Source organism: Pseudoalteromonas sp. 2CM36K (genome assembly GCF_023161865.1).
In the GTDB taxonomy this organism is placed as follows: Bacteria; Pseudomonadota; Gammaproteobacteria; order Enterobacterales; family Alteromonadaceae; genus Pseudoalteromonas; species Pseudoalteromonas tetraodonis.
Genome location: NZ_JALNTK010000025.1, coordinates 1 through 57,671 on the forward strand (window position 1 = coordinate 1; position 57,671 = coordinate 57,671).

General features: G+C 40.5%; 47 protein-coding genes, 2 tRNA genes and 2 pseudogenes (1 of these 51 running past the window's edge). 25 read left to right on the forward strand and 26 right to left on the reverse strand.

Annotation, left to right across the window (positions count from 1 at the left end; all coding sequences use genetic code 11):
* Position 1: 1 nt before the first annotated feature.
* The 11 genes from MTN97_RS14865 (at position 2) to MTN97_RS14915 (ending at position 10,425) form a co-directional block, all read left to right on the forward strand.
* Positions 2–77, forward strand: a tRNA-Lys gene (locus tag MTN97_RS14865).
* A gap of 150 nt (positions 78–227) precedes the next feature.
* Positions 228–1,268 (forward strand): quinolinate synthase NadA, encoded by a 1,041-nt coding sequence (gene nadA, locus MTN97_RS14870; protein ID WP_248474752.1) that lies wholly within the window; start codon positions 228–230, stop codon positions 1,266–1,268.
* A 170-nt stretch (positions 1,269–1,438) separates the two neighbouring features.
* Positions 1,439–1,528: transfer RNA gene (locus tag MTN97_RS14875), tRNA-Ser, on the forward strand.
* Positions 1,529–1,722: 194 nt separating this feature from the next.
* A complete protein-coding gene (locus MTN97_RS14880; RefSeq protein WP_312842965.1) occupies positions 1,723–2,955 on the forward strand; it encodes an integrase domain-containing protein in 1,233 nt (410 codons plus the stop codon).
* Between the two features lie 255 nt (positions 2,956–3,210).
* Positions 3,211–3,639, forward strand: coding sequence for a hypothetical protein (locus MTN97_RS14885; protein ID WP_248474753.1), 429 nt, complete (start codon positions 3,211–3,213; stop codon positions 3,637–3,639).
* A 76-nt stretch (positions 3,640–3,715) separates the two neighbouring features.
* The gene (locus MTN97_RS14890) at positions 3,716–5,836 is read left to right on the forward strand and encodes a RecQ family ATP-dependent DNA helicase (RefSeq protein WP_248474754.1); all 2,121 of its coding nucleotides are present in this window, start codon (positions 3,716–3,718) and stop codon (positions 5,834–5,836) included.
* An 11-nt stretch (positions 5,837–5,847) separates the two neighbouring features.
* Positions 5,848–6,849: a DNA-processing protein DprA gene (locus MTN97_RS14895; protein WP_248474755.1), complete on the forward strand. Its 1,002-nt coding sequence runs from the start codon at positions 5,848–5,850 to the stop codon at positions 6,847–6,849.
* Between the two features lie 5 nt (positions 6,850–6,854).
* Complete coding sequence (locus MTN97_RS14900; RefSeq protein ID WP_248474756.1) at positions 6,855–7,241, forward strand: hypothetical protein; 387 nt, start codon at positions 6,855–6,857, stop codon at positions 7,239–7,241.
* A gap of 55 nt (positions 7,242–7,296) precedes the next feature.
* Positions 7,297–7,470, forward strand: coding sequence for a hypothetical protein (locus tag MTN97_RS14905; protein WP_248474757.1), 174 nt, complete (start codon positions 7,297–7,299; stop codon positions 7,468–7,470).
* A gap of 51 nt (positions 7,471–7,521) precedes the next feature.
* The gene (locus MTN97_RS14910) at positions 7,522–8,163 is read left to right on the forward strand and encodes a hypothetical protein (protein ID WP_248474758.1); all 642 of its coding nucleotides are present in this window, start codon (positions 7,522–7,524) and stop codon (positions 8,161–8,163) included.
* A 381-nt stretch (positions 8,164–8,544) separates the two neighbouring features.
* Complete coding sequence (locus MTN97_RS14915; protein WP_248474759.1) at positions 8,545–10,425, forward strand: hypothetical protein; 1,881 nt, start codon at positions 8,545–8,547, stop codon at positions 10,423–10,425.
* A 34-nt stretch (positions 10,426–10,459) separates the two neighbouring features.
* On the opposite strand, the gene MTN97_RS14920 is transcribed toward MTN97_RS14915, so the two are convergent.
* Complete coding sequence (locus MTN97_RS14920; protein WP_248474760.1) at positions 10,460–10,657, reverse strand: helix-turn-helix transcriptional regulator; 198 nt, start codon at positions 10,655–10,657, stop codon at positions 10,460–10,462.
* A 125-nt stretch (positions 10,658–10,782) separates the two neighbouring features.
* On the opposite strand from MTN97_RS14920, the gene radC reads away from it, so the two are divergent.
* The 3 genes and pseudogenes from radC to MTN97_RS14935 all read left to right on the forward strand — a co-directional run.
* Positions 10,783–11,253, forward strand: a complete 471-nt coding sequence (gene radC, locus MTN97_RS14925) for a RadC family protein (RefSeq protein WP_248474761.1) — start codon at positions 10,783–10,785, stop codon at positions 11,251–11,253.
* Positions 11,254–11,309: 56 nt separating this feature from the next.
* On the forward strand, positions 11,310–11,645 hold the full coding sequence (locus MTN97_RS14930) for a DUF2787 family protein (protein ID WP_248474762.1): 336 nt from the start codon (positions 11,310–11,312) through the stop codon (positions 11,643–11,645).
* Between the two features lie 10 nt (positions 11,646–11,655).
* Positions 11,656–11,772 (forward strand): annotated as a pseudogene (locus tag MTN97_RS14935) (site-specific integrase); the annotation flags it as partial.
* 81 nt (positions 11,773–11,853) lie between these two features.
* Here MTN97_RS14935 and MTN97_RS14940 read toward each other — a convergent pair.
* The 6 genes from MTN97_RS14940 to MTN97_RS14965 form a co-directional block, all read right to left on the reverse strand.
* On the reverse strand, positions 11,854–14,025 hold the full coding sequence (locus MTN97_RS14940) for a M3 family metallopeptidase (RefSeq protein ID WP_248474763.1): 2,172 nt from the start codon (positions 14,023–14,025) through the stop codon (positions 11,854–11,856).
* Positions 14,026–14,269: 244 nt separating this feature from the next.
* A complete protein-coding gene (locus MTN97_RS14945; protein WP_312842966.1) occupies positions 14,270–14,668 on the reverse strand; it encodes a c-type cytochrome in 399 nt (132 codons plus the stop codon).
* Positions 14,599–14,982 (reverse strand): c-type cytochrome, encoded by a 384-nt coding sequence (locus tag MTN97_RS14950; RefSeq protein WP_248474764.1) that lies wholly within the window; start codon positions 14,980–14,982, stop codon positions 14,599–14,601. The genes MTN97_RS14945 and MTN97_RS14950 overlap by 70 nt, the downstream gene beginning before the upstream one ends.
* 111 nt (positions 14,983–15,093) lie before the next feature.
* A complete protein-coding gene (locus MTN97_RS14955) occupies positions 15,094–16,206 on the reverse strand; it encodes a methyl-accepting chemotaxis protein (protein WP_248474765.1) in 1,113 nt (370 codons plus the stop codon).
* Positions 16,207–16,718: 512 nt separating this feature from the next.
* On the reverse strand, positions 16,719–17,108 hold the full coding sequence (locus tag MTN97_RS14960; protein ID WP_036983040.1) for a DUF2750 domain-containing protein: 390 nt from the start codon (positions 17,106–17,108) through the stop codon (positions 16,719–16,721).
* Between the two features lie 64 nt (positions 17,109–17,172).
* Positions 17,173–17,751: a TetR/AcrR family transcriptional regulator gene (locus MTN97_RS14965; protein ID WP_013464648.1), complete on the reverse strand. Its 579-nt coding sequence runs from the start codon at positions 17,749–17,751 to the stop codon at positions 17,173–17,175.
* A gap of 156 nt (positions 17,752–17,907) precedes the next feature.
* Between MTN97_RS14965 and MTN97_RS14970 the strand changes: the two genes are divergently transcribed.
* The 7 genes from MTN97_RS14970 to recD all read left to right on the forward strand — a co-directional run bounded on the left by MTN97_RS14970 (position 17,908) and on the right by recD (position 32,910).
* Positions 17,908–18,951 carry an alkene reductase gene (locus tag MTN97_RS14970; protein WP_248474766.1) on the forward strand — a complete coding sequence of 348 codons (1,044 nt, stop codon included), beginning with the start codon at positions 17,908–17,910 and terminating at the stop codon, positions 18,949–18,951.
* A 195-nt stretch (positions 18,952–19,146) separates the two neighbouring features.
* Complete coding sequence (locus MTN97_RS14975; RefSeq protein ID WP_248474767.1) at positions 19,147–21,420, forward strand: TonB-dependent receptor domain-containing protein; 2,274 nt, start codon at positions 19,147–19,149, stop codon at positions 21,418–21,420.
* Between the two features lie 68 nt (positions 21,421–21,488).
* Positions 21,489–22,619 carry an alkaline phosphatase family protein gene (locus MTN97_RS14980; protein WP_248474768.1) on the forward strand — a complete coding sequence of 377 codons (1,131 nt, stop codon included), beginning with the start codon at positions 21,489–21,491 and terminating at the stop codon, positions 22,617–22,619.
* Positions 22,616–23,677, forward strand: coding sequence for an alkaline phosphatase D family protein (locus MTN97_RS14985; RefSeq protein ID WP_138627626.1), 1,062 nt, complete (start codon positions 22,616–22,618; stop codon positions 23,675–23,677). The genes MTN97_RS14980 and MTN97_RS14985 overlap by 4 nt, the downstream gene beginning before the upstream one ends.
* Before the next feature lie 365 nt (positions 23,678–24,042).
* Positions 24,043–27,342 (forward strand): exodeoxyribonuclease V subunit gamma, encoded by a 3,300-nt coding sequence (gene recC / locus MTN97_RS14990; RefSeq protein WP_248474769.1) that lies wholly within the window; start codon positions 24,043–24,045, stop codon positions 27,340–27,342.
* Positions 27,329–30,895 carry an exodeoxyribonuclease V subunit beta gene (recB, locus tag MTN97_RS14995; RefSeq protein WP_248474770.1) on the forward strand — a complete coding sequence of 1,189 codons (3,567 nt, stop codon included), beginning with the start codon at positions 27,329–27,331 and terminating at the stop codon, positions 30,893–30,895. Before recC ends, recB begins: the two co-directional genes overlap by 14 nt.
* A complete protein-coding gene (recD, locus tag MTN97_RS15000; RefSeq protein ID WP_248474771.1) occupies positions 30,892–32,910 on the forward strand; it encodes an exodeoxyribonuclease V subunit alpha in 2,019 nt (672 codons plus the stop codon). Before recB ends, recD begins: the two co-directional genes overlap by 4 nt.
* 13 nt (positions 32,911–32,923) lie before the next feature.
* Here the strand turns inward: recD and MTN97_RS15005 are convergent, their stop codons facing one another.
* Together MTN97_RS15005 and MTN97_RS15010 are read right to left on the reverse strand one after the other, a co-directional pair.
* The gene (locus MTN97_RS15005) at positions 32,924–33,556 is read right to left on the reverse strand and encodes a trimeric intracellular cation channel family protein (protein WP_138626892.1); all 633 of its coding nucleotides are present in this window, start codon (positions 33,554–33,556) and stop codon (positions 32,924–32,926) included.
* Between the two features lie 128 nt (positions 33,557–33,684).
* Positions 33,685–34,026: pseudogene (locus MTN97_RS15010) on the reverse strand (M20/M25/M40 family metallo-hydrolase); the annotation flags it as partial.
* Positions 34,027–34,140: 114 nt separating this feature from the next.
* Between MTN97_RS15010 and MTN97_RS15015 the strand changes: the two are divergent.
* Positions 34,141–34,896, forward strand: coding sequence for a hypothetical protein (locus tag MTN97_RS15015; protein WP_409418116.1), 756 nt, complete (start codon positions 34,141–34,143; stop codon positions 34,894–34,896).
* 48 nt (positions 34,897–34,944) lie between these two features.
* On the opposite strand, the gene ttcA is transcribed toward MTN97_RS15015, so the two are convergent.
* The 12 genes from ttcA to ccoN all read right to left on the reverse strand — a co-directional run bounded on the left by ttcA (position 34,945) and on the right by ccoN (position 46,364).
* The gene (gene ttcA / locus MTN97_RS15020; RefSeq protein ID WP_138626893.1) at positions 34,945–35,859 is read right to left on the reverse strand and encodes a tRNA 2-thiocytidine(32) synthetase TtcA; all 915 of its coding nucleotides are present in this window, start codon (positions 35,857–35,859) and stop codon (positions 34,945–34,947) included.
* A gap of 92 nt (positions 35,860–35,951) precedes the next feature.
* The gene (gene uspE, locus MTN97_RS15025) at positions 35,952–36,878 is read right to left on the reverse strand and encodes a universal stress protein UspE (protein ID WP_036983022.1); all 927 of its coding nucleotides are present in this window, start codon (positions 36,876–36,878) and stop codon (positions 35,952–35,954) included.
* Positions 36,879–37,039: 161 nt separating this feature from the next.
* Positions 37,040–38,194 carry a right-handed parallel beta-helix repeat-containing protein gene (locus MTN97_RS15030; RefSeq protein WP_248474773.1) on the reverse strand — a complete coding sequence of 385 codons (1,155 nt, stop codon included), beginning with the start codon at positions 38,192–38,194 and terminating at the stop codon, positions 37,040–37,042.
* A gap of 196 nt (positions 38,195–38,390) precedes the next feature.
* Positions 38,391–39,128 (reverse strand): FNR family transcription factor, encoded by a 738-nt coding sequence (locus MTN97_RS15035; RefSeq protein ID WP_036983021.1) that lies wholly within the window; start codon positions 39,126–39,128, stop codon positions 38,391–38,393.
* Between the two features lie 42 nt (positions 39,129–39,170).
* Positions 39,171–39,842: a sulfite exporter TauE/SafE family protein gene (locus MTN97_RS15040; RefSeq protein ID WP_024601376.1), complete on the reverse strand. Its 672-nt coding sequence runs from the start codon at positions 39,840–39,842 to the stop codon at positions 39,171–39,173.
* A complete protein-coding gene (gene ccoS, locus MTN97_RS15045; RefSeq protein WP_008109812.1) occupies positions 39,835–40,002 on the reverse strand; it encodes a cbb3-type cytochrome oxidase assembly protein CcoS in 168 nt (55 codons plus the stop codon). The genes MTN97_RS15040 and ccoS overlap by 8 nt, the downstream gene beginning before the upstream one ends.
* Positions 39,999–42,371: a heavy metal translocating P-type ATPase gene (locus MTN97_RS15050; RefSeq protein ID WP_248474774.1), complete on the reverse strand. Its 2,373-nt coding sequence runs from the start codon at positions 42,369–42,371 to the stop codon at positions 39,999–40,001. Before MTN97_RS15050 ends, ccoS begins: the two co-directional genes overlap by 4 nt.
* Before the next feature lie 8 nt (positions 42,372–42,379).
* The gene (locus MTN97_RS15055; RefSeq protein ID WP_069439306.1) at positions 42,380–42,871 is read right to left on the reverse strand and encodes a FixH family protein; all 492 of its coding nucleotides are present in this window, start codon (positions 42,869–42,871) and stop codon (positions 42,380–42,382) included.
* 149 nt (positions 42,872–43,020) lie between these two features.
* Complete coding sequence (gene ccoP / locus MTN97_RS15060; RefSeq protein WP_036983016.1) at positions 43,021–44,055, reverse strand: cytochrome-c oxidase, cbb3-type subunit III; 1,035 nt, start codon at positions 44,053–44,055, stop codon at positions 43,021–43,023.
* On the reverse strand, positions 44,052–44,237 hold the full coding sequence (locus MTN97_RS15065; RefSeq protein ID WP_010389598.1) for a cbb3-type cytochrome oxidase subunit 3: 186 nt from the start codon (positions 44,235–44,237) through the stop codon (positions 44,052–44,054). The genes ccoP and MTN97_RS15065 overlap by 4 nt, the downstream gene beginning before the upstream one ends.
* Before the next feature lie 6 nt (positions 44,238–44,243).
* Positions 44,244–44,918: a cytochrome-c oxidase, cbb3-type subunit II gene (ccoO, locus tag MTN97_RS15070; protein ID WP_033102690.1), complete on the reverse strand. Its 675-nt coding sequence runs from the start codon at positions 44,916–44,918 to the stop codon at positions 44,244–44,246.
* Positions 44,919–44,930: 12 nt separating this feature from the next.
* On the reverse strand, positions 44,931–46,364 hold the full coding sequence (gene ccoN / locus MTN97_RS15075) for a cytochrome-c oxidase, cbb3-type subunit I (RefSeq protein WP_010389600.1): 1,434 nt from the start codon (positions 46,362–46,364) through the stop codon (positions 44,931–44,933).
* Positions 46,365–46,701: 337 nt separating this feature from the next.
* Here ccoN and MTN97_RS15080 point away from each other — a divergent pair, with 337 nt between their 5' ends.
* From MTN97_RS15080 to MTN97_RS15090, 3 genes are all read left to right on the forward strand, one after another.
* Positions 46,702–47,151 (forward strand): hypothetical protein, encoded by a 450-nt coding sequence (locus tag MTN97_RS15080; RefSeq protein WP_248474775.1) that lies wholly within the window; start codon positions 46,702–46,704, stop codon positions 47,149–47,151.
* 754 nt (positions 47,152–47,905) lie between these two features.
* Positions 47,906–50,482 carry a TonB-dependent receptor plug domain-containing protein gene (locus MTN97_RS15085; RefSeq protein WP_248474776.1) on the forward strand — a complete coding sequence of 859 codons (2,577 nt, stop codon included), beginning with the start codon at positions 47,906–47,908 and terminating at the stop codon, positions 50,480–50,482.
* A gap of 104 nt (positions 50,483–50,586) precedes the next feature.
* Positions 50,587–51,954: a hypothetical protein gene (locus MTN97_RS15090; protein WP_248474777.1), complete on the forward strand. Its 1,368-nt coding sequence runs from the start codon at positions 50,587–50,589 to the stop codon at positions 51,952–51,954.
* Between the two features lie 23 nt (positions 51,955–51,977).
* Here the strand turns inward: MTN97_RS15090 and MTN97_RS15095 are convergent, their stop codons facing one another.
* The 5 genes in view from MTN97_RS15095 to MTN97_RS15115 are tightly spaced (at most 50 nt apart) and all read right to left on the reverse strand, a layout consistent with a single transcriptional unit that may run on beyond the window.
* Positions 51,978–52,232 (reverse strand): outer membrane protein assembly factor BamE, encoded by a 255-nt coding sequence (locus tag MTN97_RS15095; protein WP_138626899.1) that lies wholly within the window; start codon positions 52,230–52,232, stop codon positions 51,978–51,980.
* Positions 52,233–52,259: 27 nt separating this feature from the next.
* Positions 52,260–53,096, reverse strand: coding sequence for a peptidoglycan binding protein CsiV (locus MTN97_RS15100; protein WP_248474778.1), 837 nt, complete (start codon positions 53,094–53,096; stop codon positions 52,260–52,262).
* Positions 53,096–56,569, reverse strand: a complete 3,474-nt coding sequence (mfd, locus tag MTN97_RS15105; protein ID WP_248474779.1) for a transcription-repair coupling factor — start codon at positions 56,567–56,569, stop codon at positions 53,096–53,098. Before mfd ends, MTN97_RS15100 begins: the two co-directional genes overlap by 1 nt.
* Positions 56,570–56,619: 50 nt before the next feature.
* Positions 56,620–57,513 (reverse strand): carbon-nitrogen hydrolase, encoded by an 894-nt coding sequence (locus MTN97_RS15110; RefSeq protein WP_013464677.1) that lies wholly within the window; start codon positions 57,511–57,513, stop codon positions 56,620–56,622.
* On the reverse strand, positions 57,510–57,671 hold the final stretch of the coding sequence (locus MTN97_RS15115; protein ID WP_248474780.1) for an agmatine/peptidylarginine deiminase. The gene runs 894 nt beyond the window's last position; 162 of the gene's 1,056 nt are visible here — the last part of the coding sequence; its start codon lies beyond the right edge, outside the window; its stop codon occupies positions 57,510–57,512. Before MTN97_RS15115 ends, MTN97_RS15110 begins: the two co-directional genes overlap by 4 nt.

Consider the following 57,671-nt stretch of genomic DNA (forward strand, 5'->3'; position numbering starts at 1 on the left):
CGGGTCATTAGCTCAGTTGGTAGAGCAGTGGACTTTTAATCCATTGGTCGATGGTTCAAGTCCATCATGACCCACCACTTCTAAAAAATCTCAACATTTCCCTTATCACATTTAAATTAGTTTGTTATTTTTATTTATAAACAGCATGCCCAGATAGCTGTTATTTACCTGCGTATTCTCGTATAATTTGCCGTAATTAATGCACTGTAGATGAAGTGGTCGAGAACATGAGTCTAGCTCAAACTATTATGCCTGAAGGTTATATCTTTCCTCCTAAGCCAGCGCCGTTAACTAAAGACGAGAAAGGCGAATATAAAGCACGTATTAAGCAACTACTGCAAGAAAAAAACGCAGTACTTGTTGCTCATTATTACACTGATCCTGAAATTCAGGCACTTGCCGAAGAAACAGGGGGTTGTGTAGCCGATTCACTAGAAATGGCACGCTTTGGTGCTCGCCACGATGCCGACATGATCATCGTCGCAGGCGTACGTTTTATGGGTGAAACCGCTAAAATTTTAACGCCAAACAAAACAGTTGTCATGCCAACGCTAGAAGCAACCTGTTCGTTAGATATTGGTTGCCCTGTGGATGAGTTTTCAGCATTTTGTGATCAACACCCAGATCGTAAAGTGGTGGTATACGCTAACACCTCTACCGCGGTTAAAGCGCGTGCTGATTGGATAGTTACCTCATCGTGTGCACTTGAAATAGTAGAGCACTTAGATGAGCAAGGCGAAAAAATTATTTGGGGCCCAGATAAGCATTTAGGTAGCTACATTCAAAAAAATACCGGCGCCGATATGATCATGTGGAACGGCGCATGTATCGTACACGATGAATTTAAAACCAAAGCCTTAAAAGATATGAAAGCCCTACACCCAGACGCAGGTGTATTGGTTCACCCAGAGTCACCTGCTGAAATAGTAGCGCTGGCAGATGCGGTTGGTTCAACAAGCCAGCTAATTAAAGCGGCACAAACTATGCCTAATAAAAAGTTTATTGTAGCCACCGATCGCGGTATTTTTTATAAAATGCAGCAACTATGCCCAGAGAAAGAGTTTTTTGAAGCGCCAACGGCTGGTAGCGGCGCTACATGCAAAACTTGCGCTCACTGCCCTTGGATGGCAATGAACGGCTTACAAGCGATTGAGGAAGCACTGATTGATGCCAGCGGTAAAGAAGTATTTGTAGATATGGACTTACGCGAAGGCGCGCTCAAGTCACTTAATCGCATGTTAGACTTTACAGCCAACATGGCAAAGTAATAAATGGCAATATAACGCATTAGATAAAGGCGATACTCAGGTATCGCCTTTTTTATTTGCTTATGAAGAGTTAGTTTGATTATTGAGCAGTTAAAAGCGTGATGTTAAAAAGGCCTTGCACCAAGCAAGTGTATTTCATACTATAGCGCGCTGTTGCACTGCAACACCGTGGAGGAATGGCTGAGTGGCTGAAGGCGCACGCCTGGAAAGTGTGTTTAGGTTAATCCCTAACGAGGGTTCGAATCCCTCTTCCTCCACCATTATTCTATATTAGGACGCTTTTTAGCGTCCTTTTTTTGTGCCTAGAACAATATTAAATCAATAGCTTAGCGTTTACCCCGTCCCATGCTGTTTCACCCAAGCTCAAAGCTTTAGTATCTAAAATGGTATTCCTTTAATAAACTGCCATAATAAAGAATGCTAAATTGGAGTAGGGTTTATTTTTTATGGCAAGATTAGCGAAGCAGCTTACCGATACAGCGTTAAAAAAGTAAAAGCAGAGGATAAAGATATAATTTTATCTGATGGTAACGGCCTACAAGTAAAAGTTAGAAAGAGTTGCTCTAAGCTCTGGAACTTTAATTACTACCATCCAATCACAAAAAAGCGTGTCAACATGGGATTAGGCAAGTACCCCGATGTATCTATTGTAAATGCCAGAAAGTTAGCGCAACAAGCTAGAGAACTAGTTGCTTTAGGGACTGATCCAAAAGAGCATAGGGATGAAACTTTAGCTTTTAAACGGGCTCAAGAAGAGTTAACACTAAATAAAGTGGCTTTAGAGTGGTTCGAGGTTAAAAAGCCTGATTTTACGCAAGCTCATGGTGAAGATATTTGGCGCTCATTAAATAACTATGTTTTACCGGTTATTGGTAAATATCCAATTGGCAAAATTAACGCACCCCAAGTAATAAAAATATTAAGGCCTATAGAGGCAAAAGGCACCCTAGAAACAGTTAAGCGTCTGAGTCAACGATTAAACCAAGTTATTACTTACGCAGTTAATAGTGGTTATATTCAAGCTAACCCTCTTGCTGGAATTAAAGAAACATTAAAAAAGCCACAAAAGCAAAACATGCCTTCGTTAAAACCTGAAGAGCTGCCTGAATTGATGCAAACGCTTGCAACGGCGTCGATTAAACGAGTAACTCGCTTTTTGATTGAATGGCAGTTACATACTCTTACCCGCCCAGGTGAAGCAGCCGGTACTCGTTGGGATGAAATTGATTTTGAGAATAAACTTTGGACTATCCCCCCTGAACGTATGAAAAAGCGAAGAGAGCATGTCATACCGTTATCACAACAAGCTATAGAGTTATTAGAGGCAATAAAACCAATTTCAGGGCACAGAGATTTTGTTTTTCCATCAGACAGAAACCCGAGAAATCATATCAATAATGAAACAGCTAATATGGCACTAAAACGAATGGGGTTTGAAGGCCGCCTAGTAAGCCATGGCTTGCGCTCGCTTGGTAGCACCACATTAAATGAGCATGAGTTTAATCCAGATATAATAGAAGCTGCACTGGCACATGTTGATAAAAACCAAGTTCGTTCTGCTTATAATAGAGCTGAATACATAGAAAAACGCAGAGAGCTAATGAATTGGTGGAGCGATCATATAGGCAAAGCATCTCAGGGTACATTGTCGGTGTCAGGGCATAAGCATCTTTTAAAAGTTGGTTAGTAGATAAAATAAGGATATAAAATGGCTTTAACACAAATGCAAATCATTCCATCACTGGGTGAGGCAATGAGCTGGCTAGAAAGGGAGTTAAGCTGAGATGTGCCTGCAATAGAGCTAAGACATTTAACCGGTAGAATAGGGGAACTGTACGCCGCACTTATAACTAATGGACGTATGGCAACTTAGGTTAATCAGGCAGGGTACGATGTTGTATCAAGTAGTGGTGAGCGGATATCAGTAAAAACAACAGCTAAAATGGGGTTAAGCGGCCATATAAGCTTTAACACAAATACGTTAGCGTTGGTTGACCGCATTATTATTTTGAAAATAAACACTGAGGAAATGCAGGTTGAAACCTTATTAGATACCACTGTTGAACAAGCAAAACTACTCATGAATATTGGGCCAACAGGTAAGAGCGCTATAGCTATGAGTAAGTTAATAAATACACCGGTTAAGCCACGTAAATTACTAAATGTAAAAGAAGCTATATGGAATAACTACAAATTAGTTGAACTTGAAAACGGTACTATTGAAGTGCTTTTGAATGATGAGCTCGTAACGCCAAGTAAACCCTATTTACGTGATATTGCTAAAGAGTTAGGGGTTTCAATTTTAAATAGTAACGGAAATCCATTTAATACACGGCAATTAGGTTCTTTATTATTGAAAACAATTAGGTAGCTGATATACATTTGGAGTGTACATAGATAAAATCAAACTAAATGATTTACTTAACGTCAAATAAAAGGAATTAACCATGAATCAGCAAAGAGCGCTGGAATTATTAAGGCAAGGTGTTGGAAGCCCAACAGCTAATTTTCATGAGCATCAGTGGGAGTCTGTTGATGCAATTGTAAATCAACGCTGCCGATTGATATGTGTGCAACGTACTGGTTGGGGTAAGAGCTCGGTTTACTTCATCTCAACTAAGATGATGCGTGAGCAAGGTCATGGCCCTACAATTATTATTTCTCCCTTACTGGCCTTAATGCGCAACCAAATTGAATCAGCTGCAAAATATGGTGTTGCACTCGGAACGGTTAACTCTTCTCAAAGCCGTGAACAAAATGATGTTAACAAAGCTCAATTTTTAGTCGGTAATTTAGATGCATTAATCATAGCGCCTGAGCAATTGGCTAACCAGGAGTTTATAGACAACGTTATAATACCATCTAACCCTGGTTTTTTTGTTATAGATGAAGCGCATTGTATCTCAGACTGGGGGCATGATTTTAGACCTGATTATCGACGGATCTCAAGAGTGCTTGGGAACATTGCCGATACTCCAGTACTCGCCACAACGGCTACAGCTACCGAGCGAGTTGTTAGAGATGTTGTAGAACAATTACACGTTGAAGGTCAACAGGTGTATTTGTTGCGTGGGCAACTAACACGAGAATCAATTCACCTTCAAAATATACATCTAGACAAACGTTCAAAGCGTTTAGCTTGGCTTGCCCATACTATTCCACAAATTGAAGGGACAGGTATTGTTTACGCAACAACTATCAATGACGCCTTTCTTGTTGCAGCATGGCTTCGAAGTTGTGGAATTGCCGCAGAAGGTTACGCTGGCAGAATTCCAGGCCTAATTGGTGCTGAAAGTGCAATAAAACGAGAGCAGCTAGAACAACAACTACTAAATAACGAAATTAAAGTATTAGTTAGCACATCAGCTTTAGGTATGGGCTTTGATAAAGGTGATTTAGCTTTCGTCATTCACTATCAAAGTGCAGGATCAGTTGTTAGCTATTACCAACAAGTAGGCCGAGCGGGCCGGAGTATTAATGATGCTTATGGTGTATTACTGTCTGGCGATGAAGACGAAGAAATCCAAAACTACTTTATTAGGGAGGCGTTCCCTAAAGAAGAGTTAGTTCGTGATTTACTCGCTCTACTCGAAGAAGACAGTTGTGACGGCCTTAAAAAAGCTGATTTGGAAGCACAGCTAAATTTTGCACCTATGAAAATAGAAGCTGCGCTAAAGTTTCTATTAGCTGAATACCCAACACCGATAGTTAAGGAAGGCTCTTTATACAAGCGTACGATTAATAATTACTCATTACCGACAGAAATAATCCAACGTTTATCAAATAGAAAAACAGGTGAGTGGCAAGAAATTCAAGCTTACCTTCAAAGTGACCAATGTTTAATGCAAGTATTAGCCTCTGCGCTTGACGATACCCTCGCAGCTCCATGTGGAAAATGTGCTAACTGTGATCCTGATAATGCGTTTGAAACGACATATCCACAAGAATTAGGACAACAAGCTTTCGAATTTTTGAGTAATACCATGATTGAAATTGAACCTAAAAAACAAGTAGGTAATGGACATGCTCAAGCGGCTGAAAGATTTCCGGTGTATGACTTTGGCTATAAATTTGGCGCATTAGAACATGAGCCTGGCGCTGCACTATGTCATTGGGGAGAAGCTGGTTGGGGCGAAATAGCCGCTGCTGGTAAACGCGATCATGTTTTCGACCCTAAATTAGCCGACGCCTGTGTGAAGATGATAAACGAACGCTGGCAGCCAAATCCTATGCCTACTTGGGTAACTTATGTGCCATCGCAAAACTATCCGAATTTAGTAAAAGACTTTGCTGAGTTAGTAGCACAAAAACTTGGTTTAGAATGTGTTGAAGCTGTAGTCAAAGTAAATCAAACATTACCTCAAAAGCGCATGGAAAATAGCGATTTCCGGTGTAAAAACCTTGATGGGGCTTTCGCTGTTCAAAATGTACATGTAGGCGAGCCGGTATTACTTATTGATGATGCGTCAGATTCAGGTTGGACGTTTGCGGTAATTGCAGCATTGTTAAGGCGTGAAGCAAGTGGCCCAGTATTTCCAATGGCTATTATGTCAACGAAATCAAATTAAAGAGTGATAAATTGAATACTCAAAACACCCAATATAACGAAAATACACAAGCAGTTTTGCTGTTATCAACTTTTTTTAGTAAGCCTAAAAAAGATGAGGCTCGCCCACTAACCGCCATAGAGTATGGCCGTTTTGCTCGTTGGCTACATGAATTTAATTTCACACCTAGTTCGTTGTTTCATCAGTTTGATGAGGTGCTGTCTAAATGGAAAGATCCTAAAGGCAAAATTACCGCTGATCGCCTATCTGAGATTTTAGGCCGCAAAGCAGCTATGGGTTTAGCGCTAGAGAAATGGCAACGTGCAGGTGTTTGGGTCATCACCAGACAAGATAGCGAATACCCTCAGCTACTTAAAAAGCAACTTCGTCATATTTCACCACCGGTATTTTTCGGTGTTGGCAATAAGGCACTACTTCAAAAAGGTGGTTTAGCCGTTATTGGCTCGCGAGGTATTGATAATATTGATGAAGAGTTTACTCAAAATATCGCAATACAAGCCGCCCAGGAGAATATTAACATTGTATCGGGGGCAGCAAGAGGTGCTGATGAAACCGCTATGTTGGCTTCGCTTAATGCAGGTGGTACAGCTATTGGCATTATGGCAGATAGTCTTTTAAAGGCGGCTACTGCAAGCAAATGGCGCAAACACCTACAAAATGAACAACTAGTGTTAATCTCAAGTTTTTACCCTGAAGCTGGTTTTAGTGTTGGTAATGCCATGGCCCGTAATAAATACATTTATACCGCCGCAAATGCTGCATTAGTAGTACGTTCTGATGAGGGCAAAGGTGGAACTTGGGCTGGAGCTAAAGAGAATAATGAAAACCAATGGGTGCCTTTGTTTGTTAAACAGCAATCAGACGCCAGTGGCAATATTGTGCTGTTAAATAACGGGGCCATTCCACTTAAGTTGCAATCAGGTGCTGAACCTTGGCTTGCCAATACATTAGCCTCAGCTCAAAAGGTTGATTCAAACAACAGCCAGCCTAATAACTTAAATTTATTTGAGTAATGAATATGTTAGCAACGCAACTGTTAAACGATATTAAACATCAACTCACAGTACCCATGATGCTGAGTGAATTGATGCGAGAACATAATAAGTTAATTAAACAGCTGGAATGGTTGCCAGAGCAACTGGCTTTGTTTCTAGCGGTATTGCCTGAGTTTACCGTTACTCATCTTGAGTCTGGTGAAACCCAAATCAGTATGGGGAAAGTTGAAATTACCTTGGATCTAGCACTTGAATCACTATTAAAAGAAGCCAACAAGCCGTTACCAACAGATAAGTTAATACAGCAGTTAAAAGAATTTAAAACCAGTGGCCCACAGTTGTTGGCCATTGCAAAAAGACACCCGAATATGAATGTGATTGGTGGCCGAGCCATTCTTTACCGAGCCTAATTATAACGCTAGCAGCAATCACGCAATAACATAACAAATTTATAAGTAGACAAACATGACTGAAGAAACAAAAACAAAGAAACTTACTAAAGCAGAGCAAGATAAGTTAGACCAAGGCGAAGCGCTAAAAGCCCAAGTACTGGCTACGCTTGAATTGCAAAGCACCGCTTACGCTGCTAAAGGTTTTGATCAACAAGCTAATTTAAAGGTTAGTAGCGAAGAGCAGTAAGTCAGTTTAGTTTACGGTAAAGACAATAATGGTGAGCCTACTCACCGGGTAATGTTATGGGTATTGCCAGAAGGTCATTGGCAGTTAGTGGGTGTAGATAATGTAGAAATGACTGCCATTGAAGCCGCTGGAGTATTAGATGAACATGAGTTCCCTAAATTTATCCACGTAACCGATGGTAAAAATGAAAAGTTCTTTGAAATGGACTTTCCACCAATGGAAGTGGACCAAATTCCAAGTGTTAACGAAATAAATAACTACAAGCAAATCAAGCGTGACACTACTTATTATTGGTCCCGTGAAATGTACCAGCGTTTGATGGATGGTTTAGATGATTTTCATGAAACCGTTTATACCAAAACCAAAGATAACGTTAGTAATAAAAACGAAATTATTGAAGAAGTGGCGAAGTTTCTATTTTTGGAAACTTTCCGTATTCACCATCCAGACCAACAGTTTAAATATGAAGATAAAGTACTTCAGTTTAAAGATGTTTTTGACTGGAAGTATGACGAAAAAAACAAAGCAGATGCAGTAAAACAAATTAAAGTCGCGTTCGATGAATTAAAAGAGCACCAAGATTATAAGGTCACTAAGGCCGTAGCTTATTTAAAGGTATATCGTAAAGTTAGTGGCGATGATCTGTGGGCTAATACTCAAATGGAAAAATTTAGGGCTTTAGGGGTGATGTGACTCAAACCAATCTAGAGAATCGATTTAACAATAATAGTATTTTAATTTCAAAGAAATAGCGTTAAGCTAAAGACATCATAAAGGGGTTTAAGCCAAGTTTTGACTCTAAGTTACTGTTAGTAAAGTACGCTAAAGAATTGACATCACTTTTATTAGTCATTGATTTCTTAAAAAATTCATTGACTAATAAATACTTTCATAATAGATTGCGTTCCAAGGGTAGGGGCTTACCTGCGGTTTGTAATGTACTTCTTACAAAACAAAGCACTCAAATCGTTTTACATGACACCTACGATATACACTTCATTCTTGGACTTAGTAGCCGGAAGTACGCCGTTAAAAATATACAACGGGGCTTTAACTATTCTTTAAGGTTATAGAATGAAAAACAATACCTCAGTTCCAACTACATACATCCCTCTAGAAAAATTTCATATACTGCCTGTAACTGGTTTAACACCAGAGAATTTAAAATACTCAGCTAAAAAAATTATTAAAGACAGAGAAAAAATATCTTCTACCACAAGGCTTAATATACTAGCTAAAAGCCTCGGTATTAAGGGGGGCTTTGCCAACTACGCAAATGAGTTTGAAGAAAAGCTTAAGCCATTTATGGTAAAGCATAACTTGCATAAACGAGTTAATTTACTTGAGCATAAACACCGTGGAATGCAACTAGGCTACACACAATTTACCCACCAGCAAGTATCTGAAAGGCTGTTTTACTCAAAAGGGCCTATGCCGAGTAAATTATTTACTGGGCACGACTTTGATTTTTCAGGCGTTCTAGCTTGGGATATGATAGAGCTAAATAACGCACTTGAGATTGATAGTGATTGGGAAAGTATAATTACCAACGATATTCATTTAAAGGCTTTTCGTGATAACTATGACATAACCCAATTAAATGAGCGCCAACAGCAGCTTTTATCCCAAGGTTTATCAGCAAAAATAGCCTTTAGAGTAGTGGATAAAACAAGCCTACCAAGTTTCATAGACTTTATCACTAATGGTAAAGCTCAAGACGCTACTCCAACTGTAGTTAAACACAAAGAAATAGTAACTACTGCTGCAGAACTAATATTAGTTAAGAATCATAATACTGTCCCCAGTTGTTATAACTTACTCGGGGACAACCTTTGTGATACCTATTGTTATGGCCCTGATTCAGAAGTAGAAGTTTATTTTGAAGAGGGCACGCTTGAATCTGAGGTTAAATTAATTAAAAAACAAATGGAGTTTTTTTCAAAAGCGTTAAATAAACGGCTTCAGGCTAGTGATTGTGGGTGGGTGAATGTAATTCCTTACAACGAAAACCTTATATTTCTCTCTGACAATAACGGCAACTACGACTTTGTTATTAAAAACCAAAGAGATAAGGTTTTTTCACATCAGATATACGGTGACTACCTAAAACGAGCAGATATACCAAGCTGTATTGAAGATTATCGATTCAAGCGTTGGGAGTACTTTAACTATAAAGGTAATCGTGAGTTAGATAGTCACTTAGCAGAACAGCATTACTATGCTAGTGGCGGTTTAACTAAAAATTACCCTGGGCAACATGTATTATTACAAAATTATTATGAAACCTCTGGTGATTATATTACTGAAAGCCGCACCTCGAATAAGCGCTTACATGGCTTTAAAAAGATTAAGCTAGCCGAGAAAGAGCTAATGGTTTCAGAGCTTATTACCATAGATGAACTAAATGATTTTTTACATAAAAACCATGAATATTTTGCTACCAGAAAGGGTGACTCTTTACTCCCATTAAATAGTGAGTGTGATAAAGGTTTAGCTGCTACATCTACTTTTTATGATGTCCTGGCTTATATTAGCTGGGCAGAAAAAGAAACAAACGTAGCACTTAGATTACTTGCTTACGATGAGTACTTAGCAGTTAGGGATAATGAAGTTGGAAAAAATGCTAACTTTGATAAAGGTAGTGATATGACCTTTTATACACCTGACGGTAGGCAGTACCCTGCGCACCCTCCATATATGAATGAGAGTGACTTTGATGCATTAACACTGCGTTTTCCTGACAATTTAACTTGCTTTGAAAAAAACGGGCTAAAGTTTATAGACTCGAACTTTTTTGCTGAGTGGTTGTTGGAAGGCGTAAGTATACGTTCAGCGAGTTTGACCTCTTTTTATGGTGATACTCATGTAATAAGAGCATCGGGTCCGCGAAATTGTACTGGCAAATACAAAGGTATAAAAACAGGCTTTAGACTTTCTTATGAATTAAGCCAGTAGCTTTTATTAATGCTACCCCGCATGGGGTAGCATTTTAAGCTGCAGCACTTGCAGTGTCCCTTTTTCCTATTTTTTTACTTATCCATTCTTCAACTTCACTTTCTACCCAGGCTACAGAGTTACCACCTAGCTCAACTTTCATGGGGAACCCACCAGCGCTCATAAGGCGATAAACAGTAGAGCGGCTTAAGCCTGTGATATGTAAAACTTCTTTTAATTTGATTAAACGCATGGGATTTCTCCGGTTAGGTTATTAGTACATATCCTTTCCGGGGGTAGTAATTTTTTACTGAGGCGAAACAAAAACGTTAAACATATACATCACTATTTTGCATCAACCATTAAGAGGGCATAGCAATGCAAAATAACAAGTCACTATACGAATTTGATCACCCTGTAAGTGATGAACAAATACTTGAAGCAGCAGCTTACATAATCGCTCAAAAGCAATTTAGGCATGGGGCTTTAACATGTCCAAAAGACAGTGAGGAATATCTAAGGCACAAGCTGGCGTTAATTGAGCATGAGGTGTTTGCTGTGCTGTTTTTGGATAGCCAAAATCGCATACTTGAATACAAAGAGTTATTTAGGGGCACTATCAACGCAGCGAGTGCTTATCCTAGAGAAGTCGTTAAAGAGGTACTGAAGCTTAATGCAGCCTCCGTAATACTGGCGCACAATCATGCTTCAGGCGTCAGTACACCATCTCAAGCTGACAAGCTTATTACTACCAAATTACAGCAAGCACTTAACTTAATTGACGTTTCTATAGTCGATCACATCATCAAGGGTGAAACCAGTTATTCATTCGCTGAGCATGGCGATTAAAATAGAGCAAGTGCTAGGATTAAACGTGCCAGAGTCACTGTTTAATGTGATTGTAAATGCGATTACTAAGCAAGGTGTGTCGATTAACTTTGAATTTCCGTGATAAAGATTACAGCGCAGCAGCTGGGGGCTTTCATCCAGTTGAAATAAAGCTAGAAAAGCCGGCCATCAGCTGGCAGCTTGTTTATATTACTGACTTTTCATACCAGGGCCGGTTAGATTCTGAATTAGTAAAAGAGATTGATGTGTGTTTTGTGATTAAACGTGTATATCACATGCTGGTGAGCTGGTTGAGTGAACGAGAGGGCAAGGAGCTTTTAGCGTTGTTTGTGACTAACTTTGTTGAGTATTACAACACTGGTTGCTACCAGGTTACTATTACAACTGAGTAAGGAGTTGGCGATGGCTGAAGTACAAGCGATTAAGGATCTTGATACAGTTAAGTTAATTAGTTACTTGCTCGAAAAGCGGTGTTCTAAGCAAATGAGCCATATTTGGAATATAGGTTTGAACTTAGCATGAGGGGCGTTTGAAGTTTAATGTAATAGCATAAAGCAGAGCTTAATGGCTATGTAGCCATCAAGCTCTACTAACAGCTTGTTATTCAACCGTGGTTGTTAAACCACGACGTTTAAGTAAGGCTGATGTGTCTGGCTCTTGGCCACGAAATGCTTTAAACGATTCCATCAGGTCACGCGAGTTACCGACTTCTAAAATTTCTTTACGGTATTTGTCACCTAGTTCACGTTTTAAGCCACCTTGCTCTTGTACATAAGCAAAAGCGTCAGCTGCTAAAATTTCACTCCACATGTAGGCATAGTAGCCTGCAGAGTAACCGCCCCCCATTGAATGAGAAAAGAATGCAGACTTATAACGCGGCGGCACAAATGGCACGTTAACGCCGTGTTTTGTTAAAACATCTTGCTCAAATTTTTCAATATCTTGCAGTGGGGCATCTGCCGGTAATGAATGCCATTCCATATCTAATAAAGCGGCAGATACATATTCTAATGTATCAAAACCTTGGTTAAAGCTTCTTGATTTAATTACTTTTTCAAGTAATTCATCCGGAATCGGCTCGCTTGTTTGATAATGTTTAGCATAGTTAGCAATTACTTCAGGGTGCATTGCCCAATCTTCTTCAAACGTAGACGGGAATTCAACAAAGTCTCTTGATACTGACGTACCAGATAAGGTTGGGTATTTTACTTTTGAAAGCATACCGTGCAAGCCATGGCCAAGCTCATGGAACATAGTGGTTGTTTCATCGTAGCTAATAAGTGTCGGCTCACCTTTGGCGCCTTTTTGAATGTTCATAACATTCACGACAACAGGTTTTTGCCCATGCAAACCAGACTGTTTAACAAACGAGCTCATCCATGCGCCGCCACGTTTACCTTCACGCGCAAAATAATCAGCAAAAAAGATAGCTAGGCTTTCACCATTTGCGTCAAATACTTCATATGCTTTTACATCTGGGTGATACACAGGTAGATCGTTACGTGGCTTAAATGTAATGCCATACAAACGATTCATGGTAAAGAATACACCGTCTTCTAATACACGGTTAAACTCAAAATATTCTTTTACTGCTTTTTCATCAAGGTTGTACTTATCTTGACGTACTTGCTCGGCGTAATATAACCAATCCCATGGTTTAAGTTCGAACTGCTCTGCAGATGCATTTATTTTTTCTTGAATATCGGCAGCTTCTAACGCTACATTTTGAGTTAGCCTTGGCACCATGCTAGCAAACATATCAAATACAGCTTGTGGTTTTTTAGCCATTTGCGACTCTAAACTAAATTCAGCCCAGCTGTTGTAGCCAAGTAGCTTTGCTTTTTGTGCTCTTAATTTAACTAGTTGCGCAACAATGTCGCGATTACTAAATTCACCATCTAGCGCGCGTTCTGAAGATGCACGCCACACTTTCTCGCGTAAATCACGGTTTTGTAATGAAGCTAAAACAGGCTGGCGAGTGGTATTGGTGATTTTAATTAAATACTGCCCTTCGTGGCCGGCTTCTGTGGCTGCATTAGCAAATTGTTCAATTTGACCTGCCGATAAGCCAGCTAACTCTTTTTGGTCTTTTACGATGACAACATTACTTTTACTTAGCGCAAGTAAGTTTTGTGAAAACTGTGTCGTTAAGGTTGATAGCGATGAGTTAATATCACGTATTTGCTGCTTTTGTTCATCATTAAGCTGAGCGCCTGAGCGCACAAAACGTTTATAGTAAACGTCTAATAGTCGTGTTTCTTGCGCTGTTAATGCTAAAGAGTCTATTTTATCAAAAAGTGTGGCTACTTTTTTAAATAACGCATCATTTAAAAAGATGTTGTCTCTGTGCGCTGCAAGCTTTGGTGCAAGTTCTTTTTGAAGCTCACGACGCGCTGGGTTTGAGTTAGAGCCCGCAAGGTTGTAAAAAATGCTGCTTGCACGCGTTAATAACTCGCCACTTTGTTCAAGTGCCACGATGGTGTTTTCAAAAGTCGTAGGGGCTGTGTTATTAATAATGTTTTGTACTTGCGCCATTTGCTGCGCCATACCTTGATTAAAGGCAGGTAAAAAATGCTCATCTTTGATGACTGCAAAGTCAGGGGTTTCGTACTGTAGTGTGCTTTTTTCTAATAATGGGTTGGTAGCTTGTTGTGCTTGCGCTGAAACACTTTGCGCAGTAGTTTGCTGTTTGTTGTCAGCGTTTACATTTGGCTCAGAGCAGCCCGAAAGTAATAACGCAGAGCTGATTGCCGTGGCGAGTAAAGTTTTCATATTTACATTCTCTTATTATTGTAACCTGTCGTTACCTTGTCATTAATCATGTAAGAGTACGTTGACTTAAATGTAACTACACTTAGGTTGCGATAAAGTCTTAATTAACTGCGACGAGCTGTTAATTTATATGCCCCATAGTACATTTTTTGACGAGCGAGTAAAATATAAAGCAGTAAATAGGAGGGTCGTTGAGTGACTTAAATACGCCAGCGATGCTTAATTTATTTACCTATCTAGTTATTTATCGACGCACGTCTTTTGGTGCGCCACCTTTTGGCCAGTCATCGGCTTTATTGGCAAAAATAGGGCGTTCTAAATGTGAAAAGTAATAAGCAATATCGACAGCTTGTTGCTCGGTTAACATGCCTTCTTGGCCTAATGGCATATTTCCTTTAATAAATGCCGCTGCGGTGTAAGTGCGTGCCATACCTGCACCATCATTAAACGACTGACTGCCGGCAATGGCTGGGAGCATGTAAGTATTATTAGGGTATAAGCCTTGACCGTCTAGTTGGTGACAGCTTGCACAGTGCTGAACGTAAAGAGTTTTTCCGTTATCGGCGTTTGATACTAGCTCTTTATTAATAGTGACAAAACCTGTGTTGTCTTGCAGATCGTTTTTGTTTTTATATTTTGTGATAAAAAGTTCATGTAGCTGACAATAGCCTGCATATGCACTGAATTAGTAGGCAGTGGCTGACCGTTCATTGAGCGTTGAAAACAGCCATTAATTCTGTCTTCAATGGTGTTTATTTTTGCATTACGTGAACGATACTTTGGATATACCACATTCATGCCCACATAAGGCGCGGCTTTGGCTACACGCCCTTCATTAAGATGGCAAGTGCTACAATTGAGCTTATTATTTACGTTATTGGGAAGTTGTTTATAGGTATCAATAATTAATAAGCGCCCATAACGAATTAAATCCGACTTTTGATTATTGAACAGCATTGCTTAGGTGGAGGTGTCATTAGTTTGTGATTGATTTATATAAGTTTGGTATGCATAGCCAAATGATTATGAATCATAACGCTATGCAAAGTGAGGTGTTTTTTGACTATTTTATTTACAGTTATAATCCATAATTTTGTGTGATAAAGCGCTAAGTATGTCCACTACTTTAAAACTTGCTTGCTCCATAAGAGATACTTTTTCTACAGCAGTATTGATATCGCCTAATTGGAATGCTTCTAAAGCAGCAAAGCCATTCTTATGGACGTCTTCATGTGGTTGCTCTAATGCTTTAAAGTCGTTAATGCTTGAATATTTTAATGCACCTTCACCTTGGTAATACCATTTACCTAAACGACACATGGTATGATCAGAAAAGTCTTCTGCAGTCTTATTTGATTGGCCTAAAATGACTTTATAAATATCGTATTTCCATACAATGTGATCCATTTTTACTGTTTGAATAAATGCATCGGCACTTGAATTAACAATAACGCTATACATATTTTGTGATAGTTCAACCACCTTTTTAGCGGTAGCATCAATTTCTGATGAGCTATTTGCAATGCCATTACTTTCTTCGCTAACGCTAGTAATGTTAGTTACAACGCTTTGCATTTGCTCATTGACCTTAGCTATTAAATTAGAGATCTCGTTAGATGCATCAGAAGAGCGCTGAGCGAGCGTTCTTACTTCATCTGCCACAACAGCAAAGCCTCGTCCTTGTTCTCCGGCTCTAGCGGCCTCGATGGCCGCATTAAGTGCAAGTAAATTTGTTTGATCAGAAATCCCTTTAATTATGTTTACAAAATCATTAATTCCGGTTGTTACTGACTGCAATTCTTTAACGGATTTAGTGGCTGATTTTGTATCTCTTGAGATATTATGTGTTGACGATGAAGTCGTTGCTAACATATCTAAAATTGTATCAAGTAATTCTTGGGATGACTTAAATGACGTAATATCATTAATTAGTTTATGTGAAGTTGAGGCTAAGCTTTCTCTGATGTCACTCATTAAATAAGATGACTGTAATGATAAGGTGTTTAATTCACGCTGTTTTACAAAGGCCGTATTGTTTGCTATTTCATTGTCGTTTAGTTGTGATTTCTCGCTGTTTGCTGCTAACAATTGCGCCTCAAGTTTTTCATTGGTTTTTTTTAATTGCATTAACTCGTTATTTAACTCATTAATTTTGTTTTTATATTTTGTATTGAACAGCATGTAGACCCCAATTTAAACACAGAAAATAAACGTATATTTTTTATTAAATTTACCTGAACATTGATTACTTTATTCGATTTTTTACAGGGGTGGAATTGACGTCCACCCAAGTCGATTTTTATAAAAGTAAGTTACAACACTATAATAAATGCTTTATAACCTTTTGGTAAATAAACTTTTCTTTTAATGCTTAAGGGCCTGTTTATCTTTCGAGGTTGAATTTTCAGCAGTCTGTTTGGTAATTAGGCAAGGCAGAGCCTATGTAGTGTGGTTGTTCCCCATAAATAGGCGATAACGTAGCGTAAATGCCAAACAGGCGCTGCCCGAAGGGTTTCTGCCTAGGGGTCATTTACTCTTTGTTGCCTACATGGATGTAGGTAAGGGGCGTGAGCAGGACGCGGAAGCTTTGCTCGGTTTTTACTTAGCCCACTAGGTTACAAACCTCGCGCCGCGATTAAATGGCCCCTAGATTGAACAAATTTTAATCCTGAAAGGTCAACAGGCCCTAAAATTTAATACTTCCTAATTGATTTACTCAACTGGGCTTGAAACTCATCAGGGAATAAAATTGTGCCGTCGTCTTCTTCGGTAGGGAACACGGCCACCAGTAAGTCGTCTTCTTCAAGACCAGGTGTCCAGCGACTAAACCAATCTGCAGTTGGAATTGCTTTAGGTGTACATCCTTGCCATTCGCCGGTTGCCCAGGCTTGTGCGAATTCTCGTGTTGGCCATACCGGCACGCAATCGTCGTCTTCGTTAGTGAGCATTACGCAGCCGTCGTCATCGTTTAAAATCCACACTTGCTTAAACTGTTGCACAGTTTCGTACATGTATGCGAGTCGTTTTTTTGCGCCAAGGCCTAAAATTACGTCGTCTTGCTTTGATAAATTGTCAGTGGTCATTTTTGGCTCTCTCTCACTGTGGAGTATACAAAGAGCAGCGAGCTGCTGCGCTTTAAAATTTAGTTTAACTGATGGCTGCTAGTAGCTCATTGGCTAGTTGGTTTAGTGCGTCGGGGTCTTGGTTTGTTAATGCGTAGGTGCGTAATCCATATATACCCATAACACAAAATCGTGCCAGCTCTATGGCACTTCGGCCATTGGTAATTTCTTTATTATCAATTGCTTTTTGTAACTGCTGCGCAAAAGCATGCTCATATGCAGTTAAATTAGTACGCAATACGTGGCAAATTTGTGGATCGTTACCCTCTACCTCGCTAATGCTTTTTGTGAGTAGGCACACTTTGGTTGCTTCACCGTCAACGCATTCTTGCACAATGATATTAAGGTATTGTTTCAGCGTATCTAAAATACAACTGCTGTGCTCAAACAGCGCCGTAAACTGTGTATTGCGATCGGTTTGGTATTGCTCAGTAGCGGCTAAAAAAATGCCTTTTTTACTTCCAAATGCCGCGTATAACGAGCCCGGATGTAAATGGGTGGCTTGAGTCAGTTTTTGCATACTGGTTTTTGCATAGCCATGAAGCATAAACATGGCCATAGCTTGGCGCAGTACAAACTCTGTATCAAATTCTGCAGTTCTCATAATGACTCTTTTAGTGGAGAGAGTAGTAATGAATAAATTTATTTTTCTTAGGCTTAGGTGGAGTTTACGCAATCTTAAACAAAGTTTCAAAATTATACTTGAATATTCATTCAAGTGACCTTATCTTGAATGTACATTCAATAAAGGATAAACATTATGTCGATTGACTTACTTTCACCTTTTAAATTAAATAACAGCATAGAACTGCAAAACCGCGTACTTATGGCACCAATGACCCGTTGTATGGCAGATGACAATTTAGTGCCAACACAAGCCATGGTTGATTACTACGCTCGCCGTGCTGATGTAGGCTTAATTATTAGTGAAGGCATTATTATCCGTGCTGATGCTCAAGGTTATCCAAATACACCTGGGCTTTTCACTAGCGAACAAATTCAAGGTTGGAAAAAAGTCACTGATGCAGTACATGCCAATGGCGGAAAAATGTTTGCACAACTATGGCATGTTGGCCGTGTTGCTCACCCTCACTTTTTTGGTGGTGATGTTTTGGCGCCATCTGCAATAGGGGTTGAAGGTTCAGTACCGCGTATGCGCGAGCTAACTTATATTACGCCAAAAGCTGCCACTAAAGATGATATTAAAGGCTTAGTGGCCGATTACGCTAAAGCCGCAGAAAATGCGATGGAAGCGGGTTTTGACGGCGTGGAAATTCATGGTGCTAATGGCTATTTAATTGACCAATTTTTACATTATGCGGCAAATAAACGTGATGACGAGTACGGCCAAACACCAGAAAACATGTCGCGCTTTGCACTGGAAGTAACCGATGCAGTTATTAATGTAGTAGGCAATGAACGCACCGCAATACGTTTAACGCCAGGTGCTTATTTTAATATGAGCGAAGACAATCGCGATAAAGCAGTATTTGACTACTTATTACCAGAGCTTGAAAACCGCAAGTTAGCTTATTTACATGGCGGTATTTTTGACGACAGCATGCGTTTTGATTCACTAGAAGGTAAATCAACCTCTGAATTTTTACGAGCTGGTTATGCAAGTACCTTAGTGGGGGTAGGTAGTTATAGTTTTGAAACTGCCAAAGAAGCGATTAACGACAATAAATTTGATTTAATTGCTATTGGTCGTCCGCTAATTGCTAACCCAGATTACATTAGCAAAATTAAAAACGGCGAAGAAGTCACAGCTTACAGTGATGAAATGCTAGCTGAATTGAAATAGCAGCTAATTTAGTAAAAACCATAGGACACTCATGGATAACTGTGAGTGTCTTTTTTTATACATTTATTTGCCATAATTTACTCATAATTGTTTAATCTTGCTGTCAATAAAATTGCCCCTCGTTGTCATATTTAAAAAATAGACTGTGCCCGCTTTCATCATTACCTTTTATAATTAGAAACAAACGGGACAACAATGTGCGCTTTAAAAAATAAATCGATTTTGAGCATGGCTGTGGCCATGGCGGTATCAACATCTGCTTATGCTAACGATGACGTGATAGAAGAAGTAACCGTTACTGCAAAACCAACTAGTTATGCAAACAACGTTATTGAGCCTGCCATGCTTGAGCAACAAAGCTCGGTATCGAGCGTGTTATCAGTAATAGATAACTTACCTGGCATTAGCATAAACGAAGGCGACGCATTTGGCGGCGACGATTGGTCAACAACTATCACCATGCGTGGTTTTAGTATTGACTCTAACCAACAGCAATTAGGTATGACGATAGACGGCATTCCTAATGGTGGCTCTAATTATGGTGGCGGGGCTAAAGCGAATCGTTATCTCGATAGCGAAAACTTGGTGACAGTGGAAGTTGGCCAAGGTAGCTCAGACATTAAATCGGCCTCATTAGAGGCATTAGGCGGTACTTTTAATTTTGTAAGTAAAGCACCGAGTTTAGATAAAAGCACCACTTTTGCTTATACCTCAGGCAGTCACGACGCTTCGCGTTATTATGTTAAGCACGAAACTGGCACCATTTTCGAAAATACCCAAGCGTACGTGAGTTACTCACAAACCGATACCAGCCGCTGGATTGGCTCAGGCAGCAATGGCGGAAAAGATAACCAACACGCTGAAGCGAAATTTGTTACCACCTTGGATGAGTTAACTATTACAGGGCGTTTATCGTACGACGATGTAAGCGAGACCAACTACAATAGCGTGAGCCTAGAGCAATTTGAACAAACCCCTAATTGGGATCAGTTAACATGGAACTGGACAGGCGTTCCGCACTTTGACCAAATGTTTGCAGAAGGTTGGGGCACCTTGCGTGAAAATACCCTAGGCTATTTAAAATTTGAATACGCGATTTCTCCAACATCATTATTAACCGTTAGCCCGTATTATCATAAAAATTCTGGTCGTGGCGATTGGATCCCACCTTATTTAACGTCCCCTGTAGATGAAAATGGCAACCCAACCACCGAGGGGGGCACAAACGCAGGCTCTTATGGCTTTACAGATAGCAACGGTAATCCACTTGCACCGAACGCAGGTTGTACCGCAAGTTTAAATTGGCCGTGGGAGTCGGGTCCTGAGCTTAATCCTGCGTGTTACGACGCTGATGCAACGCCTGTTATGTCTTATCGTCATACTCATTACAATAAAGATCGTTTAGGGGTAACTGCTAATTATCAGGCTAGCTTTGGCATGCACGATATAGAAGCGGGTTTTTGGTATGAGCAAAGTGACCGTGATGAGTCGCGTGATTGGCATAAAGTAATCGATGCCCGTATTTATCATCATTTTGATAACACCCCATACTGGACGCAATACAAAAACACCTTTGAGACTGATACGCTTAAATGGTATGCACAAGACTCAATGACACTAGGTGACCTTACCTTAAACCTAGGGGTAAAAAAATACTTAGTGGATATAGAAAAGTATGACCACTATAAAAACGCCACAACAGCTAAAGTAAACAGTGATTCAGACCTACTATTTATTGGCGGCATTTTGTATCAGCTAAATAGTAATACTGAGTTATTTACCAGCTATAGCGAAAACTTTGCCGCCATTAAAGACGGTGTGCTTGAACGCGATAGCTCTGACTTATCAGCTATTAAGCCAGAAACGGCTGAAAATATTGACCTGGGTGTACGCTATCAAAATAATGCACTTAAATTAACAGCAACGGCCTATTCAATTGAGTTTGATAACCGCATCACCTTTATAGCACCTGGCAGCGATACCGGCGGTATAGACTACACCATAGGCACAAACGGCTCGTACCTCAATGTGGGCGGTATTGAGTCCAAAGGTCTAGAGCTGTCAGCAAGTTATATGCTTAATAATGAGTGGAATGTGTATAGCTCATACACCAATAATAGCTCTGAATACAAAGGCGATGCGCCAGGCTTTGAGGCAGGAGGCAAAGTAATTGACTCAGTGGATGATTTATTTGTGCTATCAACCGATTACTACAGTGGCGATTTCCGCTTTGGTTTATCGGCTAAATACACCGGTGAGCGTGGCGACGTTGATGGCTATACCGTGCTTGATTTAAACGCAGGTTATTCAGCCGAAGTTAACGCAGGCCCGTTTAAAGCCGTTGATATTGCCTTTGTGGTTTATAACATTACCGATAAAAGTTACTTGGCAGGTGGTACGGGCAATGGGAGTACTTACTTTATTGGCGCCCCACGCACAGCAGCCGTGACGTTAACGGCTACTTTTTAAACCTAAAGTAATCTTATATAAGCCCATCATCGATGGGCTTTTTACTATATAAAGTTGATGAGAACACCATGAAAAGCATGATAAAAATTATCGGGTTAAGTTTAATTTTATTGTTTAATAATGTGGCATTGGCTGCTCAACAAAATGTAGTGTTAGTCACCCTTGACGGCGTGCGCTGGCAGGAAGTATTTAATGGTGCCGATAAAAACCTGCTCAATAATAAAGAGTTTGTTAAGCAACCAGCACAGTTAAGCAATGAATTTTGGGATGAAAGTGTGCAACAGCGCCAACAGTTGTTAATGCCATTTTTAACTCAAACTATCGCAAAACAAGGCGTTATTATTGGCAATAGGGCTAAAGGCTCAACTATGTCGGTGAGTAATCCGTGGTATTTTTCATACCCTGGGTATAACGAAATTCTTACTGGTGAAATGGATGAAAGTATCAACAGTAACGACAAGGTATTCAACCCAAATAAAACTATTTTAGAGCGTTTAAACGCCCAACCTGAATTTAAAAACAGCACCGCATTATTTGGTAGTTGGGATGTGTTTCCTTACATTGTAAATACTAAGCGTAGTCATGTGTATGTAAACGCAGGATTTATGCCTATTGCCGATGATTTATTTGCCGATGCGCCCCTGTTAAACGCATTACAAACAGAAATCCCCAGCCCATGGCACAATGTACGGCTTGATAGTTTTACCTATCGTTTTGCCAAAGCGTATATGCTGGCGAAAAAACCAAGACTACTGGTGATTAGTTTAGGAGAGACTGACGACTTTGCTCACGATGGGCATTACGATGCCTATTTAAAGTCGGCCAAACAAAGCGATGCATTTTTAAATGATTTGTGGCAAACCATTCAAAGTACCCCAGGTTATAAAAATAATACTACGTTAATTGTTACCACCGATCATGGGCGTGGCAGCTACGCAAACGATTGGCAACATCACAGCTCTAAACGGGCATTAGCAAAGTCGGAGCAGGGTAAAAAGGCATTTCCTGAGGGAATTATTGGCTCTGAGCATATTTGGCTGGCAGCTATTGGCCCTGCAATTAAAAATAACGGTTTAATGAAAACTAAAAACGAGCTTAAACAAGCGCAAGTTGCCGCCACCGTTTTAAAAGCACTTGGGCAAAATCCACACATAATTAACCCTAATATGGCACCGGCTATTAACGAGATTTTAAAATGAAACAGTTACTAAAAACCCTTACCTATTCTGCACTGTCACTGACTATTGTGATTAGCAGTGGAGCAATGGCTGCGCCGTCTAAAATATTATTTGGTTCTTGCGGGCATCAAGATAAAGACATTCCTATATTTAATGCGATAAATAAAGAGCAGAGTGATTTATTTATTTTTTTAGGCGATAACATTTATGGCGATACTAACGACATGGCTGTACTTAAAAATAAATACCAACGCCTTGGGGCAAAGCCTGGCTTTAAAGCACTACGCGCAAAAACACCAATAATAGCCATGTGGGATGATCACGATTATGGTCAAAACGATGCGGGTAAAGAGTATCCGCATAAAGAAGCATCGCGGCAAATTATGCTCGACTTTTGGCAAGAACCTGCTAATTCAAAACGCCGTACCCGCCCTGATGGTATTTATACCTCGTACATGTATGGCAAAGGCGAGCAAACCGTGCAGGTGATCATGCCTGACTTACGTTTTAATCGCGATAAGCTTAATTCAGTGAGCGAACTTGAGTATTTTACAAAGCGTAAAGCAAATAACCAAGGCCCGTACAGTCCAACTGAAGTTAAAGGCGCATCAATGCTAGGAGAGGCACAGTGGCAATGGCTTGAAGCCGAGCTTAAAAAGCCAGCGGCAATAAAGCTAATAGCGTCAAGCTTGCAGTTACTGCCTGATTTTACCGGTTGGGAGTCGTGGGCAAATTTTCCTGAGGATCGAAACCGTTTATTTGAGCTAATTAAAAAACACCAAGTAAATGGCGTGGTGATCATCAGCGGCGATACCCATTGGGGCGAGATTTCAAGGTATCAACACAATCTTGATTACCCGCTTATTGAAATGACCAGCTCAGGCCTGACAGAAAAGTGGAAAGACGTTAGCCCTAACCAGCATCGTGTCGGTGATTACACACATAATGTTAACTATGGTGATTTAAGTATAGACTGGCAACAAGTCGACCCTGCTATTTCATTAAAGCTTAAAGGCATTGATGGGCAAGTTATTATGCAAAGTGACTTTAGTCTTTCAAGTATTAGTCCTTATAAATAGCATCACCATTTAAATAACCTGAACTCTGGTTAAGAGATTTACTAACATATTGAATCAAAATGATATTTATGTTTATTTTCTCTAGCTAGAGATTTTTAGTGAAAACAAGGCGAAATTACGCGTCAATAGCTAGCCTATTGTAAGTAAATTCAACGCAGTTAGCGCTGAAAATAGCTGCTTGAGATGGATTTATTATCCACAGTTCAGGTTAAATAATAAACGCACTGCGGTTAAAGCTGTGCGTTTAAAAGTTCATCTATCGGCGGGCTAACTTTCTGATTTATTAACGCCAATGTCTCCTTAGCGCTACCGCTTAAATTGAAAATATCTTACACTGGCTGTATCTCAATTAAGGCTGGTATCGTATGCTCAATATTATTCAATCAAACCGTATGGAAGCCCTGCAAGCGCAGTTTCATCAGCTATTAAAAATAAACCCATTGCAAAGCCCATTTGATAAAGAAGTGGTGTTAGTGCAATCGCCGGGTATGTCGCAGTGGCTAAAAATTGGTTTAAGTGAAAATTTAGGCGTAGCTGCGCAGGTAGACTTTCCGCTGCCGTCGAGCTTTATTTGGCAGTTGTACCAGCAACTATTGCCAAACGTGCCTAAAGAGTCGGCGTTTAATAAACCGAACCTTGCTTGGAAACTGTTTGCAATTTTACCTACTTGTATTGACGAGCCACTGTATTTACCCCTAAAAACCTATTTAGAGGGGGATATTGACGGCCAAAAAACCTTTGCCCTATGTGAAAAAATAGCCGATGTGTACGACCAATATTTAATGTATCGCCCCCATTGGATAGCCAAATGGGATAGCGGTGTTGATACGCTTGACGATGTAGATATCAGCATTGCTCCTTGGCAACCCGATTTGTGGCGCCGCCTTGTCAAATTAAGCAAACAGCTAGGGCAAAGTCAATTTCACCGCGCCAACATGCAAGGAGAATTACTCAGCGCCCTTGAGAGTATGGATAGCAGCTTATTGCCAAAGCGTATTAGCCTATTTGGTATATCTGCTATTGCCAGCTCACAGCTTGACGTGTTTGAAGCCTTGAGTAAAAAAACTGAGGTGTTTTTATTCTTTTTTAACCCCAGCGAGCATTATTGGGGCGATATAATCGATGAAAAAACAGCGGCTAAAATAAACGCTAAATACGCCAAAATGCCGCTGGTGGAAGCGCAGCAAAAAAAGCAAACGAATCCTGATGAAGAATACTATTTTATTGGTAATCCGTTGTTGTCGTCGTGGGGTAAACTCGGCCGCGATTATTTTGAGCAACTGGTGCAGCTTGATGCCCGTTGGATTGATGGTTTTATTGATGCGTTTGACGATACCTTACTTGGGCAAGTGCAAAGCGAAATATACCAACTTGCCTTTAAAGGTGAATCGCTTACCGATAACAAAGAATGGTTTATAAACGATGAGGGTAAACTGCCCATAAGTGCACACGATACCAGCATTACGTTAAGTGACTGCCACACACCATTAAGGGAAGTCGAGCGCCTGCACGACTACTTACTCAATTTGTTTAATCAAAACCCAACGCTTACCCCCAAAGATATCATTGTGATGATGCCTGATGTAGGTACTTATAGCCCTTACATTGAGGCCGTTTTTGGTGGTGCGCAGGGCAGCCGATTTATACCATACGCCCTTGCCGATTTAGCCATAGAGCAAGAAAAACCAGTACTGAGCTCGTTTGCCAGTTTAGCTAATTTACCGTTTTCGCGCTTTGGCGTGTCGGATATTCTTGATTTATTACAGGTTACGCAAATTGCCGAAAAATTTGGCCTAGAGGCCCATGAATACGAGCAAATACATTATTGGCTTGAGCGAGTAGGGGTAAAGTGGGGTATAAACGCTGAGCATAAACAAAGCTTTGATTTACCCGCCATTGATTTAAATACCTGGCAACATGGCTTAAACCGTTTATTACTGGGGATTGCCATGCGCGACGAACAGTGCCCATTTAATGGTATTTACAGCGCCGATGAAGTAGAAGGTATGGCGCTTGATACTCTCAATAAGCTGGTGCATTTTATTGATGTGCTTCAAGACTTTAAAGCGAAACTCACCCCTGATGATACGCTTTCTAATAAAGCCCATATATTAAGTGAGCTACTCAATGCTATTTACGAGAGTGAAAGCGACGACAGCTGGGATTTATTAGTGCTGCAAAAGGTGCTCGAAGACATTGCGAAGCACCACGACAACGGCGACTACAGTAAAGCCGTTTCGCAGCTCATAGTGAGCTATCTAATCAAGCAAGGTATACAAGAAAAAGGTGTAGGTCAGCGCTTTTTAGTAGGACAAGTGAACTTTTGTACGTTAATGCCAATGCGCGCCGTGCCGTTTAAGGTGGTGTGTATGCTAGGCTTGAACGATGCCGATTACCCACGTACCGTGCAGCCTATCGGTTTTGACTTAGTACCTTATTCTAAAAAGCAAAAAGGTGACCGTTCACGTAAACTCGATGACCGTTACCTCTTTTTAGAAGCACTTCTTAGTGCCCGAGATAATTTATATATGAGCTACATTGGCCGCTCGTGTTTTGACAACCAGCCGCGCATGCCATCAACTCTAGTAAGTGAGCTTTTAGAATACATTGGACGCAGTTTTAAACTTAGCGAACCCAGTGATAAACCCTTGCCTGAATGCCTTATTACGCAGCAGCATTTGCAGCCTTTTAATAGCCTGTATTACTCAGCTCCTAGCGATGAACAGGCGGGAGTAAATAATCACAGCTATAACCCAATTTGGCTGCCTAGCGAGGCTATTGAGCCAAAAGCAATCACTGCGCTTGATGTAACGCCCCCAGAGCTACTTGATCTTGATGTGTTTATTCGTAGTGTATGCCATGCCCAAGAGAGCTTTTATCAGCAAAGCTTAGGGTTACGCTTGCCGCAATTTAACGATATAGCGAAAGACGAAGAACCGTTTAGCTTAGATGCGCTGCGCCGTTATTTTTACCTTGACGAAATACTTGAAGCAAACATTAACAATACGCCGCTCAGTACCGAGCAAATACTGCAGCGCGGTGAGTTGCCCCAAGCCAATGTTGGCAGCTTAATTTATGAGGGTATGCAGCACCGAGTTGATGCGCTTGCAGGGCAAGTAAAAGAGCAAATAAAAGCCGGTAAAAGCGAACCGATAGAAGTGTTACTTGCGCTTGAAAATACCACCATTGAAGGCTGGCTTAACCATGTGTATATGCAAAAACAAGTGTTTTACCGCAGTGCCAGTATTAAAGCCAAAGATTTAATAAAAGGCTTTCTTTATCACCTGGCAGCTCAAAGCATGCAACAAGAGGTTGAAACCTTATTACTGGGTTTAGATAAACAAATTAGCTTTGCCCCTATGAGCAAAGCCAATGCTGACTTGCTGCTTGCAGATTGGTTTGAACTATACAAAGCACTGCGAAATGCGCCGGTGGCGTTTTTTCCGGTGAGCGGTTATGAATACGTGAAAAGCGGTGGCGACATGGCAAAAGCTAACAGTAAATTTAGCCCACAGTATATTGGCCGAGGCGAAGGGGAAAATCCGTATATTCGTTTAACGGTGCAATCGCTCAATGATTGCCAAGAGGAGTTTATTAAGTGGAGCGAAAAATTACTCGCCCCGTTATTTGAGCATGCCAAGGAGAGTGACTATGCAAGCGCTTAACCCACTCACTATGCCTTTATCAGGCCAAAGTTTGATAGAAGCCAGTGCGGGTACAGGTAAAACCTACACGATCACGGGTTTGTATTTACGCTATTTATTAGGCATGCAAATACCCGGTGAGCTGAGTACGCCATTGAGTGTTGAGCAAATTTTGGTGGTTACCTTTACCGATGCTGCAACACAAGAAATTAAAGACCGGGTACGCAGCCGTATTATTGCCGCGCGCGATGCCTTATTGGGGCAACAGCCAAACGATGAATTAATAGAAGGTATAATAGCCGCAGTAGATGATAAACATCGTGCGTTTGACTTACTCGATGCAGCAGCTAAATCAATGGATGAGGCGGCTATTTTTACCATTCATGGTTTTTGTCAGCGGATGCTAAAACAACATGCGTTTGAGTCGGGGGTCGCGTTTAACTTAGAGTTTATTTTAGATGAGCGCGAGATACTGCTTGAGACCATAAAAGATTTTTGGCGCGCGTTTGTCTACCCGCTTAATAAGCAAAAAACAGATGCGATTTTAGAGGTGTTTGCCGCACCTGAATCATTATTTAGCCAAGTAAGCAGTATTTTAAATAAAGCTAACGCCGAAATAACGCCGCAAATAAATTTAGAGGATGTGTGGCAAGCGCGAGATGAATATTTAGAGCTTATACCCGCTTTTAAAAAAACGTGCCTAGAGCAAGAGTTTATTGGTGCTGTTAAAGCATCCGATTTAAGTGGCTCAAAAACACCCGGGCGAAAAGGCAGTTTAGCGGCGCTTGAAGCATTTTGCTTAGGCAATGATGACTTTTTTGAATTTGGTACTAACAAATATTCGTTTGAGGTTTGGAGCAGCGAGAATTTAAGTAATACCGCTAATTATAAAAAAAATGGCACATTACTGACACATCCACTTATTAGCCAATTCGATGCCTTAGCCGCACTTAACAATACCATTAAACAAGGGCTAAAAATTGCGATAGTGCAATATGCGGCGAGCTGGGTAAAAGCGGCCATAGTTAAACGCAAACAAGAACAAAGCGTGATCACCCCTGATGACCTACTCACTAATTTACATACAGCCCTTAATAGTGAGCAGGGTGACGTATTGTCGCAAAAAATTGCGCAGTTATTTCCGGTGGCAATGATTGATGAGTTTCAAGACACCGACCCTATTCAGTACGGTATTTTTAGTAAAATTTATGCTCAAAGCAATACCACTTTAGCCATGATAGGCGATCCCAAACAAGCTATTTATGGCTTTAGGGGCGCAGATATATTTACCTACATTGGTGCCAAAGAGGCCGTAGAGCAGTCGCAACAATTTACATTGGGCACTAATTTTCGCTCCAGCAGTGATATCGTCAACAGCGTAAATAGCTTGTTTGGTAAATACGACAACAGCTTTATTTATAACGATGCCATTCCTTTTAATAAAGTGAAAGCCAAGGGTAAAAAAGCCGAAGATACATTTTTAATTGATGGCAAACCGGCCACCGCCTTTGAATTTAATGTGTTTGTGGATGAAGCCGGCGATGAAAAAGGCAAACCGACGAGTAAAGGCTTAGGGCAAGCACATTTAGCCACCCATTTTGCTAATAAAATAGTTACTTTACTTGAGCAGGCAAACCAAGGAATAGCCTGTATTGGCAGTACGCCGGTAAGCGCTGCTGATATTTGTATTTTGGTGCGCGACCGCGTTGAAGCGCAAATAATGAAGCAGGCCTTGAGCAAAGCCAATATTGCCAGCGTGTATTTGTCTCGTGATAGTGTATTTAGCCAAGAGCTAAGTCACCATTTACTCAACTTTTTAACCGCATTGCACGGCCAGTACGACGAGTCGCTTCTACGTGGTGTGCTCGCAGGGCCATTATTCTGTTTAAGTTATAACGATATTTTTGCTTTGGCCGATGATGAAAATGCATGGCAAGAACACTTAAACTTTTTTGCCCAACTTAGCCATATTTGGCATAAGCAAGGGGCAATGGCGATGCTTGAGCGCTTACTGAGTCATAATCAACTCAGTGCCAAATGGCAAGGCTTGGGCTATAACGTAGAGCGTTGGCTTACCGATTTTAGACACCTTGGCGAAATACTGCAGCAAAAACAAATAGAGCTTGAAGGGACACTTCGTTTGTTGCGTTGGTTTGCGCAAAAGGTGAGCCAGCAAGATGGCGAAACAGTGCAAGTACGTTTAGAGAGCGACGCAAACTTGGTTAAAATTGTCACTATGCATGCCTCAAAGGGACTTGAATATCCATTGGTATTTATGCCCTTTGCCAGTGGCTATCGTGAAACTAAAGACGCGCTTTATCACCATAACGGCAAGTTAATTTTTGATTTAAGTAAAGGCGAAGACGCCTTGCAACAAGCAGAGCAAGAGCGCCTAGCCGAAGATTTACGCCTATTGTATGTCGCATTGACCCGTGCAGTGCATTTTTGTGCCTTGGGTGTATATAATATCGGGCAAGGGCAAAGTAGCCGCTTAGCGATTCAAAGTAGTGCGCTTGGGCATGTGTTGTTCTCAGGGTTGGCGTTAACCAGCAGCCAAATGTGGCGCACTCATTTAAGTGAGTTTTGTGATGCCAATGATTCGATGGAATATCTGCAATTTACCTCGGGTGAATTACTCGAGCAGGGCATACTTCGCTTTAATAATGAACACGTTAAAAAGCAGGCGCTGAGTATTAATACTGTAACCACGCAGATTGAACGCGATTGGCGGGCAACCAGTTTTAGTGCCTTAAGCTTTAAAAAGCATACTGACCAACTGGCACCTGGGCGCAGCGATGAAGATCATCAAAGAGATGAGTTTGCGGTGCAACAAGATGAACTTCTCTCACCGTATAGTTTTCCAAAAGGTGCAAAACCAGGAAGTTGCTTACACGAAATATTCGAGCAACTTGATTTTACCAGCCCGCTTGTTCACCCCTCAAATCCAGAGCAAAACTTATCGGCAGTAATTAAACGTGCTTTTGAAAAATACCATATTAGTGAACAATGGCAGCCAATAACCGAACAATGGATACTCGATGCGCTTAATTGCCCGTTAAATAGTGAAAATAATTTAAGCTTGAGTCAATTATCACCGAGAGATTGTCTTGTTGAAATGGAGTTTAACTTACCGCTTGCTAGCCTAAGTGCGCCTAAACTCAACGAAATGCTGATTAAACACTTTGGTTTTAGCCAAAGCAAACTTGAATTTGCCCATGTAAAAGGCTTACTAAAAGGCTTTATAGATTTAATTTTTTGTTACCAAGGCAAGTATTATATTTTAGATTATAAATCGAATTATTTGGGCAGTACCCCCGCAGATTATGAGCCAGAGCAGCTTGAGCAAGCCATGACCAGCCACCAGTACCATTTACAGTATTTAATTTATACCGTAGCGCTGCATCGATTGCTTAAACAGCGTATTCCTGATTATGCCATAGAGACGCATTTAGGCGGCGTGTATTATACCTTTTTACGCGGTATGCCAGCGGGTGAAGGGGTGTACTTTAAACAGTTAAGTGCAGAGCAAGTTATTATTTTAGATGGTTTGTTTAGCCAAGGAGCGATGCTATGAGTGATTTAAACCAACAACCCGGTTTGTTTGATGACTTTGACAACGCGCCTGTTGATGAGTCGGCGTTACTCAATGAACAACTAGCGGACTCTGTAACTCAAACACCTAAAGTTGTGCCGCTGCTTAGCTATTTAACTGAGCAGCACCGCGTACGTGTTGTGGATGTAAAGCTGGCTGAATTAGTCAGTGGTAACAATACTGAACATGATTATGACGAACTATTTTATATTATTTTAATGCTGTGTTTATCGCAGCAAAGCCAGCATAGTTGTTTAACTCTAACAGAGGTTGATTGGGCTAATCCGTTTAATTTACGCCAAAGCGACTTTACTAAGTTAGAAGGTACCGTACCTGACACTCTCACCCCATTTAGTGACGATTTTACGACTGAGGCGGCAATAAATTACTTACACGCGCATAACAGTGTGGGGGATCACAAGCCGCTGCAATTGTTTAATCAGCGGTTGTATTTTTCCCGTTTAGCAGGGTATGAGCAAACCTTAGCGCAACGATTACTGGCAATGAGTGAGCGACAACTCAATATTGATGATGAAGTCCTTACTGAGTTATTAACTCGCTACTTTCCTGATGATCCAACGCTTGATATTGATTGGCAAAAGGTCGCTTGTGCCATTGCTGCAACAAAGGGCTTTAGTGTGATCACCGGTGGCCCTGGCACAGGTAAAACCACCACGGTGACAAAGCTGTTAGCCATTTTACAGTCGTTATATCAGGCTGCACCATTGAGCATAAAATTAGTGGCACCGACCGGTAAAGCAGCGGCACGACTAACAGAGTCAATTTTAGGGGCTAAAAATAAGCTCACAGAAATACCGGCTGATATTAATGCGTTGATCCCGCAAAGTGCGCAAACTATTCATCGTTTGTTAGGAGTTAAGCCATTTACCAATAAATTCAGGCACGATAAAAGCAATCCGTTGCATGTTGATGTATTGATTATTGATGAGGCCAGTATGGTCGATTTATCGCTCATGGCCAAATTAATTGAGGCTCTACCAGCGCATGCCCGATTGATTTTACTTGGCGATAAGGACCAACTCGCCTCGGTTGATACCGGCAGTGTAATGAGTGATTTATGCCAAGGTTTAGTGCTTGGGCAAACACCGCAGTATTCAAAAGCACGCTGTGAGCAATTAAATAAGGTGTGTTTTAATGGCACCGCTAAACTTGACGTGCAAACTCAGAGTGAGTTTAAATTGGCTGATTGCATTGCCTTTTTACAACATAGTTATCGCTTTGATGCCCAAAGTGGTATAGGCCAGTTGGCTTTGGCTGTTAATACCAATGATCGAGGAATATTAAATTATGTTGAACAACACAGTACGCAAGGGCATTTTAGCGATGTTATTTTAGACTACGATTTTGTCTCTACCCCGATTGAAAAGCTTATAAACAGCGCGGCAAGTCACTACGGTGATTATTTAACACTGATTGCCCAAGGAGCGAGTGTTGCCAAAGTGCATGAGGCTTTTGCCCGCTATCAATTACTTGCAGCAGTGCGTGAGGGCGATTACGGCGTTAATAGTTTAAATCAGCGTATTGAGCGTGTATTGCAACAGCAAGGGTTAATTAGCGTTAACCCCAATCAGCGACATTACACGGGTATGCCTATTATGATTAGCCAAAACGATTATCAACTTAAACTTTTTAACGGCGATATAGGTATTTTGATGCCTGATGACAGTGGCCAACTCAAAGCACTGTTTATTGATGAGCAGGGTAATGAACGTGCATTTTCACCTGCACGACTCCCAGCGCACGATAAAGTGTATGTTATGACCATTCATAAATCGCAAGGCTCAGAGTTTAGTTACACTGCTATGGTATTGCCACCACTTAAACAAGCAAGCGTCGGTATTAACCGGCAATTAGTGTATACCGGTATTACCCGTGCAAAGCAGACCTTTGAGCTGGTAGCAGATAAAAAAGTGCTGCAACTGGCGATGGGTAAAAGTGTGTCACGGGCATCAGGACTCTATGAGCGATTAGTGTAACGCAATGCTTATACTAATCGTTTATTTTTGGTGTTCTTTTTCTAAATAGATTGGGCTGCCAGCCAAAATGGAGCGCGCCCAATCTTAAAAAAACACTGACCAACAGCGAACCAAGAATGCACCATAAATAAGGGGCTTCTAATAAAAATAGCGCTGCATAGGTCAAGCCTCCTGCAAAACAGGCGGTGGAGTAGAGCTCTTCTCGCATCACCAACGGCACTTCTCGACAGATCACGTCGCGTATTAAGCCACCAAATATCCCCGTAGTCATGCCCATTGTAAGTGCAACCATCATGGTGGTGCCTTCAATTAATGCTTTTTCGATACCGACCACATTAAAAATAGCCATACCAATTGCATCAACCAACAACATGTAATAGTTAGACACATCGGGTAAGTGGCTAATAAACATAACAGTGACAAAAATAGCCACATAGGTGACATATAAAAAATCGGGGTTGGCTATCCAAAAAACGGGTTGGTTAAGAAGTATGTCTCTGAGCGTGCCACCGCCAAGCGCAGTGACTGAGCCAACAACCACCACTCCAAATCCGCCAATATCTTTATCATGGCCTAATAACGCACCTGAAATTGCAAAGAATGCCACGCCAATAAGGCTTAAAAAATTAAAATATTCTGCTGTCACTAAGGCGTCCTTTCCAATTTGAGAATTTATAATTAAAGGTAAGCGAAAGGGGATTTATATTAGCTGAATAACACTCTCTAATAAAACAAGCACAGGGTTATTAGCCCTGTGTTTGTTATGTTGAGTTGTTATTGTAAGTAGCCAACAACCAGTTGTGATAGTGATTCTACGCTAAGTTGTAAGGCATTTTCGTCAACATAAAACTAAGGTGAATGATTACTTGCTGCTGTTTTAGCGTTTTGATCTTTTGGAGTGACGCCTAAAAAGTAAAACAGCCCGGGGGTTTCAAGCGCATAGTAGCTAAAGTCTTCTGCGCCGGTAATTAAATCGGTGGTAATAATATTGTCAGCACCAGCAATACGGACAAGCGTTGGGGTCATTTTTTGGGTGAGTGCTACATTGTTTACTGTGACAGGGTAGCCGTGATCTATATGCACATCGGCTTTTGCACCAGCGGATTCGGCAACCAGCCCCTCTCAATGATAAAAAGCCGATATCGGCACCTCCTGCTCAGCAGCGCACGCTAAGCCAACCTGTGACAAAGGCAACAACAAAAACCAGCTCAGTAACTCAGTCAGCATTTGATGAAGACTAAGCCAAATCAGTTCTTTCCTGTTAGCAGCCCAGTGGGTGAGCAAGGCGGGGAGTTAACAGTGAGCTTGTCTAAATATCGGTATGTGTATCCACAAGCTATAGAGCTAACCGTAAGTGCCCCAAATTTAGGTAAGGTGGTAGTAACACTCAGTGATACAGACACCAAAAAGTCGCTAAAAACGCAAAGCGGTGTGGCTTGTCAAAACGAGCTGGCAATGATATTTAAAGGTGAAGAAGACTATCCACGTAATTTACAATTATTAGTTGAAGCCGATATCGCGGGTAAAATAGTCCCGGTGGTGGCACAAATACATTATATGCCGCCTAGTGCAACCTTAACTGGTTTTGAAAACGCCTATACACGTAATGAAAACATGATAGTACCGGCCAATTTAACAGTTATAAAAAGTGGCTTCTACCGTTTAAGAGCTAACTTATACAGTGGCACCTCGCCATTAGCACATTTAGTTGCTAAAGCACGTTTAAATGAGGGCAGTCAGCAAATTGACTTTAAAGCGCATTGGTCTGTTTTGCCCAAGCAAACGAATGACTTACGGTTGAGGGACTTTGTTATTGAACGTATGTCGCCAAGCCCAGGTGAGCTTAACAGTTTTGGTGAAAGTGAAATTAGCGAGTTTACTATTGATGATTTTGCTTACGACAGCTTACAACAGTTGCCTTATCAGGCAAACAAACAAGAAATGCAGAGTTTAGAGTTTTTACAAGGATTAGCTGCTGGTCAGTAGCAGCATAGAACAAAGTGAAGGGTTTGCATTACTGCAAACCCTTAAAAATTAGCTTAAATTAATGGTGACCACATCGGCTTGATTTGTTTCATTTTGTTCATGATTAACTGGCGCTTTTGGAATATCTGGTTTATCGAGCGCGATATCGCCCCCATCAATAACGTCACCCGTTTGCAAGTTGGTAAAATCAAATAATTGATTATCAGCTAAGTGTGAAGGCACAACGTTTTGCATGGCGGTGAAAATACTCTCTACACGACCTGGGTGCTCTTTATTCCATTGCTCCAGCATATTTTTAGTGTGTTTACGCTGTAAGTTTTCTTGTGAGCCACATAAATTACACGGAATAATAGGGTAGTCTTGGCTGAACGCATATTTGCTTATATCGGCTTCTTTACAATAAGCCAATGGGCGAATAACCATATGCTCACCGTTATCGCTCATTAGTTTAGCCGGCATACTTTTTAGTTTTCCGCCATAAAACATATTTAAAAACAAGGTTTCTATCATGTCATCGCGGTGATGGCCCAGTGCAATTTTAGTCGCACCTAACTCTTTAGCCGTGCGATATAAAATACCACGGCGCAAGCGAGAGCAAAGCGAGCAGGTTGTTTTACCCTCAGGAATAATATCAGTAACAATACTGTAGGTATCTTCTTCTACAATTTTGTATTCAATATTTAAATTATCAAGATACTCAGGAAGCACATGCTCAGGAAAACCAGGTTGTTTTTGGTCGAGATTTACTGCAAATAAATCAAATTTGATAGGTGCAACACGTTGTAAATGTTGCAACATGTCGAGCATAGTGTAGCTGTCTTTGCCACCCGATAAGCACACCATAATGCGGTCGCCTTCTTCAATCATGTTAAAGTCCATGACAGCTTGACCTGTGAGGCGGCGTAAACGCTTTTGAAGCTTATTTAAGTTGTATTGAGCTTTGGCTTGAGCAGAATGAGACACTACGCCCCCTTATAAATAGTACGGCAAAATTAATTGCTAAAAATAAAGGGGCGTATTATATGCCATATGTAATATGGGAGCTACTGCAAACGCTAACTTTCTGCGAGCGGGCTTACGTACCCATCAGGTTTAAGTGCAAGTACATCACAATCAAGGCTGTCAATAACATGCTCAGCAGTGTTGCCTACTAAGGCAGCGCTTAAGCCAGTCCGTCCGACCGTGCCAATAACCACTAATTCGCTGTTTAAGCGTTTTGCAACATCCGGTATCACATCTTCTGGCAATCCCTCTTCAATAAAGCATTGATCAGAGGTTAGGTTAAACTCATTAGCGAGTTCATTGGTTGATTCAATATGATGTTTTTTAACTGATTCGTTATATAACCCTGGGTTAAACTCAGGGATCTCTATGGCTATATTAACCGGTGTAGCAGGGTATGCATTGACTAAGTTAAGTTTAGCATTAGCCAGTTCACATAAAAATTGTGCATCTTTAATTATGCGTTTATTAAGTGACAGGTGCTGATCATTTTCACTGACTGCATTAACAGCCGCTAAAATATTCCCATGTGCTGGCCACGCCATATCTTTCACAAATAATACAGGGGTTGGGCATTTTCTGACTAAGTGCCAGTCTGTTGGCGTGAAAATAACCGCTTTAAGCGCACCATGCTGATGAGTACCTTTGATCACTAGGTCATATTTATCATTAATAACGGTATTAATAATGGCTTCGTAAGGGCGGTTATGCCAAATGACTTGGGTATTAATATTAATGTTTTGATAAGGAGAGACAAGATCTTTTAACCATAGTTCGCGATCTTTTAACACCGCTTTGCGCATTGCTTCACGTTCATCACCAGAGAGCATAGTAGTCATTTCGTAAGAGAAATCGTATACCGTCATAAAGGCGGTAATGCTAGCCCCTGATTTTTTGGCTAAATCTATTGAGCGCGCGAGGGCATTTTGATCGTCTTTAGTTGGGTCAATAACCGCGATAATACGTTTAATCGTTTCCATTGTGCTACTCCGTTCACTTAACAGTTATACCTTGAGTGTAACGCAAATACACAACAGTTAAAGGGGTAGCACTAATATTCTTGTTCTATATCAAGAAATAAAGTTTCTCTAATTTTAAAACTCTTTATCTTGTATAAAAGCATGTACGGCTTTATAAAAATTTAATTATTCTCAGGTTTTATTAAAGTGTTGTCTTCTACAGTGAATCCACTCGTTTTTTTCACAAAGCCTACTTCAGGTAGTAAGTTATAAACGTTATCTTTAATGGTAGAAAACAGATAACTCTTTCCACCTCTACTGAATAAGTTAATAAGATACCAATATTTCTTTTCAGGATAAACAGTCATATCAACGTCAATAAAGTGATTGTTATTGATATAAATACCTCTTACGTATTTGTCATCTATTAGCTCGCCGGTTACATCTGACTGTATTCTAATGCCTCCCTTAGAGCGTAAAATAGTGTTGTGAGTAAAATAAATACTTCCCCAATTAAAAGGCTCCGTTACACTTTTTGGTTTGTTTGGGTAAGCATTGAGGATAAACTTATCACTGTCTAGAAAGGTATTAGCAATGATTTTTACGTTAGAGTAATAAGTAATTTCTATAGCTGTGCCTTTAGTGTTTTTGAAAGTGTTATATCTTACTAGGGCCTTTGATACAGGTTTAACCGTGGCAAATTTCAATGATCCTTTTAATCCCTCAAAAATATTATTTTCAACTGTAATATCATGCGTACCTCCATAGTTATTATTCCACGGGTGAGTAGTTGTTACTTGTGTAACATTTTCAAAGTAATTATTACGAATATCAATTCTGAAAGAATTTATATTCGTATCGTGGGATGATAAGTGTGAAGATGTTGCTCTTATAGCCGCATCGCCAAAATCATAAAAATGATTATGTTTAATTAAAATATCTTCGGAGCCTGCAAAAAGGATACCTTGCTCACCCCAAACATAATTAATTTTGTCTGTGGTTAACCCTCTAAAAATAAAACCATTAATTTCTATAGAGCGTGAATTATAAAAGGATAAAATATACTCTCCTTCAAATTGGTCACACTTTTTTAGTGTAACGCCAGCATTAGCGGTGATAGTAATGTTACTAAGGTTTCTGACGATAATAGCTGAACATATATCGTAAACTCCAGGCTTGTCTATTTTAAGCTCAGAACTTTCTGCAGTGTTTAAAATCAAGTCTTTTAGTGCTTGTGAGTCATCAATGCCATCATCGGGGATCATTGAGCTCGATGCTTGGCTACTAAATAAAATACTTAAAGAAAGAGTGATAAATAGAAATAAATAATTAGGCATAAGATTGTCCTTCTATGTAAGAATTTAATAGGACGTAGTTGCTTTTATATTAAAAAATGAGCCAGACAATTCATTCATCGACTATTAAAAGTGAATGGTTAATACCTCTACTCAAAGTGTTAGTAGAGATAGAGCATAATTGCAATAATTACGCTCCAATTCAGGGTAGGATTAATTTTAAAATGAGAAGCGATTATTAACGAGGCTTAACAATCGCAGCCGTTTTGGCTAAAGCGTCATTATCTAAAATAGTAATAAATTTACCTTCTACTTTAATTAAGTCGGCTTTTTGAAAACGGCTTAATAAACGGCTGATAGTTTCTACTGTTAAACCTAAGTAGTTACCAATTTCGCCGCGAGTCATAGTAAATCTAAATTCTTTACGTGAAAAACCACGCTCACCAAAACGCTCTGATAAGTTATAAATAAAGCTAGCAAGACGTTCTTCAGCAGACTTTTTATTAAGTAATAGTAGCATTTCTTGATCGTAGGTTATTTCGCTACTCATTAAACGCATTATTTGTTGGCGCAATTTAGGCAGTTTACCGGCTAGTTCGTCAAGAGTTACAAAGGGAATTTCACATACCATTGAGGTTTCTAGTGCTTGAGAAAAACTTTGATGTTGCATTTTATTGATGGCGTCAAAACCAACAAGGTCGCCCGCTAAATGAAAGCCTGTAATTTGTTCATCGCCTTGCTCTGACAAGGTATACGACTTAAACGACCCCGAACGAACTGCATAAATTGCATTTAAAGGTGCGCCCGATTCAAATAAGTAGTCACCCTTGTGTAATGGTTTTTTTCGCTCAATGATCTCATCAAGTTTATCCATTTCTTGGCCATTTAAAGAAAATGGTAAACATAACTGGCTAATACTGCAGTTATTACAGCTAATGGCACAATTACCTTTAGCACGACTTTGAGAAAAATCCATAAGTTCAATCCGTTAAATTTTTATGCACAACGTTTACCAATGTTAATGCACTAGCTTGTCTGTTGCAATGATCAGAAGGTAGATACCATACCAAATGATAACACTGCCTAATATTATTCGCGTCCAAGGGTGATTAAAAAGCGTATTGAGCTTTTGTGCTGCCACACCTAAGGTGATCATGGCAGGGAACGTCCCTAGGGCAAATGCTAGCATAACCAGAGCACCATTTATGGCAGTGCCACTGGTCATCGCCCATGTGAGCGCAGAATATACTAAGCCGCACGGTAACCAGCCCCATAGCGCGCCATAACCAAGCGCTTTTAGTGGGGAATCAATGGGCATTAAATATTTATTTAGTTTAATTAAGTGCTGCCAAATGAGGGTTTTGCCAAGTTTTTCGAGCCATTGTAATGTCGCGGCTAAGCGCATGATATAAACGCCGACCAGTAACATAAACACGCCCGCTAAAAATGATAAAAACAGCGCAAAGGCCGAGTTTTGTGTGGCAAATTGACTACTAATACCGGCAACAAGGGCACCAGCTAGCATATAACTTAGCGCTCTACCGCTATTATAGGCTAGAGAGTATAACCAAGTTTGGCGCTTGTTACTGGCTAACTGTAATGAGCTGGCAATGCCGCCGCACATAGCAATGCAATGGCCACTGCCAATCAACCCCATTAAAAAAGCACTAACAAAAATCGGGTCAATCATTACTTTTATTGTGTTGCTCTTTATCGTCTTCAAACAAAATACTGTGGCCTTGCTTGTTTAAATCAGAGAATTGCTCGCCTTTTACTGCCCAAAAAAACACGCCAATGGCAATTAGTACAAACAAGATAGCGATAGGAACTAAAATATAAATTATGCTCATAACTTTAATAGCCTTAGTGAATTACATATCACAATAATAGAGCTGGCAGACATACCAATTACCGCCATCCAAGGCGCAACTAAACCCATAGCAGCAAGCGGCAATATAGAGCCATTATATAATAAAGAAAGCGCTAGGTTTTGCTTAATTATACGCCGTGTTTGCTTAGCAATCGTCAACAAATGATCAATAGAGGCTAAATCACTGTTAAGCAATACAACATCAGCACTGTTTTTAGATATATCGGCACCGGTTTCCATGGCGATAGATAAATGGGCGCTGGCAAAGACTGGGCTGTCGTTTACGCCATCGCCAACCATAGCAACAACTTCACCTTGAGTTGACCAGCGTTCAACTGCGACTTGTTTATCTTTTGGACTACAATTGGATTGTACTGAATCAAGCTTTAATTTTTTAGCCACCTTGGCACCGGCAGCTGAGGCGTCACCTGTTAGCATATGACAACTTAGATTGGCAGCTTTTAACGAGTTAATGAGTTTATCGGCATCTGTTTTTACTTTATCAATAAAGTAAAAGCGTGCAACAGGTTGCTTGTTTATGTAAAGGGTAGCTTGCGCATTGGTTTTTTTGGTATCAAACCAGCCACTTTTACCAATGGCGTAATGCGTATTATCGTATTGAGCACTGATCCCAACCCCGGGATGGAGTTGTACACCGTCAAATTTACGCTGACCTTTAAACTCTTTAAAGGCACTAGCAATAGGATGCTCAGAATAGCTCTCAAGCTGTGCTGCAATATCAAGAATTTGCTCTTTGCTGTAGTTATCATCAAGTATGTCAACAACGTCGAGGCTAAATTTACCTTGCGTAAGCGTACCTGTTTTATCAAAAGCAACTAAAGTAAGCTTTGATAGGGTTTCTAACACATGTGCTTGCTTAATTAATATTCCTTTACGAGTTAAGGTAGCCACAGCACAGGTTAACGCGGTTGGAATAGCTAAACTTAATGCGCACGGGCAGGTGGCCACTAACACCGATATAGTGATCCAAAAAGCAACATCAGGGTCAATTTGATACCAGCCAATGGCGGTTAGAGAGGCAAATACCAGTAATACCGCGACAAACCACTGCGCTACTTTGTCGGTAATTTCTACTAACCGTGGGCGTTTTGTTAGGGCATTATGTTGCAGGCGAATAATTTGATTAAGCAGGGTATTTTGGCCCAGCTTATTGATTTTTATTTCAATAATACCATCATGATTAACCGTGCCCGCATATACGTTATGATCAATATACTTTCGTACTGGCTGATGTTCACCAGTCATCATAGACTCATCAACACTGGTGCTGCCTTTGACTAAGATGCCATCGGCAGGGATAGTTTCGCCTGCTTTTATTAAAACGATATCGTTAAGCTTGAGCTTTTTAGCGGCAATTATGTGCTCTTTGCCGTTTTCATCGAGTGTACGGGCAGTCAGAGGCAGTAGCTTTTGTAAGTTGGCTGTAAATTCACTGGCCTTTAAACGCGCTCTAAATTCTAAGTATTTACCTAATAAGAGTAAAAAGGTAAACATACAAATAGATTCAAAGTAAACTTCACCGACTTCCATTACCGTGGCGTAACAGCTTGCACCATAGGCACCAAAAATCGCCAATGATACCGGTAAATCCATATTCAGTTGTTTTGCTTTTAAGCCGTTAATTGCGTTACTTAGAAAGGGCAGGGCACTGTATAAAATTACGGGCGTTGCAAGGATCAAGCTGATCCATCTAAAGTACTGTTCAAAATTACTGTCCATCCCAGAGAACATGCCAAAGTACATAGCAAAGGCAAACATCATCACTTGCATGGTCATTAAGCCTGCCACGCCGAGGCGGCGAATATACGCTTTGGCTGTTTGTTGTTTTTGCTGGGCTTCTAAATCTGATTGGAATGGATAGGCTTTGTAGCCTATTTCAGCCAGTGAGGTGATTAGCTCACTTAAAGGGGTTGCGCTTTTATCCCATTGTATCATAGCGCGATTTGTTGAGGTGTTTACATCAACGCGCTTTACCGATTTAAGGTTAAGTAATTGCTTTTCAATAAGCCAGGCACAGGCGGCGCAGGTAATGCCCTCAACACTGAGAAGCACCTCAGAGTTGTCGTTATGCGTACTGATAAACTCATCTTGAACATCTTCATTGTCATAGCTTTTAATAAAAGCGAGCTGTTCAGGGACGAGTTGCTCTACTTTACCGGCACTAACAGTGCGATATTTGTAGTAGTCGGTCATCCCTTGGTCAATGATATTTTGTGCAACAGCTTGGCAGCCAATGCAACACATTGGCTCAGCGGTATTGTCTATAACAACATGTGCGCTAAATCCAGCAGGCACACTTTCAAGACAATGAAAGCAATTTTTAGACATACTAAATACTACTTATAGTTAGGAGTCACTAAAACGGTGGCGGTGGTTGGTAAACTAACGTTTTCTTTCATTTTCCAACTGTTATCAACGGGTTCAATAAATACCGAATATGCCCCTGGTGTATAGCTTTCTAATAATGCAGTGAACTCTTGATTAGCATTTGGAGTGAGGGTAGCTTCAAAATCTTGTGCTTTTATAGTTCGGTGAAAAAACGACAATCTTAATGCGTGTATATTACTGGTATCGCCTTTGGTAAATTTAAAGCTTACACGCTTATCTGATACATTTAGGTCGCCATGTAAATACAACGCTTTTGCTTTATCAAACTTAACGAGTTCTAAGTTGATTGCTTTGCCTTTTTTATAGTAATCATCTACAACCATATCTGGGCCGTTACCAATGGCTGTAATAAATAAACTAATGCAGCCAATAATTGCAGCTAAAGGAAAGAAGATTAAAAACCAAGGCCAAAAATTTTTATACCACGGAGTCGGTTGCATAGTCGCTCTAAAATTAATTAATGTGCGGCTATATTATAATAAATAGAATGAAAAGACTAAAAAAAAGCCTCCGAGTGGAGGCTTTTTTGATCTGAATTAATCTACTGAAATAAAAAGATTAAAACTGAAACGTTTTGTTAACTTTATCGTCATTTATCTTGCGATAAGCTGTAAACGTAAGCAGTTAATAGGTGAATTTTATCTTCGCCTAAAATCTCTTTCCATGCAGGCATTACACCAGCACGGCCATGGTTAAGTGTTTCTTCAACAGCGCGTTGAGAGCCACCGTATAACCAAATGTTATCAGTTAAGTTTGGTGCACCAAACGGTAGGTTATGGGCAACTGAACCTTTACCATCTGGACCATGACACGCAGCACACATAGCAAATTTTGCTTTACCTGCATCGGCATCTTTTTGGTTAACAGTACGGCCAGATAGGCTAAGTACGTAAGCCGTCATTTCTTTAACGCCTTGCTCACCTAATGCATCACCCCAAGGTGGCATTGCTGCAACACGACCTAAAAGTAATGTTTCTCTGATCTTGTCAGGAGAACCACCGTACAACCAATCGTTGTCAGTAAGGTTAGGGAAGCCAGTACCACCACGAGCATCAGAGCCATGACATTGTGCACAGTTTTGTGAGAACAAACGTTGACCAATTTCAACAGCGAGTTGACCTTGCGTTTGCTCATGCGTAGTGCCGTTTTCTAGCGCAACTTGCTGTGCTGCATCACCAGCAAATTTAGACTCTACTAAATCTAGAACAGGTATTTGAGCCAATTCATTAAAAATAGGACCAAAACGTTCTTCAGCAGTGCGGTATTCAGCATCTAGCTTTACAAAACGGCCATCTTCTTTAGCTTCAATGACTGCTTCTTTCGATTCAGTTAAAGAGGTAATACCTTGGTTTGAGCTTGTCCATTTTGCTAAACCTTCCCAGTTACCTAAACCTGGGTAGGCTGCTAAGTAATAAACAGACCACACAAAGGTTGCGAAGAACATGTAAGTCCACCATTTTGGTAGTGGATTGTTTAATTCTTCAATGCCGTCAAACTCATGTCCACAGCTTTCACCTTCTTTTACGCCTACATAGTTTTTTAAGTTCCAAACTAGTAGACCAAAGATAATGATTAAGCATGCAAGGGTTAATACAATAACCCATATACTCCAAAAGCTAGTCATTTCTCAGACCCCTTTTCCTCGTTAGAGAGTGTATTGTTGTGTTTTTTTTCATCTTCAAATATGACATTAGCAGCGTCTTTAAAACGACTTTTACTACGCTTGCTATATGCCCATCCAACAATCACAATAAATAATACTAAAATTACCAGAGTCAAAATGCCTCTGTATGTCCCGTAGTCCATAATAATCTACTTCAAATGTGTGCCAAGTTGTTGCAAATAAGCAATAAGGGCTTGCATTTCTGTTGCACCTTTACCGTCATTCATTGCATCAACTTTAGCAATGTCAGCGATTAATTCCTCGTCACTGCCATAACCTAGACCCGGGTGTTTTGGGTTTTCTGGATTAATAGCAAACGTGTCACGGAAAATTTGTAGCTTTTTCAGAGTCAGACTTGTATCAAGCGTGTTCTCTGCTAACCAAGGGAAACTTGGCATATTAGACTCAGGAACCACGGCACGTGGATCCATTAAGTGCGCATAATGCCAATCATCTGAGTAACGTTTACCTACTCGTGCTAAGTCAGGGCCAGTACGTTTAGAACCCCAAAGGAAAGGGTGATCCCATACTGATTCGCCTGCTACAGAGTAGTGACCGTAACGCTCAACTTCATCACGAAATGGACGGATCATTTGAGAGTGACAGTTAGCACAACCTTCACGCACATAAATGTCGCGACCTTCAAACTCTAGTGCATTTAACGGGCGTAACCCATCCACTGGCTTGGTTGTATCGTCTTGGAACATTAGCGGCGTAATTTCTACTAATGCACCGAAGCTGATTGCGAAAACAGTCAAGATGGCCATGAGGCCAATGTTTTTCTCGATAATTTCGTGTTTGTTTTGTGAATTTTTATTGCTCATTATCTAACTCCGTTATGCTAACTGCGCTTGTTCATCAAGTTCTAACGAGTTATTTTTCGCTGAAACTGTACGATAAACGTTATAAGCCATAACCAGCATACCTGTAACGATGAATACACCGCCTAAGAAACGCATAACATAGAAAGGATGAGAGGCTTCTAACGATTGTACAAAGCTGTACATTAATGTACCGTCAGAGTTAACTGCACGCCACATTAGACCTTGCATTACACCTGAAATCCACATTGCAACAATGTATAAAACAACACCCACTGTGTGTAACCAGAAGTGTGTATTGATTAATTTAATGCTGTACATACGACCTTGCGAGAATAACGCAGGGATAAGGTGGTAAATAGCACCGATAGAAATCATCGCAACCCAACCTAATGCACCTGAGTGAACGTGACCTACAGTCCAATCTGTGTAGTGCGATAACGCATTAACAGATTTAATTGCCATCATCGGGCCTTCAAACGTCGACATACCGTAGAAAGACAATGAAACCACTAAGAAACGTAAAACAGGGTCAGTACGTAGCTTATGCCATGCACCTGAGAGCGTCATAATACCGTTGATCATACCACCCCAAGACGGTACGAATAAGATAATAGACATCACCATACCTAAGCTTTGCGTCCAATCAGGAAGCGCAGTGTAGTGAAGGTGGTGAGGACCTGCCCAAATGTAAAGAGAGATAAGTGCCCAAAAGTGAACAACCGACAAACGGTATGAGTAAACAGGGCGACCCGCTTGCTTTGGTACAAAGTAATACATCATACCTAAGAAGCCAGCAGTAAGAAGGAAGCCTACTGCGTTGTGGCCATACCACCACTGAACCATTGCATCTACGGCACCTGCATAGATTGAATATGATTTAGTCAATGAAACTGGGACTGCCATGCTGTTAACAATATGTAGAACAGCAACAGTAATAATGAAACCAGCGTAGAACCAGTTAGCTACATAAATATGCGCTACTTTGCGTTTTGCAATAGTGCCCATAAATACAACAGCGTACGTTACCCAAACAACAGCAATTAAGATATCGATAGGCCACTCAAGTTCTGCATACTCTTTAGAACTTGAAATACCCATAGGTAGAGTAATTGCTGCTAGGACAATCACTAACTGCCAACCCCAAAAGGTGAAGGCGGCTAATTTATCTGAAAGAAGGCGCGTTTGACATGTACGTTGTACGACGTAATAAGACGTCGCAAAAAGTGCACTTGTACCAAATGCGAAAATTACTGCGTTCGTGTGTAACGGACGAAGTCGAGAGTAAGTTAACCATGGTGTGTCAAAGTTAAGAGCTGGCCAAGCTAATTGGGCAGCTATCAGAACCCCAATACCCATGCCAACGATGCCCCAAATCACTGTCATAATAGCGAATTGGCGTACAACTTTATAATTGTACTCAGTTTGTGATGCTACTGTTTGGCTCATTTTCTGGCTTCCGCTGCAATAAATGCGTTTAGAAATGAATTACCTACTTGTAAAAGTAGGACCTACTATTATTCCAAAGTATACTATCTAAAACCCACAATATATGGTTGTTACAGATAATAATCTCGAGAATTACTTGTTTTTTTTGCAGTTGAAATGATAAATTTTTTGGCTTTAAAAAGATAGGTCAATTGCGTAATAATATGACATCAATCAAACTTTATTAAGTTGCTGTCTATTTTTTGAGGTGATTTGTACCTTACTCACTCATTAAAACCGATAATCAACCAACGTGCCCAAATGTTGGGCTAATACATTAGATACTTTGAGAACCTGCATGTGTATATATAGAGTATGTTTACTTTCTTTTTTACTATTCTTACTAGGTTGTGACTTTTCTGGATCAACATCAACATCAACATCAACATCAACACCAAAAGTAAATCAATCACAAACAGAGTGTAAAAATAACAACCCGTGTATTTTTCCAAATCAAGTTAAAGTTTGGCTAAGCGAAGAAACCCTATCACCAGAGACACCGTTTTCAATTTACACTCAGTTACCGACTGGTGTAACAATAACAACAGCGGCTAAATTGGAGGGGGTAACTATGTATATGGGTTACATTCCCGTACAATTTAAAAATCAGGGCAGCGTTTGGGTAGCTAATACTATGGTAGGGATTTGCTCGGAAAAAAACATGGTGTGGAAGCTTATTCTTACTACTGTCGATACAAACACTGGCATAAGTGAAAATGTTGAATATTTCTTTAACGTTACCTATTAAAGGCTTTCTATTCAGGCGTGGTTTTTAACTGCGCCATTCCTGTAAAATTATAGCGGCAAAGCCAAATGCCTCACATTTAATAGTTATTTGCAATTAAAGTACATCTGATAAAATAACCATTCTTAATAAAGCTTTACATACCCATTTACCTTCCAAGTTTATAACTTAAGCTCTGCTTGGCTTACTTTTTTAATTGTGCTCATACGTGCAATAAAACGCCTATATCATTTGTATGTAGATTTATCTAATGGACCCACTTTGATAGCCGTTTTTAGTTTAATTGGCAGCCCGTCTTAAACCTTCAATACACATAAAATTTGCATGATTAAAACTTATAACAAAAAAATTCAGACTAAATAAACAATCTACTTGCATAAATATGGTTAGTAATTAACACCTAGTTTTACCGTTTTAATAACGAGCTGTGATTAACATGTTAATTTTCCTGTTTAGGGCACATTAATGTAATAATTACATTTGATTACAAACTCTACTCATTTGATTTCAGCTGTGTTTTTTATGTGATTACTTGGTCTTTAATTGTTGATTATAAAGTGTTTTTATTAATTAACAATGAAACATACTGTAACCTTTGTTCCTTTCGCGGGACGTTTTAATTTTTATTGATTGCACCGTGATCGCTCATTAAGTTTTCATTCAGTTAAAGGCGCCTAAGTTGCTCCCGCTCACTCAAAATTCTCATAAAAGTGAGCATTACCAATTTAGGTAAATTTCCAACAAGTAGGGTTCATCCATGAAAAAATCAACTCTTGGTTTAGCTGTAATTGCAGCAATCCCAATGTTCTCAAGTGTTCAAGTTTTAGCTGCAGACGAAGCAGCAAAGTCAATTGAAAAAATTCAAGTAACGGGTTCTCGCATTAAGCGTACCGATATGGAGACGTCTAGTCCTGTAACTTTAATCGGCGCAGATGACATTCAAGCTATGGGCGCATCAAGCATCGATAGCGTTTTACAAAAAATGACTGCAGCAGGCGGCGCAATGACTAATCCTGCTGTTAACAACGGTTCAGGCGGTAACGCACGTGTTGACCTTCGTGGTTTAGGGGCACAACGTACTCTAGTACTAGTAAATGGTCGTCGTATGATTAACTCTGGTACTGGCGCAGCATCTACTGTTGATTTAAACACCATCCCTGTATCAATGATCAAGCAAGTTGAAGTACTAAAAGACGGCGCATCTGCTGTGTACGGTACTGACGCGGTAGCTGGTGTTGTTAACATCATCTTAAAAGACGATTTCGAAGGTCTAGAAATGAATCTTAGTGGTAAGCTTGCTGATCAAGGTGATGCTGACGAAACTACATTTGACCTTACTATGGGCTCAAGCTTTGACCGTGGTAACGTCGTAATTGGTTTACAATACACAGATCGTGGCGACGCTTCTCAAGCAGACCGTGATTTCTCTGATTGTCCAATCGAAGAAGATTACGAAAATAGAAGCTTCTACTGTGGTGGTTCTTCTTACACGCCTTTTGGCCACGTATTAGTTGGTGATGATGTTAACTTACAAGGCCAAGCAGATGGTGGTTGGCATGATTACACAGCTGCAGGTGATGCTTACAACTTCTCTTCAGCAAGTTACTTATACACGCCAATGCGTCGTTTAAATCTAACAGGTGTTGGTCATTTTGAGATTACAGATGAAACACGTTTAACGTCGGAATTCACTTACTCTAAGCGTTGGTCAAGCCAACAAATGGCTCCTCAGCCAGTTTGGTTCAATGTTGATTACAATACAGAAACAATGGGTGATTCACTGCTAGCTCATGGCGTTAATAATGGTGATGATATTGCTTACCGTCGCCGTATGACTGATGTTGGTCCGCGTGGTTATGAGCAAGTAGTTGACACTGTACGTGCAGTAATAGGTCTTGACGGTACATTCGACAACGGTTGGGGCTGGGATACTTCAGTAGTATTCGGTCGTAACGACTCAGTTGACCGCGCAACTAACCTACTTAACATGGGTTCAATCCAAGACTCAATTGCTGAAGGTAACTTCAACCCACTTAGCCAAAGAGATTGGTCTGCAAGCAACCTTGCTCAGTACAACTACACTGAAAACAACTCAGGTGGTAGCCAATTACTAGTGATCTCTGCTGGCCTTAACGGTGAAGTAATGGAACTTCCAGCAGGTTACGTTGGTTTCGCAGCGGGTATTGAACGTCGTGAAGAAAAAGCATGGTACGTTCCAGATTCACTAACTTCACAAGGTCTTGCAAATGACCCACGTGTTGAACCAACAGGCGGTCGTTTCGACGTAAACGAAGCTTACGTTGAATTTGCGATTCCACTTGTAGCAGATACTGCTTTTGCAGATAACATTGATTTAAGCGCTGCTGTTCGTGCATTCGATTACAGCACATTTGGTTCAGATGAAACTTGGAAACTAGGTCTAACTTGGCGTGTAAACGACGAACTAATGTTACGTGGTGTTCGTTCAACAGCTTTCCGTGCACCTACTGTAGATGAACTCTATTCTGGCAAATCACCTTCTTTCGAACAGATTGATCTTGATGGCGTTGACGACCAAGCAGAGGTAACTGTAGGTGGTAATGAAGCTTTAACTCCAGAAGAAGCTCAAACATTAACTGCTGGTTTAGTGTATGCACCTGAATGGTTTGACGGTTTCTCAATGACATTGGATTACTTCGACATTGAAATCGAAAATGCTATCGCAAGTGTAAACAATCAGTATATTGCAGAACAGTGTTACAACAAGCCTGCTAATGCTGGTACACAACTATGCCAATCAGCTAATGTACAATTCAATGCTGGTCGATTAAGCTTCAATAACCAATTACAAAATATTGGTTCTGAGCAAACAAAAGGTTATGACGTAAACTTAACATATAAGTTTGATGCTGCTGGCCTAGCTTGGAATACAGCTGTAGATGTAACTATTCTTGATGAATATATCGTTGACTCAGGAAATGGTGAAATCGATTATCAAGGTATTATCACGTCTGGAAGTGGTGGTTATGCGAAAGTTAAGACTAACTTTACTGTGAAAGCTTCAAGTGATAATTGGGATATGCAATATCAATTACGTCTGATTGATGGAATGGATAGCTATGCTTGTTTAGCTTCTACCAGCAAGTGTTTGGTTCCTAGTGTTGGCACCGTAAGTTACCACGACATTAGCGGTACTTACATGATCAATGATGTTGTATCGTTATCAGCAGGGGTTAACAACTTATTTGATAAACAACCTCCATATTATACTGGTAACAATGATTCAAACACAGACCCGTACACATATGATGTACTAGGTCGTCGCTATTTCGCTAGCTTCAATGTGAAGTTCTAATCTAGTTAGAAATGACTACCAAGGCCCCGTTTTTACTGGGCCTTTTTTATTGAACAAAATTAAGGAGACCAGTACACTTATACACTCAATAAAAGGAGAGTTGTTTGATAAAACAAGACGAAAATTTATCGTTTGTCATAGAACCAGAGCTTACTCCTCGCTCTGAGCAGCGTCTCGATCTTTATTTTTCTATCCCAAATGAAATGGGTATTAACGCGCAAACACTCAGCGAAGAGTCTTACTTTAATAACCAATTTAAATCTTTTGTAGCCTATAACGCGAATAACATTCATCTTCCATTGGTACGAAGCCGCTTTGTGAGTAAAAACAAGGGCGAACAGCAAGATTACCGACAAAATTTAAATCTATATTGTTATCAAGTGCGTCTGGCAATTGATGCTGATATTAAAGATGCATTAAAAATTCAAGAAAGCGATGAGTTTTATCAACGAGCCATGGAGCTTTGCGAGCAAAGCCAAAGCCTACTTAGAAAACTCAGACGTTACACCCCAGATAACGAAAAGTTAATCCCGTTTTATACTAATGCAGATAATTACCTAAGCTGGCAAATTGAACAAACGTTTTTAAAGCTACTTGATGAAGGCCCGCGTAGTAGCGATTACGCTAAAGAGCGAAATGACTTATTAAACTTTTGTAAGTCAGAGAGTGAGTACCGGGCAGAGCAACAATATAATTCTGACTCAACACTTAAAGACGCCAACAGAATTACCAATAAAATGCGCCTATTACAGCGTTTAATAGAGCATGGAGTGATTTTACAGCGCCAAACACGCTATCTTAATAGTTATTTAAAACGTTTGGTAAAAGGCTCTGTAACGGCTGTTATAATGGCCTTTGTGATGGTAGTAATACTCAATGCGCGTTCTACCTTTACTGAAATAACCGCTTCATTAATTCTAATTTTAGGGGTTATTTACGGGCTGAGAGAAATATTTAAAGAAGATATTACCCGTATTATTTGGCGTGCTATTGTGCGAGGGCGGCCAAAATGGCGCTTTATTTTTAAAAACAGTATTACAAAAGATAAAGTAGCCAGTCAGTTTATTTGGTTAGAATACACGCGGTTTAAAAAAATCCCTAAAGAAGTGAGGAAAATTTTCTCTAAGCGTCGTCAGCAAAATAAACAGGCGGCGCAATGGCTGCATTTTGCTAGTGAAACCCGGGTCAGTGCCAAAGAATTTTTGCCAGGCTACGATAGCTTACAACAAACATTGCAATTTAATCTTGCACCATTTGCACGTTATTTAAAAAAGGGGGAAGGGAAGCTCTACCATTTAGAAAACAATAAAATTTCTAAACAGGGAGTAGAAAGGCGCTATCAGTTAAACATGGTGTTGGTTCTAACCGAACCGGATAAAACACTCTATCAGCGTTACAAAATAACCTTAAACCGCAGTAAAATAGTCAACATAGAGCTTATTTACACCAGCGATGCAAAAAAAGAGGAATAACATACGTTATTCCTTTGTGGTCTTTATTTATCCGTTAGCCCTTTTTTGCTGTAAAGCGTTACTTTGTCTGATACCAAGGTAATTTCGATGTTTTTAGCGTCATCACCCCAAGTACAGCTAGTATGTAATGTTTTTTCTACACAGTTATCAGCACTGCCTAAAAGTGCTTCAACTTCTGATTTGTCCATACCAATTTTAATTTTTTCGTAATTTTCCATGCTTACTTTTGAACAAGCAGCAAGACTCAGTGCTGCAGCAATTATTAGAAGCTTCTTCATTGTTATTTTCCTTTTGATTAAATACTGTTAATGGTTAAATTTTCGAATTTGTACAATCATACCCATACGAGGATGATCAAAGTAATGAATATCTTCGCTGAAAACGCGTCTAAATTGTGAAAAACGGGCTGATTCTAGCTCACCATTATCTTGCTTTTCACTAATATCGAAATCCGCATTAATGTATAAATAATGGCGTAAATGTATTTTCATTAAGCCATCTAACTCCCATTTCATTTCGGAAGATTGAGCTTCGGCAAACAGTGGCGTAGGTCTATTTATTAAGCTAATAAAGTCGGAATTAGCGTAACTAAAACCGGTGTTCATATTGTTTTTTAATTGGTTGCCTGCAAATAAGTGCATACTGGGTGAGCGTGATTTACTTGCGCCTTCAAACCGCCAGCCGGTATGTAATATAGGGGTGAGTCCTTTGCGGTCTAAAGCTTGGCGTTGTTGTTCAAACTGCAGTTGTTCAGGAGCGAGCAGGTAAGTTTGCTCCATCGTATCTTGTACTGGTGCTTGAGGGGTTACTGGCAGCACATCGTAACTTTTTACATAATCAATGCTGTCGTTACACGCTGCAGACTGTGGGTTTGAATTAACCAAAGTGTCGGCAAAAGTGCGTGTTTGAAAGCGTGGGTCACCGTTTATACACGCGTCCATTGCTTGGTTCTTATAAGCAGAGGCCAATAAGTCTAAGGTGTTTTTATCTTCAATGGCGTCATGCTTTAAGCTAAAGTCTTCTTGTAAGTTAGGAGCAGGGCGCTGTTTAAATATTAACACCTCTACTTCAAACCAGCGCTCTGCAAATGCAGTACTGCTAAATAAGCAGCATAAAATAACCAGCGATTTTTTCAGCAACATTAATGGCTAACCTTTTTTTCGAAATCTGCAATCATAGCAGTGATCATTTTTAAGCGTTCACGGGCATTCGCCTCGCTAATGGCAAAGCGTAGTTTATTTGCGCCATCCATTTTATAAATGTGTGGCGCACTTTGTATCAAACCAATAATGAAGCTAGGATTAACCTTGGTATTTTGACTAAACTCAAAGTAGCCTCCTTTCGGGTTAGCTTCTATTTTGGTTATGCCCAAATTGCTCGCCTGCATTTTTAGTTGTTGTAAACTAAATAGGTTTTTAGCTGCATCAGGTAATAAACCAAAGCGATCTATCAATTCTACTTGCAGTTCATCAATATCAGCAAGGTTAGCACAACTTGCTACACGCTTGTACATACCTAAACGCGCATTAACATCGTGAATATAATCATCAGGTAACAAGGCAGGTAGCTTTAAATCAACTTCGGTTTGTTTTTGTAATAGATTTTCAAGGGTTGGCTCTTGACCATTTTTAAGCGCGTTAACAGCCTGTTCAAGCATTTCCATATACAAATTAAAGCCAATGGTTTGCATTTGTCCAGATTGATCGTCTCCTAATAGCTCACCGGCACCACGAATTTCTAAATCGTGGGTTGCCAAGGCAAAGCCCGCGCCTAAATCTTCTAATGAGGCAATGGCATCCAAACGCTTTTTCGCATCTTTAGAGAGCGCTTTAGGGTTACCTGTAAGTAAATAAGCATAGGCTTGGTGATGGCTTCTACCAACACGCCCGCGTAATTGATGCAGCTGAGCAAGACCGAGTTTATCGGCTCTGTCCATAATAATGGTATTTGCTGTGGGTACATCAATGCCGGTTTCAATAATCGTAGTACATACCAGTACATTGTATTTTTGATGATAAAAATCGGTCATAATCTGCTCAAGCTCTTGCTCTCGCATTTGCCCGTGGGCTGAGGTAACTGTTGCCTCAGGCACCCATTCGCTAATTTCTTGAGCAACACGCTCAATGGTTTCTACATTGTTGTGTAAAAAGTACACCTGGCCGCCGCGTTTAATCTCACGTAAAACCGCTTCGCGAATAAGCTCTTCGTCGCGTTGGCGCACAAAAGTTTTAACAGCTAAGCGTTTAGCCGGTGGGGTAGCAATAATAGATAAATCGCGCATACCACTCATGGCCATATTTAAAGTACGGGGAATAGGGGTTGCTGTCAGGGTGAGTATGTCAACATCCGCTCTCAGGGCTTTAATTTTTTCTTTTTGGCGCACCCCAAATCGGTGTTCTTCATCAACAATTAACAGGCCTAAGTCTTTAAAATTGATGTCTTGTTGAATTAGTTTATGCGTGCCAATAACCACATCAAGCTTGCCATTACTCATTTTTTCAAGGGTTTCTTTTTGCTCTTTGGTCGAATTAAAACGCGACAGCACACCCACTTCAATTGGAAAATCAGCAAAGCGGTCTTTAAAGTTATCGTAGTGTTGTTGAGCAAGTAGGGTGGTAGGGACTAAAATAGCAACTTGCTTATTATCGTTAACCGCGACAAACGCTGCACGCATTGCTACTTCAGTTTTACCAAAGCCTACATCACCACAGACTAAGCGATCCATGGCTTGTTTTGATTGCATATCACCCAGTACAGCTTCAATAGCGTTACGTTGATCATCCGTTTCTTCAAACGGGAAGCTATCACTAAATTGACGATAAGCTTGGCCATCAAGCGTAAATTTATTACCCGGCTTTGCTTGGCGCTGAGCGTAAATATCGAGCAATTCAGCAGCGACATCACGTACTTTTTCAGCGGCGCGTTTTTTTGCCTTATCCCACGCATCAGAGCCGAGCTTGTGCAGTGGGGCACTGGCTTCTTCACCGCCAGAGTAACGGCTAAGCATATGAAGCGCTGATACCGGCACATAGAGCTTTGCTTCACCGGCATAAATAATGGTTACAAATTCAGTAACCACACCGGCGGCATCAATTGTTTGCAGTCCTTGATAACGGCCAACACCATGGTCAAGGTGCACAACCGGTTGGCCTTCTTTTAACTCTGCTAAGTTACGAATTAGCGCATCTTGGCTTGCTTCATACTTGTGCTTACGGCGTCTGCGTTGTGATACTTTAATTCCAAGCAATTCTTGCTCAGTAATAATGCTCAGGCTAGGTTTTGTGCTAAGCACAACACTTTGTTCAAGTGGGCTTACAATTAAACCAACGTCACTACTGCTGTTGATAAATTGCTCAAAAGTATCAAATTCTTTAAATTTTAAGCCGCTGGGTTTTAATATACTCAGTAATGATTCACGTCGACCATCCGACTCAACACTAATGACAACTCGGCCTTTTTTCTTTTTTTGCTCTGCCACATAGCTAATGAATGCGTTGTAGGGTTCATGTTGTTTATGATCAATGCGGACATTGGGTAATTCATTAACGGCAAGGTTTTTATTGCCGGCTTTAGTGCCCAATTTTGCTTGCGATAAACGAATGCGGCCATAATTACCTAAGTTTGAAAATAGCTCATTGATTGGCTGGTACAATTCATCCGGTGGTAAAAGTGGGCGCAAGGGGTCCACACGGCGGTTTTCATAGCGTACATTAACATCGTGCCAAAAATTATCCGCCGCATGTTCTAAATCGCCTAATTGCATCACGGTCGTTGATTCAGGCAAATAGTCAAAAATAGTCGCCAAGCCATCAAAAAATAATGGCATGTAGTATTCAATACCTCCAGGCCAATTACCTTTACTAACTTGCATATAGACAGAGTCTTGTTCTGCGCTTGCGCCAAACTTTTCACGATAGTTTATTCTAAAGCGTTCAATATCTGTGTCGTTAGTGGGGAATTCATGGGCAGGGAGTAACTCAATTTTTTCAACTTTTTCGTCTGAGCGTTGTGTTTCCACATCAAATAAGCGAATGGTATCAAGCTCGTCATCAAAAAAATCGAGCCTAAATGGGTGTTTACTGCCCATCGGGTATAAATCAACAATAGAGCCACGTATTGCATATTCGCCATGCTCCATAACTTGTTGCACGTGCATGTAACCCGCTTGCTCTAAGTTTTCACGCAAAGCGTGGGTGTCTAATCTATCGCCCACTTTAAAATTAAGCGTTGAACCGTATATAAACGAAGTAGGGGCCGTGCGCAGCATCAGCGTTGATACAGGCATAATGAGCACGCTTTGTTGCTCGTTTTTCAGGGTATTAAGCGTTGCTAAGCGCGCGGAAATAATATCTTGATGGGGAGAAAAATGATCGTAAGGCAATGTCTCCCAATCCGGAAATATCATTACCGGGTTATCCGGAAGCAAATACTCTAATTCGGTTTCAAGGCGCAAAGCACTTGGTGTATCTGGCGTAACTATTAACACTAAGTTATCTTGTTGTTTTACACCTTGTGCAATGGCAATGCTCAAGCCACTGCCTAAAAGCTCGCCCCATTGAATTTTATCTTTTTGAGATTTTACCCAAGGCAAGGCTGCCCATTGCTCAAACGCCATTAATTACTCCATTAAATTAGGCTCTTAGCTGCTAAGAGCCATACTATTATTTAGTCGCGATAGATTTTTGTTAAATCTTGATAATGATCAATTCTGCGGTCGCGTAAATACGGCCAGATACGTCTTACGTTTTCGCTGCGTTTTTGATCAAGTTCAACCATTAATATTTGTTCACTTTGATTATCGGCCTCTGCCAATATTTCGCCTTGGGGACCTGCAATAAACGAGTTACCCCAAAATTGAATGCCGTCACTTTGTCCACTCGGGTCGCGCTCAAGACCAACACGATTACAGCTAATCACTGGAACGCCATTGGCTACCGCATGGGCTCGTTGGCTAATAACCCAAGCATCTTTTTGACGGGTTTGCTCGTCTTTATCATCGCGTGGATCCCAGCCAATTGCTGTTGGATAAATTAAAAGCTCTGCACCGGCCATCGCCATTAAACGCGCCGCTTCAGGAAACCACTGATCCCAACACACCAGTACGCCAAGTTTGCCCACTGAGGTTTGAATAGGCTCAAAGCCTAAGTCGCCAGGAGTAAAGTAAAACTTTTCGTAAAAGCCAGGGTCATCCGGTATATGCATTTTACGGTATTTACCGGCAATACTGCCGTCTTTTTCGAGCACCACTGCGGTATTGTGGTAAAGGCCTGTAGCGCGCTTTTCAAATAAAGACGCGACAATTACAATACCAAGCTCTTTAGCAAGTTCACCTAACGTGTTACTACTCGGCCCAGGTATTGTTTCGGCTAAATCAAAGACGTCGACATCTTCAGTTTGGCAAAAATATAAACTACGGTGTAATTCTTGTAGCACAACAAGTTGTGCACCTTGACTGGCTGCATCGCGAATGCCAGCAATTGATTTTTCAATATTGTGTTCAGCGTTGTCACTGTTGCTTTGTTGCACTAAGGCAACTGATAAATTTGCAGGGCTTGTCATTGTGCTGCTCCAGCTAAAAATCCACGAGGTAATTGCATTGTAATGCAGTGAAGACTGCCAAATTGCTCAATAATAGGTAAACAATTTACCCCAATAATTGTGTGCTCTGGGTATGCTTTTTGAACCTGTGCTAACGCGCGTTGGTCGTTTATATCGTT

Coding starts and splice junctions, on each gene's coding strand:
- ccoS (WP_008109812.1), bottom strand. CDS start 40,002: ATGAGCATAATTTATATTTTAGTTCCTATCGCTATCTTGTTTGTACTA.
- MTN97_RS14960 (WP_036983040.1), bottom strand. CDS start 17,108: ATGACCACTGACAATTTATCAAAGCAAGACGACGTAATTTTAGGCCTT.
- MTN97_RS15035 (WP_036983021.1), bottom strand. CDS start 39,128: ATGGATTTTTCTCAAAGTCGTGCTAAAGGTAATTGTGCCATTAGCTGT.
- MTN97_RS14885 (WP_248474753.1), top strand. CDS start 3,211: ATGGGGTTAAGCGGCCATATAAGCTTTAACACAAATACGTTAGCGTTG.
- MTN97_RS14985 (WP_138627626.1), top strand. CDS start 22,616: ATGAAACAGTTACTAAAAACCCTTACCTATTCTGCACTGTCACTGACT.
- MTN97_RS14980 (WP_248474768.1), top strand. CDS start 21,489: ATGAAAAGCATGATAAAAATTATCGGGTTAAGTTTAATTTTATTGTTT.
- MTN97_RS15080 (WP_248474775.1), top strand. CDS start 46,702: ATGTGTATATATAGAGTATGTTTACTTTCTTTTTTACTATTCTTACTA.
- ccoO (WP_033102690.1), bottom strand. CDS start 44,918: ATGAGCAATAAAAATTCACAAAACAAACACGAAATTATCGAGAAAAAC.
- MTN97_RS15065 (WP_010389598.1), bottom strand. CDS start 44,237: ATGGACTACGGGACATACAGAGGCATTTTGACTCTGGTAATTTTAGTA.
- MTN97_RS15095 (WP_138626899.1), bottom strand. CDS start 52,232: ATGAAGAAGCTTCTAATAATTGCTGCAGCACTGAGTCTTGCTGCTTGT.
- MTN97_RS14970 (WP_248474766.1), top strand. CDS start 17,908: ATGTCGATTGACTTACTTTCACCTTTTAAATTAAATAACAGCATAGAA.
- radC (WP_248474761.1), top strand. CDS start 10,783: ATGCAAAATAACAAGTCACTATACGAATTTGATCACCCTGTAAGTGAT.
- MTN97_RS15110 (WP_013464677.1), bottom strand. CDS start 57,513: ATGACAAGCCCTGCAAATTTATCAGTTGCCTTAGTGCAACAAAGCAAC.
- MTN97_RS14965 (WP_013464648.1), bottom strand. CDS start 17,751: ATGAGAACTGCAGAATTTGATACAGAGTTTGTACTGCGCCAAGCTATG.
- ccoN (WP_010389600.1), bottom strand. CDS start 46,364: ATGAGCCAAACAGTAGCATCACAAACTGAGTACAATTATAAAGTTGTA.
- MTN97_RS14915 (WP_248474759.1), top strand. CDS start 8,545: ATGAAAAACAATACCTCAGTTCCAACTACATACATCCCTCTAGAAAAA.
- MTN97_RS15085 (WP_248474776.1), top strand. CDS start 47,906: ATGAAAAAATCAACTCTTGGTTTAGCTGTAATTGCAGCAATCCCAATG.
- MTN97_RS14930 (WP_248474762.1), top strand. CDS start 11,310: ATGCGATTACTAAGCAAGGTGTGTCGATTAACTTTGAATTTCCGTGAT.
- MTN97_RS14975 (WP_248474767.1), top strand. CDS start 19,147: ATGTGCGCTTTAAAAAATAAATCGATTTTGAGCATGGCTGTGGCCATG.
- MTN97_RS14920 (WP_248474760.1), bottom strand. CDS start 10,657: ATGCGTTTAATCAAATTAAAAGAAGTTTTACATATCACAGGCTTAAGC.
- recC (WP_248474769.1), top strand. CDS start 24,043: ATGCTCAATATTATTCAATCAAACCGTATGGAAGCCCTGCAAGCGCAG.
- MTN97_RS15030 (WP_248474773.1), bottom strand. CDS start 38,194: ATGCCTAATTATTTATTTCTATTTATCACTCTTTCTTTAAGTATTTTA.
- MTN97_RS14910 (WP_248474758.1), top strand. CDS start 7,522: ATGTTATGGGTATTGCCAGAAGGTCATTGGCAGTTAGTGGGTGTAGAT.
- MTN97_RS15040 (WP_024601376.1), bottom strand. CDS start 39,842: ATGATTGACCCGATTTTTGTTAGTGCTTTTTTAATGGGGTTGATTGGC.
- MTN97_RS14905 (WP_248474757.1), top strand. CDS start 7,297: ATGACTGAAGAAACAAAAACAAAGAAACTTACTAAAGCAGAGCAAGAT.
- recB (WP_248474770.1), top strand. CDS start 27,329: ATGCAAGCGCTTAACCCACTCACTATGCCTTTATCAGGCCAAAGTTTG.
- MTN97_RS15015 (WP_409418116.1), top strand. CDS start 34,141: ATGAAGACTAAGCCAAATCAGTTCTTTCCTGTTAGCAGCCCAGTGGGT.
- MTN97_RS14950 (WP_248474764.1), bottom strand. CDS start 14,982: ATGCTGTTCAATAATCAAAAGTCGGATTTAATTCGTTATGGGCGCTTA.
- recD (WP_248474771.1), top strand. CDS start 30,892: ATGAGTGATTTAAACCAACAACCCGGTTTGTTTGATGACTTTGACAAC.
- MTN97_RS15100 (WP_248474778.1), bottom strand. CDS start 53,096: ATGTTGCTGAAAAAATCGCTGGTTATTTTATGCTGCTTATTTAGCAGT.
- MTN97_RS14955 (WP_248474765.1), bottom strand. CDS start 16,206: ATGCTGTTCAATACAAAATATAAAAACAAAATTAATGAGTTAAATAAC.
- ccoP (WP_036983016.1), bottom strand. CDS start 44,055: ATGACTAGCTTTTGGAGTATATGGGTTATTGTATTAACCCTTGCATGC.
- uspE (WP_036983022.1), bottom strand. CDS start 36,878: ATGGAAACGATTAAACGTATTATCGCGGTTATTGACCCAACTAAAGAC.
- MTN97_RS15050 (WP_248474774.1), bottom strand. CDS start 42,371: ATGTCTAAAAATTGCTTTCATTGTCTTGAAAGTGTGCCTGCTGGATTT.
- MTN97_RS14890 (WP_248474754.1), top strand. CDS start 3,716: ATGAATCAGCAAAGAGCGCTGGAATTATTAAGGCAAGGTGTTGGAAGC.
- nadA (WP_248474752.1), top strand. CDS start 228: ATGAGTCTAGCTCAAACTATTATGCCTGAAGGTTATATCTTTCCTCCT.
- MTN97_RS14940 (WP_248474763.1), bottom strand. CDS start 14,025: ATGAAAACTTTACTCGCCACGGCAATCAGCTCTGCGTTATTACTTTCG.
- MTN97_RS15055 (WP_069439306.1), bottom strand. CDS start 42,871: ATGCAACCGACTCCGTGGTATAAAAATTTTTGGCCTTGGTTTTTAATC.
- MTN97_RS14900 (WP_248474756.1), top strand. CDS start 6,855: ATGTTAGCAACGCAACTGTTAAACGATATTAAACATCAACTCACAGTA.
- mfd (WP_248474779.1), bottom strand. CDS start 56,569: ATGGCGTTTGAGCAATGGGCAGCCTTGCCTTGGGTAAAATCTCAAAAA.